The following is a 57,225-nucleotide window of genomic DNA, read 5'->3' as shown; positions in this document are numbered from 1 at the left end:
CTTGTGGATCCCTTCTCCCCACAGCGGGTCGATGCTCGGCACTGTGTCGCCGACGGCGAGGAACCGGTCGGTGTACATCTGCTCCGGGCGCTGAATGTGCGCGGAGCCGCGGTGGACCGTCTCGTCGATCTGTTCCGCCTCGGCGAACCGCGGGTCGCGGTCGATCCAGTCGTCGAGGTACCCGTCGACGGTCTTCCCCGCCTCGGCGAACTCGCGGTGGCGGTCGTTCTGGATGTAACAGATGCCGACCTTCGCGGTGTCCTCGCCGGTCGCGAAGATCCACGAGTAGCCGCCGGGCGCGATGTTGTGGTCCAAGCGGAGCATCATCGCCCGCCGGAGGTCCGCGTAGTCCGGGTGGTTCATCTCGACGCCCTCCATCTCGTACTCGATACCGATGGCTTGGTTCTCGCGTTCGAGGTCGACCACGTCGAGCGCGCTGGCGATCGGTGCGGCCGGACCGGTAGCGTCGATCACGATGTCGGCGTACACCGCTTCGTCGCCGTTGTACCGCACCCCCTCGATGACGCCGTCGTCGTCGAGGATCGGCCGCGAGACCCGCGCGTCGAAGCGGTACTCCGCGCCGTTGTCGCGACCGTCGGCGACGAGGAACTGCTTGAACTCCGCGAACTCCAACACCGCGCCCGGCTGGTAGCTCTCATAGTACTCGTTGGGCGACTCCAGCACAACGTCGTCGGTGTACGACATCACGACGTCGTCGGGGATTCCGAAAGAGGACATCATCGACGGGAACGTGCCCGCCGTCGACTTGTTGCTCTGTCGCGGGAACTCGTCTTCCGACTCCGTCTCTAAGACGACGACGTCGTAGTCGCGCGTCGCCAGGTCACGGGCGCACTGCGCGCCCGCCGGACCGGCGCCGGCGATGGCGACGTCGTAGCGGTCAACCATACACGACGGTTACGGACCCACCTAATTAGGCTTGCTGAAACCCACCGGAAAATACGCGCGAACCCCCTCGTTCGCCCGGTTTTGGCCGTCGAGAGAGGTCGGAATTACCGGGGTCTCATCCGGCGGTCGGACGCAGACCCGGCCCCCGAAACGGGCGTCGGATCGGGTCCGCCCGCCGGGACCGCGGCGCGGTTCAGTAGAACTCGCGGACGAGGTCGGTCGCGCCCTCGGGGGCGCCGTCCGGAAGCACCGACATGTCCTCGTCGACGCCGTGCTGCTCGTGGTACGGCACCGACGACTCGTCCTTGTAGATGACGCCCTGGTGTTCCTTCTCGTTGTCGAGGATCACGTCCTTCGCCGCCTCGCGGTCGGTCGGGTCGTGGTCCGCCTCCTTCAGGTCGACCAGCGAGTCGCGGAAGTAGTCGTACGTGTCGACGTCGTTGAAGGTGACGCAGGGGGAGTAGACGTTGACGAAGCCGAACCCGTCGTGCTCGATGGCCTCCTGGATGATCTCTTGGTGGCGGAGCGCGTCCGAGGAGAACGACTGCGCGATGAACGTCGCGCCGGAGGCGAGCGCCAGCGCGTGGGGGTTCACCGGCGGCTGTTTGGGCCCGTCGGGGCTCGTCGACGTCTCGAAGTCCTCGCGGGAGGTCGGCGACGCTTGGCCCTTCGTCAGCCCGTAGATGCGGTTGTCCATCACGACGTACGTCATGTCGACGTTGCGCCGGACGGCGTGGACGAAGTGGCCCGCGCCGATGGAGTAGCCGTCGCCGTCGCCGCCGGCCACCATCACCTCGATGTCGGGCCGCGCCATCTTGACGCCGGTGCCGACGGGGAGCGCGCGCCCGTGAACCCCGTGGAGCGCGTAGCTGTGCATGTACGTGCCGATCTTGCCGGAACAGCCGATGCCGGCGACGACGAAGGTGTTGTCGGGGTCGTTGCCCGTCTCCGCGAGGGCCTTCATCATCCCGTTCATCGTCCCGAAGTCGCCGCACCCCGGGCACCACGTCGGCTGCTTGTCGGACTTGAAATCGGTGAATCGAATGTCTGAGCTCATTGGTTACGCCTCCACCCCCGCTTCGAGGGTCGACTTGATCTCCGCTGCGAGTTCGTCGGCCTTGAACCGCACGCCGTTGTACTTGTTCACGCGGTCGACGCGTTCGAGCACGTCGTGTTCGACGAGGTCCGCGAACTGGCCCTGCTCGTTACACTCGACGACGACCGTCGTCTCGGCGGCCGCCACGTCTTCCGCGAGGTCCGGCCGCGGGAAGATGTACGGGACCGAGAGGACCCGCACGTCCAGTCCGTCCTCGTCGAGGAACTCCACTGCCTCGGCGAGCGCGCCCTCGTTCGACCCCCACGTGATGACGAGGGTGTCCGCGTCCTCGTCACCGAACTCGCGCGGGCTCCAGTCCTCGCGCTCACGGGCGGTCTCGACCTTGCGGTTGCGCTTGTCGACCTGCTCGACGCGCATCTCCGTGTCCTCTGTCCGGCGGCCCTGCTCGTCGTGTTCGAGGCCGGTGGACATGTGCGCGCCGTCGGCCGTACCGGGGAACGCCCGCGGCGAGACCCCGTCATCGGTGATCTCGTGGGGCTGGAAGCCGCCCGACTCGCTCATGTGGTCGTCGATCGCCGTCTCGTCGACGATCTTGCCGCGGTCGATCTCCACCTCGTCCATGTCGAACGTCTCCGGGGAGAACGTCTGCTCGGTGACCGCCATCGAGAGGTCGGCGGTGAGGTAGACAGGGAGCTGGTACTTCTCGGCGAGGTTGAAGGCCTCGACGGTCTTCCAGAAGCACTCCGAGATGGTGGTCGGCGCGAGGACGAACCGCGGCACCTCGCCGTGGCCGCCGTACAACATCTGGTTCAGGTCGCCCTGCTCCTGTTTCGTCGGCATCCCCGTCGAGGGGCCCGAGCGCATCACGTTACAGATGACGAGCGGCGTCTCCGAGGTGGCGATGAGCCCGAACGTCTCGGTCATCAGGTCGATCCCCGGCCCGGAGGTCGCGGTCATCGCGCGGGCGCCGCCGCGGGCCGCGCCCAGCGCCATGTTGATCGCGGAGAGTTCGTCTTCCGCCTGGACGACGTGGCCGCCGTACCGCTCGATGCGGCCAGTGAGGTACGTCATCACGTCGGTCGCGGGCGTAATCGGGTAGCCGGCGTAGAAGCGGCAGCCGGCCGCGATGGCGCCCATGCCGATCGCTTCGTCGCCGTTGAGGAGGACGTAGTCCTCGTCGGTGGTCTCCAGCGAGTAGTCGAACTCGTGGTCGTACTCGTCGGCGACGTACGACTGGCCCGCGCGGGCCGCCTCCTTGTTGTTGTCGACGAGCTTCTGGCCCTTGTCCTTGAACCGCTTCTCCAGCGCCGAGTCGAGGTTCTCGATGGGGAACTCGGCCACCTCGCAGGCCGCGCCGAGCGCGACGACGTTCCGCATAATCGCGCCGCCGGCCTCCTCGGCCAGGCTCTTCAGCGGCACGTCGAGGCCGATCATCCCCTCGGGGATCTCGACGTCCTGCATCGTCGTCCGTTCGCCGTCGTAGATGATCACCGACCCCTCGTGGAGCTCGTCGAGGTTCTCCTCGATCGTCCGGGGGGTCAACGCGATGAGCACGTCGAGTCGGTCAACGACGCTCTGTACCTTGTCGACGGAGGTTCGCACCTTGTAGGCGGTGTAGCCGCCTCGTATCCGAGATGCGAAGTCCTTCGACGTGAACACGTGTCGACCCGCGCGGGAAAGCGCCTGTGCGAAGATCTTCCCCGTCGAGTCGATGCCGTCGCCGGCCTCTCCGCCGACAGCCCAGTTGAAATCCGCAGCCATGTGCTATGGGCAAGGTTCCGGCGGACTCATCAAAAGGCTTCTGGAAGGAGCCACCGAGGTGTATCTGGACGTACGTCTTCGATATCGCGAATATTGTCAGCTTTGAGCCCTATATACCTTGTAATAACGCATATAATTAGACGTTCGTTCACCAAAATCATCACGATCGACCCTTCGCGTCGGACCCGTTTTCGACGTTTGACGAACTGCGTCGGCCCCGTGCGCGGCGGACTTGTTCACGACGAGGTAGGCCAAGGCGTCGGGTATCCTCGCATCTGGCGTCCATGTGTCGGGTCGTCCCCATGCCGAGGCGGTCGGCCCTGCGGGCCGGTCACCGCAGCGGGGATCTGGGCCTCCCGTCCGAACCGGTTTCGACATGGGCAGGACCGACGGCGACGGGAAGGCGTTTGTGTCTGCCCCGCCGATCCGACGTATGGACACGACAGCGACGGTCGAGTCGGTGGAGCCGGTCGGCTCCGACACGTACGCCCTCCGCTTCCGCGCCCCCGAGGGGTTCGCGGCCGAACCCGGACAGTTCGTGAAGCTCGGCACCGAGATCGACGGCGAGTCGGTCGCGCGGTTCTACACCCTCTCGTCGCCCCGCGTCGGCGAGACGTTCGAGGTCACGGTCGGTATCGACCCCGACGAGGGCGGCGAGTTCTCGGCGTTCCTCTCCGGCGCCGAGGCGGGCACCGAGATGACGCTCTCCGGCCCCTTCGGCGACCAGCACTACGACGGCGAGCCACGCGCGGTCGTGATCGCGGGCGGCCCCGGGGTCGGCCCCGCGGTCGCCATCGCTGAGCGCGCGCTCGACGAGGACGCCGAGGCCGCCGTCGTCTACCGCGACGACGACGTGGCCCACGCCGATCGGATCGACGCCCTCCGCGAGCGCGGCGCCGCGGTCAGGCTGCTCGACGGCGATGCCCCCCTGACCGACGCCGTCGCCGACGTCCTCACCGGCGCCGACGGCGGGACCGTGTTCGTCTACGGGTTCGCCGACCTCGTCGCCGACGCGGAGGCCGCCATCGAGGCGGCGGGCGGCGACGCGGACGCCGCGAAGGTCGAGAACTTCGGGTAGGCGCGGCCGCAGGCCGGGCCGTCCGCGCTCGCGTCGGCGCCTCGGCCGATCTTCGCGGCGTCGCCGGCCGGCGCCGCCACGCTTTACACACCTCCCCCGCGAGGACCGGGTATGGACTACCGACGGCTCGGGAACACCGGGCTCAGCGTCTCGGAGCTCTGCTTCGGCACGTGGCGGTTCGGGCGCGAGACGAACGGCGTCGTGGAGACGGGTCGCGAGGAGTCACACGAGCTCCTCGACGCGGCCGCGGACCGCGGGATCAACTTCATTGACACGGCCAACGTCTACGGGACGCCGAACGGGAAAAGCGAGACGTACATCGGCGAGTGGCTCGCGGAGCGGGACCGCGAGGACTACGTGATCGCCTCGAAGGTGTACTTCCCATTCGACGGGCGCGGCGAGCCCGGACCCAACGACTCCGGGCTCGGCCGGAAACACATCCGCGCGCAGATCGAGGGGACCCTCGACCGACTCGGCACGGACTACCTCGATATCTACTACATCCACCGCTGGGACGAGGACACCCCCATCGAGGAGACGATGCGCGCGCTCGACGAGCTGGTCGCCGAGGGAAAGGTCCACCACCTCGGCGCGTCGACGATGGCGGCGTGGCAACTGACGAAGGCGCAGTGGACCGCCGACGCCAACGGGTACGCGGGCTTCGACGTGGTCCAGCCACTCCACCACGCGGGCTACTACGAGGACGTGAAGGAGTACCTCGACGTCTGTATCGACCAAGACCTTGCGGTCTGCCCGTACTCCCCGCTCGCGGGCGGGTTCCTCACCGGGAAGTACGAGCGCGCCGACCCGGACGACCCCGAGCAGGTGATCGCGCCCGACGGCTCCCGGGCGAGCTTCGACGACCGGTTCGAGCGCTTCTATCTCTCCGAGCGCGGCTGGAAGGTGCTCGACGCGGTCCGCGATGTGGCCGACGAGTGCGACGCGACGCCCGCGCAGGTCGCGCTTGCGTGGCTCTCCGGCTGGGACGAGTTTACCTGCGTCCCCATCGTCGGCGCGCGGACGGTCGATCAGCTCGACGAGAACGTCGCGGCGGCCGACCTCCACCTCTCCGACGAGCAGTGGGACCGGATCATGGACGCGCGCTACGACCCGGACGGGAACCGCTGGGGCCACTGAGCAGTCGCCTCCCGTCCACAAGCGGCCGCTACTCGTCGAAGTCCGGCAGGTCGTCCGGCGCCTCGAAGTCGGCCTCCCAGTCGATGTACTCCTCCTTGAGCGTCTCGCAGACGATCTGCCCGAGCTCCGTGAGCCCCGCGTTGATCGCGGAGACGGTCCCCCACGAGTCGAGGTCCGGGTGGAGGTCGCGCTCCTTCCAGTCCTCTGGCAGCCCCGGCGCGTGGTAGCCGACCCGGTCGGCGAAGTCGTCCCAGAAGAAGTCGAACCGGGAGACTAACTCGAGGTCGAGCGCGATCTGCCAGTCCGCCGCGTCCATGTCGCTGCCCGCGGCCCACTGGTCGAACGCCTCCTCCCACGCGCCCTCGCGGAGGAGCGCTTCGAGGTCGTCGCGGCGGTACTCGCCGCCAGCCACCTCGGCGTCCTCGTACTCGTTCGGGTCGACGGCGGCGAGTTCGGGAGGCTCCGGCAGGTCGACGTCGAGTGACATGGTCCGTAGTGGGTGCCGACGGGCCAAAACGCTACGGGAACGGAGTGCGGCGAGGCGGCCGCCCCCCGCGTCCGCTCCGATCCGGTCCTTTTACCGCGGTTCCGTTCCGAGGTCGGGTATGAATCTCCGCGCCGTCTCGCGTCGGGTCGGGATCGCCGCCGCGGTCGTCACCGTCGTCGCGCTCGTCGCGCCGTACGCGATCATCACGGGGCCGGAGTACGCGTCGCAGCTCGCGTCCTACTACGCCTCCGGGGCCGTCGGCTGGAGCGGGATCGCGCTGTTCGCGCTGCTCGCCGCGGTCGTTATCGCCTCGGTCGAGCAGGGGAACGTCGACCCGGGGACGCTCGCGGGCGTGGCAATCGTCCTCGGGCTCGCGACGACCGCGAGCGCGGCGACGTGGGCGCTCGCGGTCCAACCGACCGCCGTGTTCCGCGACCACCTCTGGCTGGTGTGGCACGCGCCCGCCGTCGTCGCGCTCTCCGTCCCGCTGCCGCTCTCCGCGGCGGTGTACGCCCGAGCGGTGTTATCGTAGCCGAGACGCCGGAACGCGCGGGACGCCTCTTTTCCGACGCGCGCTCGCCGCCCGCGTCGCCGTCGGCCGGCGAACGAAAGGCCCTTATGCCGCACCCGAATATCGTCGAACGGACTAGGTCGGGCGGTTAGGCCCCGCTCGTTACCCGTGAGGCAGTCTTCAGCGGGGACCGAACAGCGGGCACGTCCGGTCAGACCGGCACGGGCCCCGAGAGCCAACGTGGAAGCCTCGTCCGCCGGGGACAGCGGTCCGTGGCGCCCGCTCGCAGGAGCGGTCCGTCGCGGTTCGTCGGCGATATTGGGTCAGGCGCGGAAGCGAGCAGCCCACCGCCGGACGCCAGTCGCTCGTCGGGTCGCGGGGTGGAGGAGGCAATCGGGATACCCCGTGACGGAACGCCGGGCTACCCCGCCTGTCCGCCATTCATACGCTGCTTCCTTCGACGAGTGGTGATGCTGTGACGCTACGGTCGCCGGTGTGAGCGTCGACGCCGCGAGCGTTTACTTATACGTAAAATCACCCTCATCCGGGCTCCAGTTATACGCAATTGACGCCGCCACGCTGAGCAACCTCGAACACCCAGCCGCTCGGCTGTCTGACGATACCATTTATGAATTATCGATCGAAACGACCACCACCGAAGCCCCAGCCGCGAGCCCCGCCCCGCACAGCGACCGCGCCTCACACCTCCCCAGCCTCGTCGGCGGTCCTCCGCTCCGCTCCGGACCACCGACTCCCTCGCGCGTGCTCCTCGCGTCCTTCGGACGCTCGGAGGCACGCGCCACAGCGGCCACAAAAAAACCAGTCCCGCGGCTCAGCGACCGGTGTCGTACTTGTACGTCGCCGAGTCGGGGTCGATCCCGAAGTCCTCCGCCGACTCCTCCGGCTCGTCGTCGCCCGTCGGCTCGGCGTCCTTGAACGCCCGCCGGAACCGGTCCGCCATCTCGAACGCGTCGACGGTCAGTTCGAGGCCGACGACCCCGCCGCCGAGGAACTCGCGCTTCTCGGTGAGGCGGTCCGAGAGGGCCGGCGGGAGGTCGTCGGTGTCGACGAGCTCGAAGCCGAACTGCGTCAGGTACTCCGGCTGGTCGGTGAGCACGTACACCGTCTCGAACCCGTCCGCGGCCGCGGTGTCGACGAGGCGCTCCACGACGTGCGCCCCGACGCCGCGGTCGCGCCACTCGGGGAGGACGCCGATGCCGGTGAGCTCGATCCGGTTTTCCTCGTTCTCGTCGCCGCGGTGGAGGCGGAGCCGACCGAACCCGGCCCGGTCGCCCGACTCCTCGTCGACCGCGATCACGTAGTCCCGCGACCGGAAGGCGACGTCGTCGAGCCCCAGCTGCTCGATCGCGTCCAACAACCACGCCTCGTCACGGTTTTTGGCGTCGCGGACGTACATAGACGGCTGTACGAGGGCGGAGGTGAAAAGCGGTTCCCCGGCCCGGTCGCCCGCCGTCATCGCGTCGCTTTTGCCCGCCGGCCGCCGACCCGACGCGTATGGAATTCGCCGCGCTGGCTGAGCGGGCGGAACGGGTGGCCGCGCACGACGGCGACATCGAGACGACCCTCGCGGTCGCCGACCTGCTCGCGGACGCCGGCGACGGCGGCGCGAACCACGGGTCGACCGACGACCTCCCGGTCGTCGTCCGGTTCCTCCTCGGTCGCGTCTTCCCCGCCCACGACACCCGTACGCTCGACGTCGGGCCCGCGCTCTGCCGCGAGGCGATCGCCCGCGCCGCGGGCCCGAACGTCGACGCCGCCGACGTCGAGGACCGCCTCGCCGAGCGGGGCGAGATCGGCGCGGTCGCGGCCGCGTACGACTTCGGCGGCCAGCGGGGCCTCGCCGCGTTCGGCTCCGGTCGCGACGCGCTCACGGTGGCCGCGCTCGACGAGGAACTCCGCAACCTCGCGGCCGCGAGCGGCGACGGCAGCGAGTCGCGCAAACGCGACGCCCTGTTCGGGCTGTTCACCCGCTGTTCGCCGAGCGAGGCGGCTTTCCTCGCCCGCCTTGTCCTCGGCGAGATGCGGCTCGGCGTCGGCGAGGGAACCGTCCGGGACGCGATCGCGGAGGCGTTCCTGACCTCCGAGACGGCCCACGACGGCGACGAGTCCGGGGACGACGACGATGACGGCCCCGCCGACGGCGACGGTCCCGAACTCGCCGCGCCCGACGACGCGGTCGCGGCCGTCGAGCGCGCGCTTCAGGTGACGAACGACTACGGGCGGGTCGCGGTCCGCGCCCGCGACGAGGGAATCGCGGGGCTCCGCGAGGAGTCGCTGCGCGTCGGCCGCCCGGTCCAGGCGATGCTCGCGCAGGCGGGCACCGCGACCGACGCGCTCGACGCGTTCGACGAGGTCGCCGTCGAGACGAAGTTCGACGGGGCTCGCGTTCAGGTTCACTACGCGCCGGACGGAGCCGAGGCGGACGACGGCGTGCCGGACGGCGACGCGCCGGGCGGCGAGGGCACCGCGCTCGGTCCACGGCTCTACTCGCGGAACATGGACGACGTGACGGACGCGCTCCCCGAGATCGTCGAGTTCGTCGCCGACCGCGTCGACGCGCCCGTCATCCTCGACGGCGAGGTCGTCGCGGTCGACGACGACGGCGACCCGCTCCCGTTTCAGGAGGTGCTGCGGCGGTTCCGGCGGAAGCACGACATCGACCGGATGCGCGAGACGGTCTCGCTGCGGCTCCACGCGTTCGACTGCCTCCACGCCGACGGCGACGACCTGCTCGACGAGCCACTCCGCGTCCGCCACGACCGGCTCCGCGAGGCCCTCCCGGACGCGGCCGCGGACCTCACCCTCGCCGGGGACGCGGACGCGATCGCGGCCGAAGAGCGGGCCGCGCTCGACGCGGGCCACGAGGGGGTCATGCTGAAGAACCCGGAGTCGGCGTACACCCCCGGCGACCGCGGGCGCGACTGGCTGAAGCGGAAGCCCGACGTGGAGACGCTCGACGCGGTCGTCGTCGGCGCCGAGTGGGGCGAGGGACGCCGCGCGGAGCTGTTCGGTACGTTCCTGCTCGCGGTCCGCGACGACGACGACGGTGCGAGCGACCCGGACGGACGCGACGCCGCCGGCCGCGATCCCGACGACCGCGACGCCGACGACCTCGCGCCACCGGGATACGCCACGGTCGGGAAGGTGGCGACCGGGATCACCGACGAGGCGCTCGCGGACCTCACGGAGCGGTTGGAGCCGCACGTCGTCGACGAGACGGGGACGACGGTCTCGTTCGACCCCGAACTCGTGGTCGAGGTCGGCTATGAGGAGATCCAGACCTCGCCGACGTACTCCGCAGGCTACGCGCTCCGGTTCCCCCGCTTCGTCGGCGTCCGCGAAGACAAGGGGGTCGACGACGCCGACTCGCTCGCCCGCGTCCGTCGGTTCGCCGGCGACGGCTGACGTTCCGACACGCGAAACTCCTTGACGGTCCGGTTCGTAGGGTAACACATGCCAGGCCCGCTCGGCGACGCGACGCGGCGAGACCTCACCGACGCGGCCGTCGAGCGGCTCGCGGCGGCGGGGTTCGAGGTCGACCGCCCGGAGACGGGCGCCGAGCCGCCGGCGGTCGCGACCCGCGGCGACGACCGGTTGGCGGTGGAGCCGCTCGCAGCGGACGACGCGACGCCGATCGTGATCGCCTCGCGGCTCGGCCACGCGCTCGACCGGGGCCGCCGCGCGCTGTTCGTCGCCCGCGACGCCGACACCGCGGCGGCCGTGCGCGACCTCCTCGCCGACCCGCCGCTGCTCGCCGAGCGGACCGACGGTCGACGAACCTTCCACCTCGGCCCGGACCGGGTCCCGGTCTCGGGCGGCGGCTACGCCTGCGTCCGCGCCGACGGCCTCGGCCATCCGACGTTCGGCTGGCGTGAGACGGACACGCCCCTCGGCCCGGTGACGGCCCGCTCGGACGTCGACGCCGCCGCGGTCGACGACGAAGGGCGACCCGTCGTCCCCCGGCTCCTCTGCGAGGTCGACGGCGAGGCGGTCGCCGTCCTCGCCGGCGTCGATAGCCTCCAGACCCCGCCGGACGAGGCGTTCCCGTTCGCGTACCGCCGCGATCCGGACGACAAGCGGTTCCGCGTCCGGCGGGGAGGCGACGGGACGGTCGTCGAGACGGTCAGCGGGTTCGCGGCGCTGCGCGAGGCCGGATACGTTCCGATTCCGATGCCGCTCGTTCCCGAGCACGCGCTGGGGCGGTCGATCGACGACGAGACGCTCACGGCGGCGTGGGACCTGCTCGTGATCGGTGAGGGCGAATCGGTCGACGACGGGGCGATCGGCGACACGGCCCTCGACGCCGACCGCGACCGATAGCCACCCTCAAGACGAGCGCGCCCACAAACGGTAACATGACGGTCCGCTACGAGGAGTTCTCGGTGGAGTGGCTCGGCTACGCGACGGCGCGGCTGGAGACGGACGGGGGGCCGGTGGCCTACACCGACCCCGGCCGGTACGGCGTCCTCGACGACTACTGGGCGCGCGACGGCGACCTCGTCGTCGTCACCCACGACCACCACTACGACAGCGACGGGATCCGGTCTGTCGCGAGCGAGGACGCGACGCTCGTGATCTACGACGGGGTCGACCCCGCCGGCATCGACCGCGACGTGGAGCCGATCGACGCGCTCGCGGAAGAGTACGAGGTCGTCCGCGTCGGCGAGGAAGACCGCGTCGACGTCGAGACGCCCGCCGGCGAGGTACGGGTCTGGCCCGTCCCGGCACACAACGATCCGGAGGGGCCGAACGCGGACGCCGACGGCTCGGTCGCGCACCCGCCCGGGTTCGGCTGCGGCTTCCTCCTGTCGCTCGGCGGGCGCACCGTCTTCTGGCCCGGCGACTCGGACGCGCTCGACGGGTTCGCCGAGCTCGACGTCTCCGTCTTCCTCGCGAACATCGGCGGGGGCGGCATCGTCTCGGACCCCCGCGAGGCGGCGGACCTGGCCGAGGCGATGGACCCCGACCTCGTCGTCCCGATCCACTACGACACGTTCGACCTGCTGGAAGCCGACGGCGAGGCGTTCGCCGGGGACGTGGCGAGCCGGTCGATACCGGTCGCGCTCGACGCGCGCTCGGCGAACCAGTAGTCGGACCGGGCGGACGGAGACCCGAATCTGACGGACTGATTGCCGAACCGGACGGCGCGAACCTCTCGGCCGGTGGCCTTTTTACTCCGCCGCGTCCTTCCCCGGTCGCATGACCACCGAGTCCGCGCTGGCCGACGGGGTCCGGGAGGCGCTTTCGGTCGACGCCGAGGCGTTCGCCGAGCGCGCGGCCGAGGAGGCCGAGATCGTCAAACAGGAGCTACGCGACGGCTCCTTCGACAACCACCAGTCGATCGTCGGCTTCGAGTACGAGTTCTACGCGGTCGGCGACGGCCGGTGGAGCGAGGAGTCCCGGGCCGGCGAGTACGCGCTGATGCGCGTGCCGCGCCGCCTCTTGGAGCTGATGGGCTTCGAGAAGGAGCTGGGGCTCCACAACGCCGAGATGTCCACGAGCCCGCAGCCCCTCTCCGACCACGGGCTCCGCGCCCAGCTCGCCGAGGTCCGCGCCCGACTGGAGGCCGCAGAGAACACCGCGGGCGTCGAGGGGATGCGCCTCGTCTCCGACGGCCTCTGGACTATCCCGCCGGCGGGCGAGACCGCGGAGGGATACCTCACCGACAGCGTCGCTGTCGACGGCGTGGTGGTCGCGGTCAACATGAGCGACGCGGTCCGGTACCACGCGATGGCGAACTCGCGCCGAGACGACCTGAACGCCACCGACGCGAACGGGGGCGCCGCGACCGACGCCGAGGAAGAGCCGGTCGTCACCCTCGACGCGCCGGGCGTGTCGCTGGCGGCGGAGACGGTGATGCCCGAGAGCCTCATCACGTCGATCCAGCCCCACTATCAGGTGGCGCACGCCGAGACGCTGCCGCGGCACTTCCGGTACGCGCTTCGGATCGCCGGCCCCCTGCTGGCGCTCGGCGTCAACTCGCCGTTCTTCCCGCCGGCGCTGTACGACGACGGCTGGGACGGCGAGCGTGTCCTCGCCGAGGGGGCGACGGAGAACCGGGTCCACGTCTTCGAGTCCGTCCTCAACGCGCGGACCGACGCCGACAAGGTCCGGTTCCCCCGGGAGTTCCGCGACGTCGAGACAGCGGTCGACCGCATCGCGGCCGACGAGACGCTCATCCCGATGCCGGACCCGGGCGGCAGCGATCGCTTCGACGACGACTTCGCGACGTTCCGGACGAAACACGGCAGCTACTGGCGTTGGGTTCGCCCCGTCTTCGAGGGGGCGAGCCGCTCGGCCGCGAACGCCCGGATCGAGTTCCGGCCGATCCCCGGCCAGCCCACGGTCCGCGACTCCATCGCGTTTCAGGCGGCCTTCGCCGGGCTGATGCAGGCGCTCGCCCAGCACGAACACCCCGTCATCGGCCTCGAGTGGGAGACCGCGCGCGACAACTTCTACGCCGCCGTCGCCGACGGGCTCGACGCCGACATGGAGTGGATCGACCGCGACGGCCACCGGACGACCGACTCGGACGCGATGTACGCGGACCTCCTCGATCACGCGGAGGCTGGGCTCCGGACCGCCGGCTGCGCGGACGACGAGGCCGCGAAATGGATCGCGCCACTGCGGTGGCGCGTCGCGAACCGCACGACTCCGGCGAGCTGGAAGCGGGACCGCGTCCGCGCCCGACTCGACGACGGCGACGACTTTGCGACCGCGGTGGTCGACACCCAGCGCGAGTACATCCGCCAGCAGGCCGACGCCCTCATCGACGGCGGCTTCTCGGCGTGGACGGACGGGGAGTGACCGCCCCCGTGGTCGTCCGGCGACGCGGGAGCCGGACGGCGCGACCGCGACACAGTACAGTTATCGGTCCGCCGCGTCACGCGGCCGTATGGACGAGCTGATCGCCGCGGCGCGCGAAGCCCTCGACGCCGCCCACGTCCCCTACTCCGAGTACCGCGTCGGCGCCGCGCTCCGGACCGCCGACGGCACCGTCTACACCGGCTGTAACATCGAGAACGCGAACTACTCCAACAGCCTCCACGCCGAGGAGGTTGCGCTCGCGGAGGCGGTGAAGAACGGGCACCGCGAGTTCGACCGGATCGCGGTCTCGTCGGGCGTCCGCGACGGGGTCACCCCCTGCGGGATGTGCCGGCAGACGCTCGCGGAGTTCGCGGCCGACGACCTCGTCGTCGCCTGCGACGAGGGCGACGACGCGGTCACGGAGTACACGCTCGGGGAACTGCTCCCGAACACGATCAACGAGGGCACGCTCGACGACGCGAGAGAGGACTGACGCGAGGGAGGACTGACGCGAGGGAGGACCGACGCGAGAGAGGACTAGATCGGCGGGAGACCCGTCCGGCCGAGACGGAACTACTTTTAAACGGCTCGCCGAAGGGCGGAGACATGACCGACGACAGCGAGGACCCCAACGACGAGGCCGGATACCACGTCGAGGCCGCGCCCGACGACGTCGCGGACGCGGTCCTCCTCCCCGGTAACCCCGAGCGCGTCGACAAGATCACCGCGCTGTGGGGCGACCACGAGGAGGTCGCGCGCCACCGCGAGTACCGCACCGCGACCGGCAGCTACGACGGCGCCCCGATCTCGGTCACCTCAACCGGGATCGGCTCCCCCTCGGCCGCCATCGCCGTCGAGGAGCTCGCGCGCGTCGGCGTCGACACGTTCATCCGCGTCGGCTCCTGCGGCGCGATCCAGCCGGAGATGGACGTCGGCGACCTCGTCATCACCACCGGCGGCGTCCGGCAGGAGGGGACGAGCGACGAGTACGTGCGCGAGGACTACCCAGCGAGCGCCGACGGCGAGGTGGTCTCCGCCCTGGTCGCGGCCGCCGAGCGGCTCGGTCACGACTACCACACGGGCGTCACGATGAGCGCCGACTCCTTCTACGCCGGACAGGGGCGACCCGGGTTCGAGGGGTTCGAGGCCGCCGGCTCCGACGAGCTCGTCGCGGAGCTTCAGGACGCGAACGTGAAGAACATCGAGATGGAGGCGTCGGCCATCCTCACGGTCGCGAACGTGTACGGGCTCCGCGCCGGCGCGGTCTGCTCGGTGTACGCCAACCGCGTGACCGGCGAGTTCCGGACCGAGGGCGAGTCGCGCGCGGCCGAGACCGCGAGCCTCGCGGTGAAGCTCCTCACGCGGATGGACGAGGTGAAACGCGAGGCGGGCGCGGACCGCTGGCACGCCGGCCTCTCGCTGTAGCGGGCGCTCCGGCCGTCACGCTGCTCGCTGCCGAGCGCGGGCGTTCCAAAGCGACTTTACCCACGGACCGCGGAGCGGCAGGCATGAGTACACAGGTCGTGGTCGTCGGCTCCGGGTACGCCGGCGCAGGGGCGGTGAAGGCGTTCGAAGACGAGGTCGGCGAGGGCGAGGCCGAGCTCACGTGGATCTCGGAACACGACTACCACCTCGTTCTCCACGAGGCCCACCGCGCGATCCGGAACCCCGCGGTCGAAGACAAGATCACGATCCCCGTCGACGAGATCAAGTCCCCCGAGTCCGACTTCGTCCAGGGCCGGGTCGTCGATGTCGACACCGACGAGCGCGCCGTCGAGATCGACGACGGCACGACCGTCGACTACGACTACCTCCTCCTCGCGGTCGGCTCCACGACCGCCTTCTTCGGCATCGAGGGGCTGAAGGAGAACGCCCACCAGCTGAAGGGGCTCGACGACGCGAAGGCGATCCACGAGGACGTCCGCGAGGCGGCCGCCGACGCGACCCGCTCGGACCCGGCGCAGGTCGTCGTCGGCGGCGCCGGCCTCTCCGGCATCCAGACGGCCGGTGAGATCGCCGAGTACCGCGATAAGCACCGCGCCCCGCTCGAGATCAAACTGGTCGAGGGGCTCGACGAGGTGTTCCCCGGCAACGACCCGCAGATCCAGGGGGCGCTCCGCCAGCGGCTGGAGGACGCCGACATCGAGATCCTCACCGGCGACTTCATCTCGGAGGCCGACGAGGGGGCTGTCTACCTCGGTGGCGGCGAGGACGAGGAGCCGGAAGAGCTCGGCTACGACGTGCTGATCTGGACCGGCGGCATCACGGGCCAGCCCGAACTGGGCAACGTCGAGGTCGAGAAGGACGACCGCTCGAACCGCGTCCACGCCGGCTCCGACTTCAGCACCAGCGACGACCGCGTGTTCGCCATCGGCGACACCGCCCTCGTCGAGCAGGGCGACGACGACGTGGCCCCGCCGACCGCGCAGGCCGCCTGGCAGGCCGCGGAGGTCGCGGGCGCGAACCTCGCCCGCGCCGCCCGCGGCGCGCCGCTCCGCTCGTGGACCCACGAGGACAAGGGGACGGTCATCTCGGTCGGTGAGGAGGCCGTCGCTCACGACGTGATGGGGATGCCGATCAAGACGTTCGGCGGCACGCCCGCGAAGCTGCTGAAGAAGGGCATCGCCACGCGCTGGATCGCCAAGGTCTCCTCCGCGAGCCGCGGCGTCAGCGCGTTCGGCGACATGTGAGATCGGCCGACGCGCGGTAGCGACGCGACTCTCGGCTTTCGATCCTCGGCTCGGGTCGGCGACGACTCAAACGCTGTTCTCCGTCGAACGACCTCCACGGCGCAACGAAACAGCGGCTCTCGCAGTCAGTGTTCGGCCGGCTCGTCGGGGGCTCGCATATCGTCGATCCGCAAGATGAGAATATTCGCGGTGTCGTCTTTCCCGTCGACCGTCCCGTCGATGACGAGCTTGGAGAGCGGCGTCGGCCCCACGGCGACGCTGTCGCCCTCGTGGAAGTCGCGGACCGAACCCTGAACGTGGATCTCGGCGCGGCACAGCTCGGGGTGGTGGACGCTGGAGAGGTCGATCCCGTCGACGTTGACCCCCTCGACCTCCTCGCTCTCGTGGTAGATCGGGACGTTCGCGGGCTCGTCCATGCGCTGGATGTCGAGCGCCTCGTACGCGTTCGAGGTGGGTTTGTAGCCGCCCTTCGGGCCGGGTACCCCCTCGACCAACTGGAGGGCCTTGAGGCTCTGCATCTGGTTCCGGATCGTCCCGGGGTTGCGGTCGACTTCCTCGGCAATCGCCTCGCCTTTCACGGCGTCCTCTCGTTCCCCGTACAGGTTGATGAGGGCCGAGAGGATGCTTTTCTGGCTCGAAGTGAGCTCGATCGATGACATGGTGCGGAATACACCGCGCCCCCGCTTAAATGCGGTGGAACCCATTTATAAACGATCGTGTGGAATCGTCTCGGCGGCCGGAGACCGTCGGTTCGGGCCGGTTCGGCTCACCCGCCGCGTAGCCGCTTCATCCGCACGTACGCGAGCGGGCTCGACAGCGCGACGACGACACCGACGCCGATCAGCGCGACGCCGAAGTCGACGGCGACGAACGAGACCGCGGCGCCGACGAGCCCGATCGCCGCGCCGGTGAACGCGACCGCGATGGTCGCGCCGATCGGCTCGATGTCGCCGGGGTCGACCGAGCGGGGATCGGGACTGCTCATGGGCGTCCGTGGCGGCCCGGGCGCAAAACGCTGTCCGATCCGGTCGGTCGGATTCGCTCGGACCGCGGTCGGGCGGCTCCCGCCCCGTCGGCTCGACCCGGCCGCCGATCCCCACCATTCAAGCGCCGCGGCGTCGCGTAGCCGGTATGACCACGGTCAGGATCATCGGCGCGCCGACAGACTACGGGGCGAACCGACGCGGAGTCGACATGGGACCGTCGGCGATCCGGTACGGCGGGCTCGCCGACCAGCTCGCCGGCGCCGGCGTCGAGACCGTCGACGCGGGCGACCTCCACGTCCCCCGGGCCGAGGAGCGCGACCCGGACGCGGACGCGCCGAGCGAGGGGGAAGCGAAGTTCATCCGCGAGACGGAAGCGGTCTGCCGGCGGCTCGGCGACGAGGTCGCCGCGACGCTCGCCGACGGCGAGGTGCCGCTGGCGCTCGGCGGCGACCACTCCATCGCCATCGGGAGCCTCTCCGGGTCCGCGCGCGACGCGGACGTCGGCGCCGTGTGGTTCGACGCGCACGCGGACCTCAACACGCCCGCGACGACGCCCTCTGGCAACGTCCACGGGATGCCCCTGGCGGCGGCCCTCGGGATCGGCGAGTTCGCGGACACCGAGTGGGCGAACGCGCCGGGGCTTTCGCCGGAGAACGTCGCCTTGGTCGGGCTCCGCTCGGTCGACGGGGCGGAGGCGGAGCTGATCCGCGACCGCGGCTTCGCGGCGTACACGATGTCGGACATCGACGAGCGGGGGATCACGGCGGTCACGGAGGAGGCGCTCGAGGTCGCGTCCGCGGGCGTCGACGGGATCCACGTCAGCCTCGATCTGGACTGGCTCGACCCCAACGCCGCGCCCGGCGTCGGGACGCCCGTCCGCGGCGGCGTCACCTACCGCGAGGCGCACAGCGCGATGGAGATCGTCGACGAGACTGACGCGCTCCGGTCGATGGAGATCGTCGAGGTGAACCCGACCTTGGACCAGCACAACGAGACGGCTGAGCTCGCGACTGAGCTGGCGGCGAGCGCGTTCGGGAAGCGCGTCTTGTACTGAGAGGCCGGGGTCAGACGCCTCGGTCGAGCTGTTCGACGACCTGCTGGAGGTCCGCCTCGGACTCGACCTCGCCTTTGATCTCCTCGCGGCGGCGCACCGCGGCCGAGTCGGCGTCGTACGCGCGGACGAACTCGGCGCGGGTGTGCTCGTCGAACGCGTGCCGGATCGCGAAGTAGCCGTCGGGGACGATCGTGCCGCACACCTTACACTCGTGGCGCTGGTGGTCGTTCGTCTGGTGGACGATCGCCGCCTCCACGTCGTCGAAGGCGGCGTCGCAGTCGCCGATGCCGCACGTCCAGCGAGGGGCCATACCCGGACTCTCGCCCGAGGGGGATTAACGGTTTCCCAACTCGGCGCGGGCGCGCCGGGGGGTCGACGGGGGTCGGCACCGCGGGTTCACCCCCGCGGTCGCGGCACCGTCGTCGTCGAACGATACCCATTTGCGCGGGCGCGACGACCGTGCGACCGTGACCCGATCGAGAACGCGCGTCGACGCCCACGTCAAGATACTCGACGACGAGGTCGTCGCCCGGGCGAAGGCGCGCGACATCGACGCGCTCGTGTACGCGCCGCACTTCACGCGCCTCCCGACGATCAGCGAGCGTGCGGCCCGGTACACCGACGACGAGCTGACCGTCGTCCCCGCCCGCGAGGTGTTCACCGGCGACTGGGGGAACCGGCGACACCTCCTCGTCCTCGGACTCTCCGATCCCGTCCCCGACTACATCACCTTCGAGGGAGCGATGGCCGAGTTCGAGCGGCAGGACGCGGCCGTCCTCGTCCCGCACCCCGGGTTCGCCACTATCTCGCTCACGCGACCCGAAGTCGACGCGCACGCCGCCCGGATCGACGCGGTCGAGACGTACAACACCAAGCTGCTCCCCCACCAGAACGCGCGCGCCCGCCGGACCGCGACGGAGACCGGCTGCGCCGGGTTCGGATCCTCGTACGCCCACCTCCCCGGCACGGTCGGCGAGGCGTGGACGGCCTTCGAGGGCGACCTCGACGACGCCGAGGCGGTCGCCGACGCCTTCCGCGAGCGACGCCCCCGAACGGTGATCCACCGCGGCGGACTGGGCCACCGGCTCCGCGGGCTCGTGGAGTTCGCGCACCTCGGCTACGAGAACACGTGGACGAAGCTCGACCGAATGTTCCTCTCCGGCAACGAGCCGACCCTCCCGTCGAACGTCGCATACGAGGGGCGATTCGACGACGTGAGCGTCTACGAATAGCGGCCGTGCGAGCGTCTCGGGGCGGCCCGGATCCCGATCGGCTTCCCGGTCAGAGCCCGAAGCCCGCCGCGGCCTCCGACGCCGCGGACAGGTCCAGGTCGAGGCTGACGACGTAGGTGTGAATCGCCCAGAACGCCGTCAGCTCGACCCCGGTGATGACCACCGTGACGAGGTCGGCGTACTTGCTGCTCGTCGTCACGCCGCTCGGCATTCCGAACTCACGGTCCGAGAACGGGTGGAACAGCGCGATGCCGCGTCGGCTGCCGACCACGTCGAGGACGTAGTGGGTCAACACGCCGATCCACACGTACTGGAGGTTGCCGAAGACGATCGGATACGCGAGGAACACCGCGAGCACGGGGAGGCTGTGGAGCGTCTTCCGGTGACGGCCGAAGGCGGTGTCCACGTCGGGGAACAGCGCCCCCAACACGACGGGGACGGTGATCTCGGCGACGGTCGTCGCGGTCGCCGCGTCGAGACCCGGTTCGACGATGAAGCCGAGCCCCAGGGCAAGCAGCAGGCCGTTGAGGACGTGGCCGCGTTTGTTCATGTCTCTGCGTGTGCGGGTCGGCAGGTCAAACCACCGGATCCGGGCGGCGTGCCCGGAGAGGATCGCACCGCCTCGCCGTCGACCGGGGTCCACTCACGAGCCGAAACGCTCCCGGGCCGAAAGAGCCACGGCGGGCGCGTCCGACCCGACCGTATGGAGTACGAGGAGCCGAAGTTCTTCCACGTGATGCAGTACGCCGCGGCCGCCGACGGCGACGTCATCGACATGGTGAGCGGCAACCCCGACTGGGAGCCGCCCGCCGCGCTCCGAGAGGCCCTCCGCGAGTACGCCGACCTCCCGCCCGCCGACTTCCAGTACCCGCCGAGCGACGGGCTCCGAGAGCTCCGCGGGGCGATCGCCGAGCGCCGGGGCGTCGACCCCGAGCGCGTGGTCGTCACCAACGGCACCGGCGAGGCGAACTACCTCGCGATGGCCCGGGCGCTGGACCGCGACGCTGGTGACGAGGCGCTCCTGATGGACCCGGTGTACCCGTACTACCCCGGGAAGACGCACCTGCTCGGCGGGGAGCCGACGCTCGTGCCCACGGCGCGCGACGGCGGGCTCGACGTCGACGCGATCCGCGAGGCGGCGAGCGAGGACACGGCACTCGTCGTCCTCAACACGCCGAACAACCCGACCGGCGCCGTCTACGACCTCGACGCGGTCCGCGAGGTCGTCGAAATCGCGGCGGCCGTCGACGCGCTCGTCGTCGTCGACGAGGTGTACGACCGGTTCGATCTCACCGGCTCGTTCGAGTCGGCGCTGACGCTGGACTCCGAGCGCGTCATCGTCACGAGCGGCTTCTCGAAGTCGATGGCCATCACGGGCTTCCGCGTCGGGTACGGGGTGTTCCCCGAGGCGCACGTCGGCGACGCGAGGACCCGACACATGCTCGTCAACGTCACCGGGGCGCGCCCCTCTCAGTACGCGGTGTACCACGCGCTCGAAGAGACGCCGTCCGACTACTACGCCGCGTCGCGCGACCTGCTCGCTGACCGCGTCGACGCGTTCGCCGCCGCCCTCGACGCGGCGGGCGCGGAGTACGGCCGCCCGGAGGGCGCCTTCTACGTCCTCGCGCGCTTCGACGGGTTCCCCGGCACGATGGCGAACGTCAAGCGCCTGATCGACGAGGCCGGCGTCGCCGGGATGCCGGGCGAGGCGTTCGGCACCGCCCGCGACGAGTGGATCCGGTTCGCGCTGGTGACGCCCCGAGCGACCGAGGCGGCCGAGCGGCTCGCGGACTACTTCGACGGCGGCCCCGCCGACGCGGGCTGAACCGTTCCCACGACTCCGCCGTATTCAAATACGCGCGCGCAGACCAACGCGTATGGAGCAGATCGACGACCAGTACGCGCCCGCGGACGTCGAGACCGCGGTCGACGAGTACTGGGACGACCACGACGCCTACGAGGCGGCGAAGGAGGCGCACGCCGACGATCCGCCGTTCTTCTTCGTGGACGGCCCGCCGTACACCTCCGGGCAGATGCACCTCGGGACCGCCTGGAACAAGACGCTGAAAGACGCCGTCATCCGGTACAAGCGGATGACCGGCCACCGCGTCACCGACCGCCCGGGATACGACATGCACGGGCTCCCGATCGAGGTGAAAGTCGAGGAGGAGCTCGGCTTCGAGAACAAGCGGGACATCGAGGAGTACGGCATGGAGCCGTTCATCGAGAAGTGTAAGGAGTTCGCCCTGGAGAACCGGGCGGCGATGGACGAGGACTTCAAATCCATCGGCGCGTGGATGGACTGGGACGACCCGTACGAGACCATCTCGCCGGAGTACATGGAGGCCGCCTGGTGGGCGTTCTCCGAGGTCGCCGACAACGGGCTCGTCGAGCAGGGGAAGCGGTCCATCTCGCAGTGCCCGCGCTGCGAGACCGGGCTCGCCAACAACGAGGTCGAGTACGAGGATGTCGAGGACCCCTCCATCTACGTGAAGTTCCCGCTCGCCGACCGCGAGGGGAGCCTCGTCATCTGGACGACGACGCCGTGGACCATCCCCGCGAACACCTTCGTCGCCGTCGACGAGGACCTCACCTACAACGCGGTCCGCGCGGAGAAGGACGGCGAGGAGGAGCTCCTCTACGTCGCCGCCGAGTGCGTCGAGGACGTGCTCGGGGAGGGCCGCTACGAGGAGTACGCGGTCGAGGCGGAGCTGACCGGCGACGAACTCGTCGGCTGGGCGTACGACCACCCGCTCGCCGACCACGTTGCCGACTACCCCGACTTCGAGGGCGCCGGACAGGTGTACGCGGCCGACTACGTGGAGGCCGACCGCACCGGCCTGGTCCACTCCGCGCCGGGCCACGGTGAAGAGGACTTCCACCGCGGCACCGAACTCGGGCTCGACATCCACTGTCCCGTCGGTCCGAACGGCGAGTTCGAGGCGGCGGCGGGCGAGTACGCCGGCCAGTTCGTGCGCGACGCGAACGACGACATCATCGAGGACCTCGTCGCCGACGGCCACATGCTCGCGCACGGCACCGTCGACCACAGCTACGGCCACTGCTGGCGCTGTGACACCGGGATCATCCAGCTGGTCACCGACCAGTGGTTCATCTCGATCACGGACGTGAAAGACGACCTCCTCGACAACATGGAGGAGTCGGAGTGGCACCCCGACTGGGCCCGGGACAACCGGTTCCGCGACTTCATCGAGGACGCGCCCGACTGGAACGTCTCGCGCCAGCGCTACTGGGGCGTCCCGATCCCGATCTGGGTCCCGGAGGACGCCGAGCCGGGGAACCTCGACGAGGACATGATCGTGGTCGGCACCCGCGAGGAGCTCGCCGACCGCGTCGAGGAGGATATCGATCCCGACTCGATCGACCTCCACCGCCCCGCCGTCGACGGCCTCACGATCGTCGAGGACGGGACGACCTACCGCCGCGTCGAAGACGTGTTCGACGTGTGGCTCGACTCCTCGGTCGCCTCGTGGGGCACGCTCGGCTACCCGAGCGACGAGACCGCCCACGAGGAGCTGTGGCCCGCCGACCTCATCATCGAGGCGCACGACCAGACCCGCGGCTGGTTCTGGTCGCAGCTCGGTATGGGGACGGCCGCGGTCGATCAGATCCCCTACGAGGAGGTGCTGATGCACGGCTTCGCCAACGACGAGGACGGCCGAAAGATGTCGAAGTCGGTCGGCAACATCGTCACGCCGGAGGAGGCCATCGAGCGCGCCGGCCGCGACCCGCTCCGCACCTACCTGCTCAGCCACGACCAGCAGGGCGTCGACCTCGCGTTCGAGTGGGACGGGCTCGGCGAGATCCAGGGCAAGCTCAACATCCTCTGGAACGTGTTCCGGTTCCCCCTCGAGTACATGGAGCTCGACGGCTACGACCCGGCCGACGCCGACCTCTCGGACGGCGACCTCGAACTCGTCGACGAGTGGGTGCTCTCCCGGCTCCAGTCCGTGGAGACGGAGGTCGCCGACGCGTGGGACGACTACCGCGTCAGCGACGCCGTCAACGCCGTCATCGAGTTCGTCACGCAGGACGTCTCGCGGTTCTACGTGAAGGCCGTCCGCGACCGCATGTGGGAGGAGACCGACTCCCCCTCGAAGCGCGGCGCGTACGCCACGCTCGCGACGGTCCTCGACGAGGTGATCCGGCTGCTCGCGCCGATCGCCCCGTACCTCACCGAGCGGATGTACCAGCGGCTCGACGGCGAGGCGACGACGGTCCACGCGCTGTCGTACCCCGAGCCGGACGCGGACCTGCGCGACGACGACCTCGAACGCGACGTTGCGGCCTTCCGCGACATCGAGGAGGCGGCCGCGAACGCGCGCCAGCAGGCTGGCCGCAAGCTCCGCTGGCCCGTGCCGCGCGTCGTCGTCGAGACCGACGACGAGACGGTTGCGGCCGCGGTCGACCGCCTCAAAGCGCTGATCGCTGACCGCGTCAACGCCCGCGACGTGGTCGTCACCGACGCCTTCGACGAACTGGTCGAGACCGCCGAGCCCCAGATGGCCGCCATCGGGCCGGCGTTCGGCGGGGACGCCCAGAAGGTGATGGAGGCGGTTCAGGGCGCGACCCGCGCCGAGGTCGAGGGCGGCGAGGTCGCGGTCGACGGCGAGCCCGTCGACCTCGACGACGAGATGGTCGAATACGTCGCGGAGCCGCCGGAGCACGTCTCCGGGGCCGACTTCGATGGCGGCACCGTCTACGTCGACACCTCGCTGACGCCCGACATCGAGTCCGAGGGGTACGCCCGCGACGTGATCCGCCGGGTCCAGGAGATGCGCAAGGAACTGGACCTCGACGTTGAGGCGCGGATTCGCGTCGGCGTCGCGGTCGACGACGACCGGGTCGCCGGCTTCGTGGACGAGCACGCCGACCTGATCGCCGGCGAGGTGCGCGCCGACGCGTGGCTCGACGACGCGAGCGACGCCGCCGACGCCGACGGCGGACTCGTCGAAGAGTGGGAGGTCGAAGGCGTCGCGGTCACGATCGGGGTCGAACCGGTCGCGTAACGACCCCGACGGGCCGCGGCTTTCGCTTAACGCGTCGCGATCCTCGCCCGACGAGTCGGCGCTTTCGTCGACCGATACTGTGGGAACAATTCGCATCCCGAAACCTATAGGTGCGTTCTTTACTCACGGTCGAACATGGATGTCCGGGCGGCTCGCCCCGACGACGCGGAGGACCTGCGAACGGCGGTCTCACGAGCCCGCGAGGAGACGGTGTTCGACGACATCGGCGCGCCACTGCTCGACGTGTCCGCCGCCGGCGTCCGCGAGGCCGCCGCCGAGGCGGAGTGGTCGTTCCTGATGGAACACGACGAGGAGGGGCCCGTCGGGCTCGCTATCGCGCACCCGGATCCCGACGGGACGGAGGCCGAGCTACTGGCGCTGTGGGTTCACCCGAACCGCGCGGGCGAGGGCGTCGCGGCCGAGCTGCTCGCCCGCGTGGGGAGCGCGCTCGCCGACCGCGGGGTGAAAACGCTCCGCGCGACCGTCCCCTCGGACCGCCCCAGCGCCGAGGAGTTCTTCAGCGCGCACGGGTTCGCGCCTCGCGGGACCCGGCGGAGCCCAGCGGGCGACGAATCGATCGTCGTTGCGGACCCCGACGCGCTCACCTGAGAGGCGTCGACAGTCAAAACGAGCCGCTTCTCGGCCGACTCACTTCAGCCGCTCTTGGAGGAACGAGGGGTGGGCCGCGGTGACGCCGTCGACGCCGAGCAGCTTTTCCGAGATGACGTCGCCGAGTTCGTCGCCGTCGCCGGCGCGGACCTCCGCCATCAGCATGTGATCGCCCGAGGAGGTGTACAGCGCCTGAACCTCGTCGAGCGACTTCAGATCCCGCGTGGCCTCCACGTACCGCCCCGAGTCGACATCCATGCCGACCATGGCGATCGACTGCGAAGAGAGCTTCTTCGGGTCGACCTCCGCGGAGTAGCCGACGATCACGCCGCGCTCCTCGAGGCGGTCGATGTACTTCCGCACCGTCGGTTTCGAGACGTCGGCTCGCTCGGCGATCTCCCCGCAGGACGCCTGTGCGTCCTCTTCTAACACGGAAAGGATCCGTTCCTCTGTCGATACAGTACTCATATGAGTACGTTTGTCACCAATGAAAAAAGACCTTGCGAATCAAAAAACGAACTCGCCGCGTCGTGAACGGCCGCCGGTCGGCTCAGGCGTGTTTGTCGAGGAACATGTCGTGGGAGCGTTCCCACTCGTAGTCGTCGTCCCAGTAGCGCTCGGCGAGCGGCTCCTCGGGCATCTCGCCGATCGAGCGCTTCTCCTCCCCGTAGGAGGGGCGGTCCTCGTCGACGTAGAAGCGGCCGGTGAGCACCTCGCCCTCGTAGAGGGCTTCCTCGGTCGTCCGCATCATCTCCTGGGCCTCGACGCGGTCCGTCATGTCGAACTCGTAGTCGTCGGAGTCGTTGACGTCGATGTACGGGACGTACTGGCGCGCGTCCTTGTTCCACGTCGGGCACTGCGTGAGGAAGTCGACGTGCGCGAACCCGTCGTGTTCGATCGCCTCGGCGATGATCTCCTTCGCCTGGTTCGGGTTCACCGCCGCCGTGCGGGCGACGTAGGAGGCGCCGGCGTTCAGCGACATCGAGAGCGGTTTGATCGGCTCCTTGGCGCTCCCGTGAGGCTGCGTTTTCGACTTGTGGCCCTTCGGGCTCGTCGGGGAGGTCTGCCCCTTCGTGAGCCCGAAGATCTCGTTGTTGAACACGATGTACGTCATGTCGTGGTTCTCCCGGGCCGTGTGGATGAAGTGGTTCCCGCCGATCCCGTAACCGTCGCCGTCGCCGCCGGCGGCGATCACTTCGAGGTCGGGGTTCGCGAGCTTCGCGGCGCGGGCCACGGGCAGCGAGCGCCCGTGGATCGTGTGGAACCCGTACGTGTCGAGGTAGCTGTTCAGCTTGCCCGAACAGCCGATCCCGGTACACAGCAGGGTCTCCTCGGGCGTGCGCCCGACCTCCGGCAGCGCCTGCTTGAGCGCCTTCAGGACGCTGAAGTCACCGCAGCCCGGACACCAGGTCGGCTGCGGCTCGACGCCGGGGGTGTACTCGTCGCGGTCGATCTCTCGCTCCTCTCCGATTGCTGAAAACGTGCTCATTGCTTAGTCACCTGCGGCTGGGACGAAGGTGGTCTGATGGCCGGGCGCGTCGCCGTCGCCCTCGACGATCGCGGTCTCGAACCCGTCGACGATCTCCGCCGGCTCGAACGGGTTCCCGTTGTACTTCAGCAGGCTCGACAGCTTCTCGCCGTACTGGCCCAGGTTCTTCTGGACGAGCCCGCGGAACTGTCCCGAGGCGGTCATCTCCACGACCAGCACCTCGTCGACGCTCTCGATGAACGCCCGGACCTGCTCGGTCGGGAACGGCAGCATGTCCGAGACGCCGTACGACTTCACCGAGACGCCGGCGTCGTTGAGGCGACCGACGGCCTCCTCGACGGTTCCCTGCTGGCTGCCGAACGTGAGGATGCCGTACTCGGCGTCCTCCGGGCCGGCGTACGACCCGGTGTCGACCGTGTCGAGGTCGTCGCGGATCGCCGCCAGCTTCTCGGCCCGCCGGTCGATCTGCGCGACCCGGTTGTCCGGGGACTCGCTGATGTGGCCGGTCGGGTCGTGCTCGTTGCCGGTCGCGAGGAAGCGACCGCCCTTCTGGCCGGGGATCGACCGCGGGGAGACGCCGTCGTCGACCTCGTGCTGGAAGCGGTGGAACTTCCCGTCGTCGCTGTGGGGCTGCTCCGACAGCGCGTCCTCCGAGAGCGTCTTCCCGAGGTCCGGGTTCGCCTCCCGGTCGAAGTGGCTCTTCGGGACGTTCGTCATCTCACCGCCGAGCTTCTGGTCGTACAGCAGGATCGTCGGGATCTGGTACCCGTAGGCGAGCCGGAAGGCGAGCCGGGACTGCTCGTACGCCTCCTCGACGGTGCCGGGCGCCAGCACGACGCGCTGGGAGTCCCCTTGCGAGGTGTAGAGGACGTGTTCGAGGTCGGACTGCTCCGGCTTCGTCGGCATCCCGGTCGAGGGACCGGCGCGCATGGCCTCGACGAGGACGACGGGTGTCTCCGTCATCTCCGCGAGCCCGAGCGGCTCGGACATCAGCGCGAACCCGCCACCGGAGGAGCCGGACATCGCCTTGACGCCGGCGTGGGACGCGCCGACCGCGAGCGCGGCCGCGGCGATCTCGTCTTCCACCTGCTCGGAGATCCCGCCGAGCTTCGGCAGGTTCTTCGTCATGATGGTGAACACCTCGGTCCACGGCGTCATCGGGTAGCCGGAGATGAACCGGCAGCCCTCGTCGATGGCGCCGTAGGAGATGGCGTCCGACCCGGACATGAGCAGTTGGGTCTCGTCGTGTTCGCCGGTCGGGACCGACACGTCCGGCGCGTCGACGTCGTACTCCTCTTGGACCTGTTCGTAGGCGGTCTCGAGGATCTCGAGGTTCGGGTCGAGGATCTTCTCCGGCATCGCGTCGCGCATCAGGTCCTCGACGTGGTCGAGTTCCATGCCGGTGATCGCGCAGGTCGCGCCGACGCCGGCGGTGTTGCGCATGACCTCGCGACCCATGTCGCGGGCGAGTCCGCGGAGGTCGAGGGGGAATACGTGCCAGTCGTTCTCCTCGGCGCGCTCCTCGAAGTTCGGGATCTCGGAGGCGTCGAGCAGCCCCTCGTCGTAGATGATGACCCCGCCTTCGCGGAGCTCATCCAGGTTCTCCGAGAGCGGCTTGATCTCCTCGTTGCCGTAGACGGCGCCCTCGGACGGGTTCCGAGCGAACGAGTCGCCGAGCGCTAAGAGGAAGTTGTAGCCGTCGCCCCGGGAGTTCACGGGGTCCGCCGACGCGCGGACCTCCGTGTAGGTGTGGCCGCCGCGGATTCGCGACGGGTAGTGCCGATGCGTGAAGACGTTGAGCCCCGATCGCATCAAGGCCTTCGCGAAGTTCTGGCTGGTGGAAGCGATCCCGTCACCGGATCCCCCCGATATCCGCCAGATGAGTTCGTCGTCAGTCATAATGGTATGTGAGCCCGAGTGGGCCTCGTGGCCTGAACTTGTGTTGGTTCCCTCTTATGGCTTGCTATGGAATCCCAAGGGACAATCATGAAGGTCTATTAGGGTGTCAAATGTTCTCGCGCTGCCGAGCCGATTTTCCGCGTTCTTTTCATTCGCCGCGCGCCGACTCCGGGTATGCTCACGTTCATCGGGCTCGGTCTCTACGACGAGCGCTCCGTCACCGTCGAGGGGCGGGAGGCGCTCCGCGCGGCCGACAGGGTCTTCGCGGAGTTCTACACCAGCCGACTGGTCGGCGCCGACGTCGCTGACCTCGAGGCGCACCACGGCGTCGACGTCGAGGTGCGCGACCGCGCCGGCGTCGAGCAGGACCCGGAGCCGATACTCGCGGCGGCCGAGTCCGGCGACGCCGCGTTCTGTACCGCCGGCGACACGATGATCTCGACCACCCACACCGACCTCCGCCTCCGCGCCGAGGAGCGCGGGATCGACACGCGCGTGATCCACGGCGTGACCGCCCAGTCCGCGGCGTCGAGTCTCACCGGGCTCCAGAACTACCGGTTCGGCAAGGCGACGACGCTCCCGTTCCCGTACGCTCACGGCGGCGACGACGTCCCCGGGAGCGTGGTCGAGACGATCGAGGCGAACCGGGAGCGCGGGCTCCACACCGTCGTCTACCTCGACATCAAGGTGGGAACGGGCCCCGCCGGTCCGGACCCCGACCACGAGGAGTACATGACCGCGGACGTCGCCGCCGGACTGCTGGCCGAGGAGTGGGCGGACGAGCTCGCGGTCGTCGTCGCCCGCGCCGGCTCGCCGGACGCGGTCGTCGCGGCCGATCGTCTGAGCGCGCTCGCCGACCGCGAGTTCGGTGACCCGCTCCACCTGCTCGTGATCCCGGGTGACCTCCATCACGTCGAGGCGGACGCCCTCGTCGGTCTCGCCGGCGCCCCCGAGTCGCTCGTCGACGAGTGAGGCGTCCGCGGTCGCGAGGCGAACGCCCCCGAACCGACCGCACGTTTGATTATTATGTGGGGCGTTGGCACGCACCATGAATGACGTGCCGGTAGATCGACTCATGTCGACCGACCTGACGACTATCGAACGCGGGGCCGCGGCGGCCGACGCGGCGGAGCAGATGCGCGAGTCCGGGGGTAGCTCTCTCCTCGTCCTCGACTCCGACGGGGCCCTCGCCGGGCTGATCACCGCGACGGACTTCGTCGCCCTCGTCCGGGACAACGACCCGAAAGACCGGACGCCGGTCGAGGCGTTCATGACGACCGACGTGGTCACGGTCGGCCGCGAAGACACCGTCGCGGAGCTGGCGGAGCCGACCGCACACGGCTACACCCACCTCCCGGTGACCGACGGCGACGACAGACCGATCGGCATGGTCTCCACGACGGACCTCACGGCGTACCTCTCGCGGCGAGGCTGATGGGTCGGGCGCCGGGACGGCCCGAGGCCGCATGACGGCGCCGCGTCCGAGTCGAGATCGCGTCGCGTTGTGCGTTCCGGAAGAGTAATGAAACATGGTAACACACAGCGCGGTATGGATCTCGACGACAGGACCCGCGTCGCGGACGTGATGTCGACGCCCTTGGAGACGATCGGGGCGGACGCGCCGCTCCGGGAGGCCGCCCGGCGGATGCGCGACGAGAACATCAGTGCGCTCGTCGTGACGACGGGCGGAGGATGTATCCTCACGCAGAGCGACGTCGTCGGAGCGGTCGCCGACGGGAGCGACCCGGAGGCGACGACGGTCCGCGACGTGATGACCGAAGACGTCGAGACGGTGACGCCGGACCTCATGCTGGAGGAGGTCGCCGCGATGATGACCATGTACGGCGTGAAACACCTCCCGGTCGTCGACGACGACTACGTCGGGATGATGTCGTCGACGGACATCGCCGCACACATCTCCTGAGGCCGGTCCGACGGGCTGCCTGACCCACTTCGCCCACCGGACTCAGCGGGCCCTCACAACAGCAACAGCGGCGCCCCCGCGACCACGCCCACGGCGATCAACAGGAGGTTCCACAGGAACACCGGCCTGACCAGCTCGCGCGCGATGCTCGCCGCGAACGCCGTCTTCACCAGGATGCTGGCGGCCGTCCCGGCGACCACGCCCGCGACCGCGGTGTCGACGCCGATCTGTCCGGTCCCGAGCAGCGAGACCGCCGTGGTCGTCGAGGTCCCCGACGACACCAGCCCCGCGAGGAAGGAGGTGGCGACGAACCCGCCAGCGCCGAACGTCCGCTCGGCGACCGCGGAGGCGAGCAGCACGAGCAGGAAGAGCGCGCCGAACGTGAGCGCGTTCCCGAGGCTGAACGGCGAGGTGAGCTCCGCCTCCATCGTCGTCCGCCAGTCGCTCCGCCACACGGCGACGCCGATCCCCGCGACCGTGATCGCGCCGAGCGGCGCGCCGACGACGAGCGCCGCCTCGGGGACGAAGACGGCCACGACCGCGGCGTTCCGGAACGCCATGGCGGCGTTGGCGAGCAGGATCGACCCCACCGCGATCTCGCCGAGGTCGGCGCGCCCCTTCGCGCGCTTCGCCATCTCGGCGACGACCGCCGTCGAGTTGACGAGCCCGCCGAAGAACCCGGTCACCGCGTAGCCGCGCCCCTGATACCGCTTCACCAGCACGTAGTTGACGAAGCCGATGGCGCTGACCGCGACCACAAGCGACCAGACGAGCCGCGGCTGGACCGCGTTCCACGGGTCGATCGTCTCGGCGGGGAGGAGGGGGAAGACGACGAACGCGAGGATGGTGAACTCCACCGCGCTGCGCACCTCCTCGCGCGAGAGCCCCCACGCGAACTGGTGGAGCTCCCGTTTCAACACCAAGAGCAGCGACGAGAGCACCGCCACCGTCACCGACTCGATGAACAACTCCTCGGCGACGAGCACCCCGACCCCGTACGTGACGAGCAGCGACGCCGACGTGGTCAGCGAGAGCCCGTCGACCTCGGCCTCAACGAAGCTCCGGACCGCCAGTAACACCGCGCTGGCGACCACCAGCACGCCGCCGACAACGAGCAGCCCGGGCTCGTCGACGAGCGAGAACACCGCCGCCGCGAGGCTGACGAGCGCGAACGTTCGGATCCCCGCCGACTTCTGCGACCACTCGCGCTCCAGCCCGAGGAACATGCCGAGCGCGGTCGCTAACGCCAGCTTCGCGACGTTCGTCTCGAGGTAGACGAACGGGTCGACCCCGCCTATCACCGCCGCCCACCTCCGCGCGACCGCGCTCTCGGACCGGCGCCCGACGGTCCGTCTCGCGCCCTCGTAGTCATGACCAACCGTTCCGGCCCGCTACGTCTATAGCTTGCTATATAGTAATCTATAGCATCTCCAAAGCGGGGCCGTCGCGGACCCGCCGCCCTATCGGTTCGTCGGTTCGCGCGGCAGGTCGAGCGCCTCGGTCAGGTCGTGCTCCTCGCCGGTGATGAGGTAGAGCACGTCCTCCAAGATGACCGCGAGCTCGGGTAGCTCGCGCACCGCGAGGAAGGTGATCGCGATGAGCGCCACGACCGCCAGCAGCTGGCTCATGATCCGGTCGGAGATGAGGAACGACACCCGGTACGGGTCGGTCGCGCCGAACATCGTCATCACCAGGTCCGGGTACCAGTGCATGTACTGGTTGCCAGACACCACCGAAATGAACGTCGTCCGGAAGATGTTCAGGACGTAAATGAGCGGGATCGACACCGCGAGCGCGCGGAGCTTCCGCGCGAGCGGCGCCTCGACGGCGGCGACGAGGCCGCCGAAGATGGCCATACTCCCCAGCCCCGTACACGCCAGTACGATGTGGATGATGACGGTGTGGCCGTCGTCCAGCGTCCACGAGTACGCCGCCTCGTACCCCTCCCTGCTCGTCACCGCCTCCGGCGCGTACCCGAGCAGGTCGATGAGCGCACCTGTCTGCGTCGCCACGACCTCGATGAGGATCCGGCGGGGCTCCGGGACCGCGACCCCGCCGACGGTGAACGCCGGGATCGTCTCGAACGGGAGGTAGATGAAGAGCATGATCGCGATGGCCCGCGTGAGCGTGAAAAGCGACGCGCGCCCGTCGTAGAGGAGATACCCCGCGTACACGCTGGCGGGGAAGCCGACGAGCGCGAGGATCGACTCGACGTAGCTCTGGTGTTCGAACGCGAAGTACGGCACCGTCGACAGCCAGAAGAGCCCGAACAGCGCCCACGTCCCGGCCGCGAGCGCGCGACCGGCGGCCAGCCCGCGCTCGTCGAGCAGCCACGCCGTCGCGAAGAGGATCGCGACGATCCACGCGAACGTGAACGTGTCGGGAATCACGCTCAACACCGCCGGCGCGCCGTGGCCGAACATATCGCTACGGTCCGTCGTCGTCGAATAAAGCCCTTGTCGTTGCGTGCGATCCCGGCGTCAGACGGTCGGGTCGGCTCGCGCTTCCTCGTCCGCCGCCGCGCCGATCGGCCGGCCGGAGGCCTTACCGTTCCTCGCTGTCGAGGACGCGGATCTGGTCGCCGCGGACCGTCACCGGAATCGGGACGGTCGCCTCGTACAGCTCGACGGTCACCTGGTCTTTCCCCTCGTCGATCCGCTGGACGCGCGCCTTCTCGCCCTTGAACGGGCCGGCGATCAGCTCGACGATGTCGCCCTCGGCGATCCCCTCCACGTCCGGGGTCGGCGAGAGGAAGTGCTCGACCTCGGAGAAGGGGCTCTCGGCCGGGCCGTCGCCGCCCTGAATGACGCCGCGGGCGTGCGGGATCTCGTCGAGAATCCGGCCGAACGCGGCCCCGTCGGTCGCCTCGACCATCACGTAGCTCGTGAGCTGGTCGGGGGCGATGACGGCCTGGATCTCGGGCGTCTCCTTCTCGGCGAGCATGTCGGCGACGGTGCGTTCCTGGCTCGCCGTCGTCTTGACCGAGTAGATCGGCATTACGCGCCGACCCCCGGGAGGAGGCTCATGATCGCGAACATCAGGAAGCCGATGAACCCGATGAGCAGGATCCCGGCGCCGGCGATCTTCGACACCTGGAGGAACTCGTCGGTGCTCGGCGTGCTCGCCAGCTTCAGCACCCGAATGTAGCTGTTGAGGTCGTACGGAACGTCCATGTTACCAGCAAATTCGAGACGAGACGGTTTTTACCTTTTGATGCGGCTCGGGACGGGGCGACTACTCCACGTAGTCGATGTCCTCGACGTCGGCGGAAGCGGCGCCGCCCTCCGGCGGTTCGCCGTTGCTCCCGTAGATCTGCGGCGACTCGACGCCGGTGACGACGATCATGGTTCGCATCTCGCCTTCGAGCTCGTCGTCGACGGAGGTCCCCCAGATGATCCGGGCGTCGGGGTCGATCCGGTCGTATATCTCCTCGACGACGCCCTCCGCCTCCTCGATGGACATGTCGGTGCCGCCGGTGACGTTCACCAGCGCGGAGTTCGCGCCCGAGATGTCGACGTCGAGCAGCGGCGAGCGCAGCGCGGACTTCACCGAGTCTTGCGCCTTCGAGTCGGAGTCCGACTCGCCGAGGCCGATCATCGCGACGCCGCCCTTCTCCATGACCGTGCGAACGTCGGCGAAGTCGAGGTTGACGAGCCCGGGCATCGTGATGAGCTCCGTGATCCCCTTCACCGAGCGCATCAGCACCTCGTCGGACACCTTGAACGCCTGCCGGACGGGGAGCTTCCCGACCGCGTCGAGCAGGCGGTCGTTGGGGACGACGATGACCGTGTCGCTCACGTCGCGGAGGCGTTCGAGGCCGGCCTCGGCGTTCGTGCGTCGGACCTCGCCCTCGGCCGTGAACGGGGTCGTGACGATGGCGATGGTGAGCGCGCCAGACTCGCGGGCCGCCTTCGCGACCACCGGCGCCGAGCCGGTCCCGGTGCCGCCGCCGAGCCCGGCGGTGACGAACACCATGTCGGAGCCGTCGATGGCGTCTTGGATCTCCTCTTGGGACTCGATGGCGGCCTCCTCGCCCACCTGCGGGAGGGAGCCCGCGCCGCGCCCCTGCGTCTTCTGTTGGCCCATGAGGATCTTCGTGTCGGCCTCGATGTTGACGAGGTGCTGGACGTCTGTGTTGGCGGCGACCAGCTTCGCGCCGTGGATCCCCTCCTCAGTCATGCGGTTGACCGTGTTGCCGCCGGCGCCCCCGCAGCCGACGACCGTGATGTTCGTCTGGAGGTCTTGGAGGACGTCCTGCAGCTCGTCGTCGGTCATCGTCCCGGTCTGTGGCGGCGCGCCGGCGCTCCCTCCGGCGGCGCTCTCGCCGGCTCCCCCGGCGTCCTCTGCGGGGGCCTCTTCGGCTTCGTCGATGGCGTCCTCAACGATGGAGTCCATTATGTGGTGTCGTTGCGACCCGGACGTATTTATTTTTGCCCGATCGTCTGACGCAGGTCGGACGCCGAAATCTCCGGCGTTCGCGGCCGACCCGAGCGAGTACGGCTGACGCGGTCGATCCGCCGGCCGCACGGGCTTTTATAAATTATTTGAGGGCGTCGCCGTCGATCGGGAACCGCTCCGTCCGCGCTCGCGACACGTCGTCTGGTTCGACGGTCGCGCCGTCGACCTCGACCGCCTCCCCGTCGGCGAGCCGGCCGAACGCCGGCCCCTCCGGTACGCCTCGTTCGGCCGCCAGCGACGGGTCGAACGCGGTCTCGCGGGCGACCACCGCGTTCCGGTCGGCCGCCACCTCGACCGCGTCGTACCCGGCCTCCAACACCGCCGCCAACCCGTCCACGAGGTCCGCGTACCCCGGCGTCTCCGGAGTCGTCGCGAACGCGACCCGCCCCGCCGCGCGGGTGCCGCCTTGTTCCGTGTCGAACGCGACGGCGACGCGCTCGACCGCCTCCCGCGTCGCGGCGGCGTCGAGCCCCTGCGCCCGCGAGCATAGGTCCGCCGGAAGGTCGCGGACCCGGACCGCTGCCCCGTCGCCGCCGGTGCCGTCCGCCCGGTCGCCACCGGCGTCTTCCGCCTCGGTCCCCGCCGTTTCGGGGACTTCGTCGGCGACCGCGCCGAACCGCAACCCCTCGTCGACCGGTCCGATCGCCGCCTCCAGCCGCTCGACGAGCGGGATCGGAGCATCGCCGACCTCGCGGACCCACGTCTCGCTCACGACCCGGTGACCGAGGTCCTCGACCACCGCGGCGAGGTCGGGGCGGTCACCGTCGATCACGGCCCGGTCGGCGCGGCTCCGCTCGAAGGCGGCCTCGATAACGTCGCAGTTCGCCTCGGGCGCGCCGAGGTCGGCGAGCGCCCAGTCGGCGCCGACGTGCCCAACCGCCCACTCGGTCTCGCGGACGATACGGGTGAACCGCGGCGCGTAGTGGCCGCCGCCGAAGCCGACGACGTGACGGGGGCGCGGCGCGGTCGCGGCGTCGGCGACGCCCTCGCCGACTACGTCCGCGCCGGTCCCGCGCAGGTCGAGGACTGCCCGCGCGACCGCCGCGGCCGCCTCGGGGTCCTCCCACTGCGGCTCGTCGGAGCCGAGTTCGACGAACAGCGACGGCACGGAGACGCCCGTCGGCCCGTGGTGGGTACACTCGATGCCGACCTCGTACCCCTCCGGGGCATGTCGCGCGAGCGCCTCGACGGCGCGCTTCTCCGCGCCCGGCGCGGCCCGCGCCAGCGACTCGGGGTCGCCCCCGTACTTCGCCTCGCCGAAGTTCCCGGTGACGTGCGCGGTCAGGAGTTCGCCCGTCTCCCCCGAGTGTCTGGAGACGAACGCGAGGAACTCGGGGTCGCAGTCGAACGCGGCGGCCGGGTCCGACAGGCGGATGTGGAGGTCGTCGAACTCGCGGAGCTCGAACCCCGCCGCCCGGTAGTACGTTGCGCCCCCGTCGGCGTCGGGGCGCGACTCGTCCTCGCGCGCCTCCCAGTCGCCGACCTCGAGCAGCCGCTCGCCGATGTGCGCCGAGGCGCTGTCGGCCCGGCTGACGACGATCGCTATCACGACGCCGACTCGGTCGCCCGCGACGGAATAGCCGTCGGTTCTGCTCCGACTCCGCGGGGGCGCGTCGACCGGGGTCCGGCCGTCCGCGCTACGGGAGCAACAGATAGACGAACGCCCCGTATCCGACGGTGAGGACCGCGCCGTCGACGCGGGTGATCCGCTCGCTGTACGCCATGATGCCGACGATGACGGCCGTGAACGCGAGCAGCGCGGGGAACTCGAAGCCGCGAACGCCCGGGGCGACGCCGATGGGCGTCACGACGGCCACGATGCCGATGACGGCGAGGATGTTGTAGATGTTCGAGCCGACGACGTTGCCGACGCTGAACTCCGCCTCGCCGCGCACCGCGGCCACGACGCTGGCCGCCAGCTCCGGCAGCGACGTGCCGAGCGCCAGCACGGTGAGTCCGATGAAGATGTCCGAGAAGCCGGCGGCCGCCAGCAGCGACTCGCTGCCGTCGATCAGCCACCGCGAGCCGAGGACGAGCGCCGCGATCCCGGCGACGACCATCGCGATGTCGCGGGCCCTCGCGTCCGGCATCTCGTCCCGCTCGCTGTCGGTGATCGCCGACTGGTTCTCCCGGACGCGTCGCAGCACCGCGGCGGTGAACGCCACGAGCGTCCCGAGCAGCACGACGCCGTCGAGGAACCCGATCCGCCCGTCCCAACCGAGGCCGACCAACAGCAGCGCGGCCAGCACCATGAACGGGACGTCACGGCGAAACACCGTGTCGGAGACGTTGAGCGGGCGGATCAGCGCCGATACTCCCAACACGAGCCCGATGTTCGCGATGTTCGAGCCCACGATCGCGCCGAGTCCGATGTCCGTCGACACCGTGACGGCGCCGAGCAGGGAGACGAAAAGCTCCGGGGCCGTCGTCGCGAACGCCACGACGGTGACGCCGACCGTCGACGCCTTCAGCCCCACGGCGAGCGCGAGGTCCCTCGCCCCCGCGACGAGCAGTTCGGCGCCGGCGTACAGGAGGGCGACGCCGACGGCGATCAACAGCAGTTCGAGGAGTGGCGACCCGGGCAGCACGGCTCCCGGTTCGCAACGGCGTTTCAAAAGGGTCGTGATCCGCGACCGCCCGAGGTGGCGGCCGTTACCGTTTCGCTATGAGGCGGGTCTCGGCCACCCCTTCGATCGGTTCAGGCGTGTCCCGCCCGGAACTCGCCGTGTTTCACGCCGATCGCGAACGCGAGCCCGCCGAAGACGAGCATCGACGGGACGACCATCATCAGGGTCGTCTGGAGGGGCATCATCTCCGCGCCGATGAGGCCGCCGGCGCCGACCGCGACGATCAGTACGAGGATCGCTGCCGCGCGTGGAAGGTCGAATTCCATGGTTTCGGTACGTCGCGAGCGATGCTAAACGTTCGGTCTCCGCGACGGGATCACGCCTCGATGATCTCGTCGTCCTCGCCGCCGGGGATCCGGATCTCACCGTCGAGCGCGACCGTCGCCCGACCGCCGACGCGGACGCCGTCCGCCTCTACTCGCACGCGCACGCGGCCCGGTCGGTCGAGGAAGTGGCCCTGCTCGAAGCGGAGCTCGTCCGGCTCGTCCCCGTCGAAGGCGTCGACGTGACGGAGGTATCCGCCGACCGCTCCGCTCGCGGTGCCCGTGACCGGGTCTTCGGAGATCCCCAGTGAGGGCACGAACGCCCGACCGTGGGCCGTCGAGTCGGCGTCGAGCGCGTCGAAGGAGAACGCGTACACGCCCGCGACGTCGAACTCCTCGGAGAGGCGCTCGACGGCCGCGTCGTCCGGGTCGGCCTCGCCGAGCCGCTCCAAGAAGTTCACTGGGACGACAAGGAACGGGAGGCCCGTGGACGCGACCGCGGCGGGGAGGTCCGCGCCGACGTCGCGGAGCGCGGCGGGGTCGACGCCGAGCGCGGCCGCGACCCGGTCGAGATCGACGTCGACGACCTCGACGCTCGGCGCCTGCTGTCGCATCCACACGGTGCCGTCGTCGTCGACCGCGACGCTGAGGTCGCCGACGTTCGTGCGGAGCGTGCGCTCGCCGCCGTCGATCGCTCCCTCGGCGAACAGGGCGCCGTAGATCGCGATCGTGGCGTGCCCGCAGAGGTCGACCTCCGTGGTCGGCGAGAAGTACCGGAGCCGGTCGTCGGCCGCGCCGTCGGCCCCGGTCAGGAAGGCCGTCTCCGAGGCGCCGAGCTCGGCGGCGACGGCGGCCAGCTGTTCGTCGCTCAGCCCCTCTGCGTCGGGGACGACGCCGGCGGCGTTCCCGGCCAGCGGCTCCGCGGCGAACGCGTCGACGAGCAGCGCGCGTCGGGTCTCCATGTCGAACCCCTCCGAGGTCGCGAACAAAAAGCCTCCCGAGGCGCTCCGAGGCGGACGGGGCCCTTCCCGAGCGGAGCGGCGACGCCAGTGCGCGGTCGTCGCGGGTCCAGGGTCGTCGCGGGTCCGGGGCCGTCGCGGACGCCCCGGTCGTTACCGACATGACGAACTCGACCCAACAAGCGCTTCGACTCCGAGGCCCGTCGGACCGCACTCCCCGGAGCGTCCGATGTCAATCCTTTTGCCCTCGACCGCAGATGAGTGTGTATGGGCCTCTTCGACCGGCTGCGAGGGAGCGACACGCCGCGCGTGGCGTTCATCGGGATCGACGGCCTCTCGTACCGGCTCGTCGCCGACAACCCGGAGACGTTCCCGACGCTGTCGGCGATCGCGGACGACGGTGAGGGGGGACAGATCGACAGCATCGTCCCGGCGGAGTCGAGCGCCTGCTGGCCGAGCCTCACGACGGGGACGAACCCCGGCGAGACCGGCGTGTACGGCTTTCAGGACCGAGAAGTCGGCTCCTACGACACGTACGTGCCGATGGGACGCGACGTGCAGCGCCCCCGGGTCTGGGACCGCGCGACCGACGCGGGACTCGACGCGACCGTCATGAACGTCCCCGTCACGTTCCCGCCGCAGCGGACCGTCCAGCGGATGGTCTCAGGCTACCTCTCCCCCGACCTCGACGCGGCCGCGCATCCCGACGAGTTCCGCGAGTACCTTGCCGACAGCGACTACCGCCTGTCCGTCAACGCGAAACTCGGACACAAGGCGGACAAGACCGCGTTCCTAGACCACGCCCGCGAGACACTCGACGCCCGCGCCGAGGCCTTCGAGCGGTACGTCGAGCGCGACGACTGGGACCTCTTCGTCGGCGTCTTCACCGCCCCCGACCGGGTCAACCACTTCCTGTGGGGCGACTACGAGGACGGCGGCCAGTACCGCGAGGACCTGCTCTCGTTCCACGCCGCCATGGACGAACACGTCGGCTCGATCCGCGAGGCGCTCCCCAGCGACGTCACGCTCGTTGTCGGCTCGACGCACGGGTTCAGGCGCCTGCGGTACGACGTGTACTGTAACGAGTGGCTCGAACGCGAGGGGTGGATCTCCTACGCGGACGACGACCCCGACTCGCTGGCCGACGTCGACGACGACGCCCGCGCGTACTCGCTCGTCCCCGGCCGCTTCTACCTCAACGTGGAGGGCCGCGAGCCGAACGGCGTCGTCCCCGAAGGCGAGTACGAGGCGACGCGCGCGGAGCTACGCGAGGCGCTGGAGTCGTGGACCGGGCCCGACGGGAATCCCGTCGCAGACCGCGTCGTCGACCGCGAGACGGTGTTCCGCGGCGACCATGCCGCCATCGCTCCCGACCTCGTCGTCCTCCCGAACGACGGGTTCGACCTCAAGTCCGGGTTCCGTCCCCACGACGGCGTCTTCGACCCCGACGGACCGCGGACGGGAATGCACGCCTTCGACGACGCCGCGCTGTTCGTCGACCACCCTGACGCGACGGTCGACGACGCTGACCTCCTCGACGTCGCCCCCACCCTCCTCCGACTGCTCGACATCGACTACGGCCGCACGGACTTCGACGGTGCCAGCCTCGTCTGAACGGCCCCGACGCCTTCCGCAGTCTCGTCTGAACGGCCCCGACGCCTTCCGCGACGGCCGCACGCCGTGGCCGACCGAATTGAAGTGACTCCACCCCCACCGACGGGTATGGAACGCACCCCCGACGGGACGCCCGTCGGCGTCGACGACCCCTACGCGGTCGCCGGCGTCTGCGACCACCTCACCGACGACGGCCGGTGCCGCTTCGCGCTGACCCGGGCGGGCGACGATCCCGAGTTCGCGGCCGCCCGACGCGCCGACAGCTACGACTGCCACGTCGGTGCCGACGGCGAGTGGCGCGCGTGCCCCCACTATCGGTCGACGACCGACGCGAAGACGTGTGTCCGGTGCGGGCTCGAAAACGTGCGCCTGGCTCACGACGACTCCCGCCCGCTCGTCGAGGAACACCACCTCTCGTACGGCGGCGACGACTCCCACGAGATCACGGTCGGCCTGTGCCGCTGGTGTCACGCGAAAGTCCACGAGTCGATCGCCCGCATCGACGACGACGCGAGCCCGGATCCAGAAGCGATCGCCGAACGCGAGCGGCGGCGAGAACGAGAGCGCTCGGCGTCGGCGTTCGAAACGGCCAGCGAGACGTACGATTTCGACGAGTGAGGAAGCCGCACGGCCGTAGAAACGGGGCTCCCACCTCGACCGCCCGTCCGAGACACCAGTCAGGCGTCTTCGGCCGGTCGGATCAGATTCGCCAGCGCGACGAGCAGTCCGAGGAACCACCCGAGCGGAACTGAGATGCCGATCCACATCAGGACGTATCCCAGTCCCGGTAGCCCCCACTGCTCGCCGAAGGTCTCCAAGTCGAACGCGCCGCGGAGCGTCTCGTTGATCCCGCCCACCGAGAGGAACGTGTCGAGGATCCACCGCGCGAGCTCGTAGCTCGGCGGGAGGATCAGCTCCTCTAACGTCGGCGTGACGAGCGCCGCGACAACCGGCGGTAAGAACAGCGCCGTCATCGCGAACGGGTACGCGAGCAACACGCTGACGAACCGCCCGCCGAGCTTCGAGAAGCCGGCGGCGAAGGCGGCCGAGACGACGGCGACCGCGCTGGCGGCACCGACCGCGATCACGGCGTCAAAGGGTAATTGAAGGTGCGTGATTACCGTGAGCGTCCCCCAGACGACGGCGGCGACGACGACCGCGCCGGCGACGCCGATCCGGGTGACCGCCGAGTCGAGCTTCGCCGCGTAGTAGCGCGTGGCGAACCCGACGAGCAGCAGTGGGTACGCGACCGCGACGAGCGGCGCACCTAGCACGGCCCAGAGGTAGTAGCCGACCGACTGCACGGCCGTCTCGGGCTTCCACTTCCCCAGGACCGCGCTCGGGTCGAGCTGTCGCGGGAAGACGACTTCCATCCACGTCTCGTGGAGGCGGACCACGTCCAAGAAGAGCGCTTCCACCAGCCCGGTTTGTCCTCGGCGTTCCATTTGCCTCACGTCGCGCGCGGCCCGACGTGAACTTTGTGCCTTCGGCTGCGGGGTTCTCGCGACCGATACCCGCGCCGATAGGCTTAAAGAACTGCGTAGACCTACCCGAACGCATGAAACGACGTGGGCTGCTCGCGGCGCTCGCAGCGTCGACTTCGGTCGCAATCGCCGGGTGCGCCGGCGAGGACGGGAGCTACGAGTTCGACGCCGAACCGGCGCGCATCCCGGAGAGCGCGTACGCCGAGGGGTTCTCCGGTGAGGATCCGGAGTCGTTCACCATCGATCAGGAGTTCAACGCCGCGGGCGTGAACGCGGACGTGTCCGCGACGACGTGGATCGCCCGCTACACCAACCAGACGGTGGGATCAGCGCTGTTCGTGGCGAGTACCCCCAACGCTTCGATCGGCGGGCAGTCGGTCAATCCGCTCGTCCGGGCCGACGACGCGGAGCTCATCCGGCGGCTCCTCAGTCAGGTCGACCAGCAAGGGATCGGCGGCAACGGCACCGACATCCAAGCCGACGACATCGAGAAGCGCGGTGAGGAGACTCGGACGATCCTCGACGAGGAAACCTCCGTCTCGATCCTCGAAACCACCGTCAGCGCGGAGGTCAGTGGCGACGGCGGTCAGAGCGGCTCTGTCGAAGACATTCCCGTCCTCGTCTACATCGGCACCGTCCAGCACGACGACGACGTGATCGCGCTGGTGGGCGTCCATCCCGTCGAGATCGACCAGTCTGACCAACTCCTCTCGATGATGGAAGCGGTCGAGCACTGACCGCTTCTAACGACCGCTTCGCCTTCCCACCCACGTTCCACCCGTTTTCGAAACTCATCTCCGCACTCGTGGCGCCGCAGTCATGCGATTATTTTCTCGAGCGGAAGCTTTCACCTCCGTAAGTCATTTATAAACGATCGGCCGGAGTGAGAGATCCCGCGGGTACAAGACGCGCCTCGCGGTCGCCGGGTCGACTGTCGACCTCGGCCGTTCCGAGAGCTATCGCTTGGCATCCGCGGCCCGTTCGCCATGATCCGAACGCGATCGCTTCGATGGGTGTCGGTCGGAATTGTTGCCTGTCTGGTAATTGTTACTGTTGCGCTACTGCTCGGCGCAAATACCGTTACAGCCCAAAATTCTGATCAGGGCGTCTATTTAAATAAATCTGGCAGTCCAGACAGTCTTCGGGTAGGCAAATCCAGTCAAAACATTAGTAATATAAGCATTATATTAAATCAAGCAGACAGTGTTCAAAGTATCAAATTGTTTGTGAACCTGACTAGCGTTAAATCAAAAGGTGTTCGCACCTCTTCTGCTTCAATATCAATTAATAGCATTCAAAATGGATCTGTAACTAACACTTCCTACCTGAATTCTGACAATAAGTCATTTTTAACAGCAACTATTCGTCCCAATAAAACGGCTCACTCAATACAAATTGACTCTGCTCAAATATCTGGAATCGTCACAAATAACGCAAGTAAATCAGAGAAGCTAACATATAGTGTCGGTTTCACTAATAGTTCTACACATTCTTCTAGAGAAATACGAAACGTGTCAAATACAAGTCCGTTCAAAATCATTGACGGTACTATTAACGTCCCAGATCAGGCGACTGGCTCACCACAGTTACATCGAAATACACCCACAACAATTGGAATAACAGTTGACAATCTTAGTGGGAATACAAATTCTACATTATTCATCACACGTGACGATGAGAATGAAGTGATTGGACAACGAGGTGTCTCTATAAATACTTTCAATCAGAAAGAATCGATTTCTGTGGATACAGCACACCCTGGAGGTGATGTCAAGGCTTTTCTTGTTGCTAACTCCACTCTTGGTGATTCTGATTATAGCACTTTAGAACAATTACCCCCCAATATGACCTCTTCGGCATTGTCCACTGATAGTGGGCGCATTGTTACCGCAGATGTATATTTCCATAATCGATCATATAGCAGTCCACAGAGAAATAAAATTGTAGTTTCTTTCGCCAGAGTTTCTGATACAATTAATGAAAAGACCCCATTCTTTGTATCACTTCATCCAGTCAATTCAACTGGATATATTCTAAAAGATAATATAATAGCTAATTCGAAAGTCCTGACAGGATGGAATGACAATGTATCTCTCTATTTCAACACTACAACTTACAAGCGTGGTATTTTCCGCAGTAATCGTTATGCTGTTGCTATTCAACTAGCACGTGACTATAGCGGTGGTGACTGGATTTCTCCGAGGGATTCCGAGCTGCTTCGTAACTCTGATCTTAATGAGCAGTTTGTTTCCGACGGTGTTGCAGATGGCGGTGTTATTTCAATAACCACTGTCAGTACAAACGTCTCCTGCTCAGAAGGTATCCACATTAAACGTAACGAGTCGCTAAATAAACCAGTATATTCTGGCCAACCCATTTGTTATAGAAGTCCTTCAGACCCAAAAAGTGTCGAATTACACAAAATTAGTAAGGACAACACAACCCGTGTCGTTTCAGTAGGCACGCGGGAGAATAATTCATCCTACATTCAGTATAACACTTCACTGCTATCTTCAGGTACATATTATATTCACACGAATACTGGAAACACAAGAAAATTTGACATCATTGGGCGAGAGAAAAAAGACATCAGTTTGAATGATTCCCCCAGCCGAGTTGCTTATGCGGACTCTATCAAGACTTCTTTGTCTCATAGTGTCCCAGATTTGGAACTTGTTCTTGCCAATACGACAGGTAACAGTACAACAGCACTCGAAATGACAACTACTGATACGGGACCCACTCCCGTATCGGTCAACACGTATGCGTCGCCGAACTCTTCAGCGTTCGTCACGACGGGGTCCGGAGTTGACATCGAGTCGGTCACGGGCCATACTGACCCGCTCTCGCCCGGAACGTATAATCTCACGCTGCGGTCGGAACACGGCACCGAGACCGCCACAGATACCGCCACGGTCACGGTCGGACCCCGCTCGACTGGCGACCTGACCGCGTACACGACGCGGGCGGCCTCGGCGGGCGACTTCGCGAACGCGACCGAGATACGCGAGGCGATCGCCGACGGAACGCTCGCACCCGCCGCGACTGCGACCGCGAACGACACGGTCGTGTACGGGGTGAATGCGTCCGGACTCACCGGCCTTCCTGCGGCCGCGAACGCGTCGCTGGAACGCGGGGAGGACCTCGCTCGTCTCGACGGCCTGTCGTTCGGAGTGGCACCGGCAGACGCGGACGACGCGAACGGTTCGACCGAGGGCGAGGCAGTGGGCCGGATGCCGAACGAATCCGCGGTCCACCTCGACCGAGACGGCCTGTTCCTCGTTGCCGACGGAGAGCACGCGTTCGGCACCGAGACACCGCCCGATCCGGGCGAGACGTTCGAGGGCACGTTCCGAGTCGACGACGATCGGTTGCGCGAGACCGCGGCGAACGACCGTCACCGCGTGACGACCAACCTGACCTACGGTGCTCTCGATCCGGCCGACTCCCTCGCGGAGAACGCGACGCCCGAGGGAACGGCCGGAACGAATCAATCGCTCAGTAGCAACGAGACGGCCAGAACGAACCAATCGATTAGTGGCAACGAAACGGCTGGAACAAACCGATCGCTCAGTGGCAACGAGACGGTCGGAACAAATCAATCGATTAGTGGCAACGAGACGGCCGGAACGAACCGATCGCCCAGTGGTAACGAAACGGTCGGAACGAACCAATCGCTCAGCGACAACGAGACCGCCGGAACAGATCAATCGCGTAGTGCCAACGCAACTGTCGAGACGGACCGAGCGTTCGGCGGCAACGGATCGACGGCCGTGAGCGCGCCGGGCGGCCCGACGGCGGCGAACCCGTCCGGGGCGACGGCGGGCACTAGCGCGTCTGGCGGCGGGCCGGCCAGCGGCGGCGGGTCGGCGGCCCCCGGTGGCGGGCCGGTCGCCGGGGGTGGTTCGACAGGTAGGGAGTCGGACGGGAGCGACGGTCCGGGTAGTGCCCCCGCTAACGCCGGAAGTGGTGCTGATCCCGCCGTTCCGTCGGACACTACTACTCCACCAGACTCCGCCGACGCCGCTGCCAGCAACCGTTCGGACCCCACGGGAGGGTCGACCGGCGTGGACGCGAATCGCTCGACGCGTCCCCCCGACGTAGGGATCTCGGTCGCTCCGGGTCGCACCGATATCCCGTCGTCTGCGGGGCCGTCCGAGGCCTTCGGTACCGGCGGCCTCACCGGTGGTGACGGACCCGGCCCTGCGGACCCCTCGGGCGGCGAGCAGTCGACCGCGAACCGCGCCGACGAGCGCGTGGACGCGCAGTCGACCGATTCGGCCGAGTCGTCGACGTCGTCCGAGGCGAGCGGTTCATCTTCCGACGCGGTCGCCCCGAGCGACCTCGGATACGACGACGCGCCGATACGCTCGACCGCGTACGACCTCCCCGGGTTCGGTGCCGTCGCGTCGGCCGCGGCGATCGCGGGCGCGTCGCTGCTCGCTCGGCGCCGCGGCCGCAACTCGTGAACTGCGACGGGGCGGTCGCCACCTCGGAGTGGCCTCTTCACTCGCGCGGTTCACCGCTGGTCCTCGGCCGCCACCCATCGTCGATATGCTTTTGCTCGGCGGTGCCGTTCTCTCGCGCATGAGCGTGACCATCACACCGCCGGAGGAGCGCACCTGCGAACTGTGCGGGCGCGAAGAGCGGTGGGACGATGAGGCCGACGGGTGGCGGATCGCGGCGGAGCCCGGAAACGTCTACTGTATCCACGAGTGGGACATCAACGGCTCGTTCGTTCCCCTCGAAGAGTAGCTTCCGACTGGACGATCTGCCACTTCTGTCGCCCTAGCAAAGTCGCACGTATCATATAAGTAGATATAATATTATTCCGGGAGCTAGCAACCGAGATACTTGATCGATTCTGGTCCGTGTTAATTGTTCACCACCCGTGATGAATAATTACCTTATATTCCCTAATGTGTGTACGATGGATCCTACCCCTATCAGGGTCATGCCTTTACCTGTTCATTCGAAGCGAGACGTATGACCAAGTCACGTAGTACCACCCGGGGCGTACGCGACTCGGAGCCCTCGGGTCAGGAGGGGGGACTCGCGGATCCGACGGACGACCGGTCGAACTGCGGGATCGGCGGCGTCGTCGACCTTGACGGCGCGCCCACGCACGAGACCGTCACGGACGCGGTCTCTCTGCTCGAAAACCTCGAACACCGCGGGACGACGGGTGCCGAGGAAAACACCGGCGACGGCGCGGGGATCATGGTCGCACGGCCGGACGCGTTATTCCGCGACGTCGTCGAGGCGGACCTCCCCGAAGAGTACGCGGTCGGCTCCGTGTTCATGCCCCCGGAGCCGAGCGTTCAGGCGGAGATCCACGACGTCATCGCCGAGGTGTGCGCCGTCTACGGGCTGGAGGTGCTCGCGTGGCGGTCGGTTCCGACTGACAACTCCGACCTCGGCGCGACGGCCCTCGACTCGGAGCCCGAGGTGTCGCAGGTGTTCGTCGCCCCCGTCGAGGGCGCGGGGCTCGCCCAGCGGTTCACCAGCGAGGAGGACCGGGCCGACGACGCCGATCCCGACCTGCTCGGCTTCGACCGCGCGCTGTACGCCGCCCGGCGCGAGATCGAGAACGCGGTGTCCGAGGTCGACGGCGCCGGCCGCTTCTACGTCTGCTCGCTCGACCGGCAACGCGTCGTCTACAAGGGGCTGTTGAAGGGGTCGCAGCTCGCCGACTACTACCCGGACCTGACCGACGAGCGGTTCGCGAGCCACGTCGCATTAGTCCACGCGCGGTTCTCGACGAACACGCTGGGCGCGTGGCACCTCGCGCACCCGTACCGCAACATCGTCCACAACGGCGAGTTCAACACGATCCGCGGGAACGTCAACTGGATGCGGGCCCGCGAGACCGACCTCGACCACCCGGCGTTCGGGGCCGAGCTAGACACGATCAAGCCGGTGATCGACGACCCGAACCAGTCCGACACTGCGAGCGTCGACAACGCGCTCGAACTCCTCCTCCAGACCGACCGCGACCTCCCGCACGCGCTGCGGATGCTGATCCCCGAGGCGTTCCGCGACGACGACCTGATGAACGACGACCGCGCCGACTTTTACGACTACCACGCGTCGCTCGTCGAGCCGTGGGACGGGCCGGCTCTCGTCATCGGCTTCGACGGCGAGCAGGTCGCCGGCGTCCTAGACCGCAACGGTCTCCGCCCGTGCCGCTACGAGGTGACGACTGACGACCGCCTCGTCGTCGGCAGCGAGGTGGGCGCGCTCCCGACCGAGCCCGCCGACGTGCGCCGCCGCGGGCGGCTCCGGCCGGGTGAGATCTTCGTCGCCGACCCCGAGGCGGGCCGGATCGTCCCCGACGACGAGGTGTTCGAAGAGCTCACCGACGAGAAGTACGGCGAGTGGGTCGCGGACGGGCAGGTCGACCTCGACGCGCTTACCGACGAGGACGGCGCCGCGGCGGGGATCGACGCCGACTCCACCACCGAGGGCGACGGGGAAGAGTCGAGGCCGACCGTCCGCGCCCACCAGGCCGCGTTCGGCTACACGACCGACTCGCTGAACCACCTCGTCGAACCGATGGCGACCGAGGGGAAGGACCCGGTCGGCTCGATGGGCGACGACACGCCGCTGTCCGTGCTGGCAGACGTCGACCGCCCCCTGTTCACCTACTTCAAGCAGCTGTTTGCGCAGGTGTCGAACCCCCCGATCGACTACATCCGCGAGGAGCTCGTCACCTCGCTGGAGACCCGGATCGGGAACCAGCGCAACCTCCTCGCCGAGACGCCGGCCCACGCCGAGCAGATCGTCGCCGACACGCCGGTTCTGACGGACGCCGAGACCGGAGCGCTTCGCGACCTGCCCGGACCGGGCGAACGGACCCCCGGGGACGAGGGCGCGTCCGACGGCCCCGCGTTCGCCTCCGTCACCGTCGACGTCACCTACGACCGCGACGGCTCGCTGGTCGACGCCGTGAGCCGCGTCCGCGAGGACGCCGCGGCCGCCATCGAGGACGGGGCCGACGTGGTCGTCCTCTCCGACCGCGCCGTCGGGCCGGACCGGCTCGCGGTGCCGAGCCTGCTCGCGACCGGCGCGGTCCACCACCACCTCGTGCGCAAGGGGCTTCGCAACCGCGCGGGCGTCGTCGTCGAGTCCGGCGAGCCGCACGAGGTCCACCACCTCGCGACGCTCGTCGGCTACGGCGCCGACGCGGTCGACCCGTACCTCGCGTACGCCTCGATCGCCGACGTGGTCGCCGGCCCAGACGGCGCGGACGAGGACGAGGCGCTCGGGGCGTACCGGCACGCGCTGGAGGACGGGCTCCTCAAGACGATGGCGAAGATGGGCATCTCGACGATGGAGTCGTACCAGGGGGCCCAGATCTTCGAGGCGGTCGGGCTCGACTCCGACTTCGTCGCCGAGTACTTCGAGGGGACCGAGATCCGCACCGAGGGGATCGGGATCGAGCAGATCGAAGACGACCTCCGCACGCGCCACGCGATGGCTTTCGGCGCTGACCCCGAGCTGGAGACCGTCGGCGAGTACGAACACCGCTCCTCGGGCGTGAAACACGGCTGGAACCCCCAGACGGTCGGCACGCTCCAGCAGGCGGTCCGCGGGGGCGACTACGAGCAGTATCAGGAGTTCGCCGAACTGGTGAACGACCAGACTGAGGAGCTCCAGTCGCTGCGCGGCCTCCTTGAGTTCGACTCCGACCGCGACCCCGTGCCGGTCGAGCAGGTCGAGCCGGTCGAGTCGATCGTCGAGCGCTTCTCGACGGCCGCGATGAGCCTCGGGAGCCTCTCGCCGGAGGCCCACGAGAACAACGCCATCGCGATGAACCGCCTGGGCGCGAAATCAAACACGGGCGAGGGCGGCGAACCGCCGGAGCGGTTCGACACCGAGAAGGAGTGTACGGTCAAGCAGGTCGCCTCCGGTCGGTTCGGCGTCACCTCGGAGTACCTCGCGAACGCCGAGGAGCTCCAGATCAAGATGGCGCAGGGGTCGAAGCCGGGCGAGGGCGGCCACCTCCCCGGCGAGAAGGTGAACGAGATGATCGCGCACGTCCGGTGTTCCACCCCCGGCGTCGGGCTCATCTCGCCGCCGCCCCAACACGACATCTACTCGATCGAGGACCTCAAGCAGCTCATCTTCGACCTGAAGGCCGCCAGTCCCGAGGCCGACGTCAACGTCAAGCTGGTCTCGGAGGCCGGCATCGGCACCATCGCGGCCGGCGTCGCGAAGGCGAACGCGGACGTCGTCCACGTCTCCGGCCACGACGGCGGGACGGGGGCGTCGCCGAAGACCTCGATCAAGAACGCCGGGCTCCCGTGGGAGCTCGGGCTCGCGGAGGCGAACCAGATGCTGCGCGCCACCGGCCTGCGCGACCGCATTCGCGTCTCGGCCGACGGCGGACTGCGGACCGGCCGCGACGTGGCGGTCGCGGCCGCCCTCGGCGCGGAGGAGTACATCTTCGGCACCGCCTCGCTCGTCACGTCGGGCTGCGTGATGGCCCGGCAGTGCCACGAGAACACCTGTCCGGTCGGCGTCGCGACCCAGCGCGAGGACCTCCGCCAGCGGTTCCCCGGCCAGCCGGATCACGTCATCAACTACATGACGTTCATCGCGCAGGAGCTGCGCGAGATCATGGCCGAGCAGGGGTACACCGAGCTGGCGGAGTTCATCGGTCGGCCCGGGCTGCTCGCCCAACGCGACACCGACCACGAGAAGGCGAAGCACCTCGACCTGTCGGCGGTCATCGCCGAGCCCGCCGGCGAGTCCCGCACGAAGGTCCGAGAGCAGGCGCACGGCGGCATCGACGACCTGCTCGACTGGGACCTCATCGACGAGGCCGCGCCCGCCATCGATGACGGTGCGCCGGTCGCGCTCACCCGCGACATCCGCAACGTCGACCGCGCGGTCGGCGCGACGCTCTCGAACCGCATCGTCTCCGAACACGGCGGCGAGGGGCTCCCGGACGACACGGTCTCGTGCCGCTTCGACGGCGAGGCGGGCCAGAGCTTCGGCGCGTTCCTCGCGCCGGGGATCACGCTGGAGCTGTCCGGCGCCGCCAACGACTACGTCGGCAAGGGGCTCTCCGGCGGCCGGATCGTGATCGACACGCCCGCGGAGGCGTCGTACGATCCGACCGAGAACGTCGTCGCGGGGAACGTCTGTCTGTACGGCGCCACGTCGGGCGAGATGTACGTCAACGGCGTCGCCGGCGAGCGGTTCGGAGTCCGCAACTCCGGCGTCAGAGCCGTCGTCGAGGGCGTCGGCGACCACGGCTGCGAGTACATGACCGGCGGCGTCGTCGCCGTCCTCGGCGACACCGGCCGCAACTTCGCGGCCGGGATGTCCGGCGGCATCGCGTACGTGTACGACCCCGACGACCGGTTCGCCGACCGGGTGAACCGCGGGATGGTGTCGGTCTCCGAGACGCTGGAGGGGTCCGACGAGCGGATGCTCCGCCGCCTCGTCGAGAACCACCGCGAGTACACCGACAGCGAGCGCGCGGCCGAACTGCTCGACGACTGGGAGGCCGCGCTCGACGACTTCGTCCGCGTCTTCCCCGACGCGTACGCCGAGGTCATCGCGGAGGGCAAGGGCGCCGACGTGCGCGAGGAGCCGCCCGCGCCCGCCGCCGCGGTGCCGGACGCCGACGCCGACGCGGCCGGGCAAATCTCCGGCGACGACTGATTCGCACCGCCTCTCACGGCACCGTCGAAGCCCGGGGTCGGCGATGGATTTCGACAGCTTGGAGGCGTACGGAACGCGTCTCTCGCACCGAGCGATTCCCAGGTCAGTCGCCACAGGATTATTATCGCCTTCGTTACTGGTCGGACCTGTGTCCGTGGGCGAACACGGTCGCGACAGCACCGAGCCCTCACCGTCTCTCGATCCCGTCTCCCACCGGTTCAGCGTATGACCTCAAAATCGCGGGACCGGCCGGCCGGACTCGTACCGGTGGCCCTTCTCATCGCGCTCGCAGGTGAACTCCTCGGCGTGCTCCTCCTCGTCAAGACCGCCGTACCTACTCTCTTCCTCGCTGCGGCGAGTCTGCTCGCGCTCATAGCCGTTAATACGATCCGATCATCCGAACCGGACACGCACGAGCCGATCCGAAGCGACGAGACGAAGTGATCGACGGCGCCGGTTCAGGCCACTCGCCCGTCTCGACGGGACGCCGGTGAATATTTCACCGGCCACCGAGGCCGACCGGTCTCCCGATCAGTCGTCGAGCGACTCCGCGTCGACCTCGCTCTCCGTCGCCCGCTCGACCGCGCGGTCGACGTGGCGCTCGCGGGCGCGCTCGACGAACTCCTCCGGAAGCTCGTCTATCTCGCCGGCCTGAACGCCCCAGAGCTTCGCGTAGAGGCCGTCCGCGGCGAGCAGTTCGTCGTGGCTCCCCCGCTCGACGACCTCGCCGTCCTCCAACACCAGGGCGGTGTCGGCGTCGGTCACCGTCGAGAGCCGGTGCGCGATGACGAACGTGGTGCGGTCGGCCGCGAGGCGGTCGAGCGAGCGCTGGATCAGCATCTCCGTCTCGGTGTCGACCGCCGAGGTCGCCTCGTCGAGAATCAAGATCGCGGGGTCCTGAAGCACGACTCGGGCGATCGCGAGTCGCTGGCGCTGGCCGCCCGAGAGCTTCACGCCGCGCTCGCCGATCCGCGTCTCGTAGCCGTTCGGGAGTGAGGCGATGAACTCGTGGGCCTCCGCGGCCTTCGCGGCCTCGACGACCCGCTCGCGCACCTCGCTCTCCTCGGCGTCCGCTTCATCGATCCGCGTGAACCGCCCGTAGCGGATGTTCTCGGCGATGGTGCCGTCGAACAGCGTGGTGTCCTGCGCGACGTAGCCGACCGACGAGCGGAGGCTCTCGACGGTCACGTCGCGGACGTCGTGACCGTCGACGCGGATCGCGCCGTCGGTCACGTCGTACAGCCGGAGGAGGAGCTTGAGCAGCGTCGACTTCCCCGCGCCGGTCGGTCCGACCAGCGCGACGGTGTCGCCCGGATCGGCCGAGAAGGAGACGCCGCTGAGAACCTCCTCGTCGGCGTCCTCGGGGTCGACGAGGGCGTTCCCGGGGTACGCGAAGGAGACCTCGTCGTACTCGACGGCGCCCGCCACGCCGCCGTGGTCGGCCGCGTCGCCGGTCGCGTCGTCAACTGCGTCCTCCGTCGCGTCGTCGACCGTGCCGTCGACGCTGCGGCCGCGCTTACTTCCGCCGTCGCTCCGGGTCTGGCCGCCGAGTTCGATCGCGTCGTCGTCGTCCTCGATGCGGACCGGGATGTCGCGCAGGCCGAACACGCGCTCGCAGGAGGCCTTCGCGTTCTCGTACTGGTCGATGATGTTCGACACCTCCGCGAGCGGGGCGACGAACTGCTGGGTGAGGAGGACGAACGTGACGAACGTCCCGACGGTCAGCTTCGTCGAGAAGGGGCCCGGCGGGCCGTTCGCGAGCCAGAAGCCGCCGACCGCGAAGGTGGCGGCGAACGCCAGCCCGGCGAGCAGCTCCATCCCGGGGCGGTAGACGTAGTTGAGCCGGAGGATCGACATCGTGCGCCGGAAGTACGAGAAGGAGGCGTCCTCGACGCGCTCGCTCTCGTGGGCCTCCGTGTTGGAGGTCTTCACCAGCTCGACGCCCGAGAGCGCGTTCTCGAGGGCGGTGTTGAGGTCGCCGACGACCGAGCGCTGCGCGACGTACCGGGGTTCGACGGCGCGCATGAACCACAGCGTGAAGAGGAACATCAGCGGGATGGCGGCGAGGGTGATCACGGCCAGCTCGTAGTTGTAGTAGACGAGGACGGTCGCGATCCCGACCACCATCACGCCGAGGCGCGCGGAGTTCTGGAGGGCGTTGTCTAAGAACACCTCCAGGTTCGAGGCGTCGTTGTTGAGGACGGACATGACCTCGCCGGTCTGCTTGTCGTCGAAGAAGGTCATGTCGAGCCGCTGCATCTGGTCGAAGGAGTCGGTGCGGACCGCGTGCATCACGCGGTGCGCGAAGTTGTTCGCCGCGATGCCGTAGACGTACGTGAACACGCCCGTCACGATGAACGACCCGAAGATGAGGATCACTGAGAGGCGGAACTGGGCGGCCTCCGCGGTCGGCAGCCACGCGTCGGGAACGATCGGGAGCGTGTAGGGGCCGGAGCCGGTGAAGACGGCGTCGATGGCGACGCCCAGCACCACCGGCGGGATCAGCCCCGCGACCCGGGCGACGACGTTGGCGACCATCCCGATCACGAGCCAGTGCGCCTCGGACGCCCCGTACTCGCGGAACAACCGCCCGAGCGGTCGGTCCACCCGGTCGCGGTACACTTCGAAGGCGTTGCGCTCGTCGGCAGCCATAGCCGTATGAGCGCCGGAAGCCCCATGTATCCGGCGGCTTCGGCGGCCCGTTCCGGGTTCCGACGACGCGAATCCTGGCCCCCGAGGAGGCGAACAAACCCGCCTGAATACAGCGGCGCGCGCCTCCGAGCGCCCGAGGGGGGCGCGAGGAGCGCGACGAGGCCGGGGAGGTGTGTGGAGCGGTGCCGTGCGGGGCGGGGCTTCGACGGTGTTCGCCGTCACTCCGCAATCGGCCGCGACTGTGACGGGAATCACCCCAGAGCCGTCGGTCGGGTTCGGTCGCCGGACCGTTTAATAAGCGTCACGCGAACCCACGTACGTGGACGAACTCGTCGTGAGCACGGAGGTGTACGCCGACCCCGAAGACGTGTACGCGTTCCTGCTCGACTTCCCGCAGTACGCGAACTACTCCGAGTACCTCCGAGAGGTCGAAACGGTCACCGGCGACGGCGGCCCCGGCACCAGGTACGCGCTCACGTTCGCGTGGTGGAAGATCTCCTACACCGCCCGCTCCGAGGTGACCGGCGTCGAGCCGCCCGAGCGGATCGACTGGGAGATAACGAAGGATATCGACGCCGGTGGCTGCTGGCGGGTGACGCCGACGTCGACCGACGGGGGCGGAGCGGTCGCCGAGGAGACTGACGACGCGCCCTGCGAGGTCGCGCTCGAAGTCGAGTTCGACCCCGGCTCCGCCAGTCCGGACGCACTCGACCTGCCGCGGCTCGTCTCGTTCGACTGGGTGTTGAAGAAGGCGATCCCGCTGATCCGAAGCGAGGCCGAGCGCGTCGTCGAGCGCGCCGTCCGCGACTTGGAGGGATCGCGACGCGACGTGGACCTCGACGTGTACGTCGACTCCGACCGGATCTGAGCGTGGGCGGCGCGCGGTCCAGTCGGTCCACGATTCGAAGCCCTTAAGATATTCACCGCGGAACGAACGAATGCGTTCGAGGGCTCGTAGATCAGTGGTAGATCATCCCCCTGGCACGGGGAAGGCCCGGGGTTCAAATCCCCGCGAGTCCATCCTTTTCCTCACTTCGTTCGCTTAGTCATTCCCTCGTGTGGTCCCACTCGCTCGCTGTGCTCGCTCGCGGGACCCCCGCGAGTCCGTATTTTTGCCCCGCGAGAAACGCTGCGAGCGACGTAGACCTGTAACGAACGGTGACTTCTCCTGATTTGCCATTCTAAATATCAGCAAGTTTGAATAATATTCATACGGCGGATCAGAAAGATAAAACCGCTATATGGCGGCTTCGAGCTACCCTGATGATTGGGACGAGAGGCGCAGAAAAGTTTATTCACGTGACAATTATACCTGCCAACAATGTGGTGCCCGGGGTGGGTCCTCCGGAGATACTGAACTCCACGCGCATCATCTTACGCCACGATCTGAGGGTGGTTCTGATTCGTTAGATAATCTTCAGACGCTCTGCGTTAACTGTCATAATAGTCAACACAAGCACGACATCACACGGGATACAACTCAGAACGACCAACAGGATACAGTGAATAACTACTTGTCTCGTGTATACACAATTTTACCGTTTTTCTTCTTCGTTGTAATTAAGCACCTGATAGCTCCGCTCGCTGCTGGCTATGGTTATTTCTACATTTTGAGTGAAGCATCATCCACTGCGGGAAGTATACACTGGCTTCTCACACCTATTGTGCTGCTCGTACTCGGAACTACTGGTGGGATCCTCGGCCTTCGTTTCCAATCTATTGTCTTCAAGTCGTATCTCCTTGTGTTCGGGATCCTCGCTTGGTACGTTTCCGGCCAAGATCCGACATTCATTGAGAGATTAGGTAGGATTATGACAGACGCTCACTGGCTTGAAGCTCTTATCGCAATTCCCACGGTTCTGTTCGGTCTGTTCGGACCTTTGCTAATTACTCTCGGCACACGGATAACGGGGACTACAGAAAGCAATCGGATTAATTGAAAGCCGTGAGGACGGCGACGGTCTCCCGGACGGAGAAGTTTCGCGGCAGGTCGCTCATCGCTTGAACCACGAGGCGTCCGGTTCGGGCGCGTCGATGTCCGGCTCTCGGGCCTCTTCGACCCGCCGCCAGCGAGCAGGCTTCAGCAGTTGGCCGCGGGCGACGACCCCGCGGCAGCACGCGCCGATTCGGTCGGGCCGCCGCACCGCGCTCGGCGGCCGGACGTGGAGACACACCGCCATCGCGACCGGGAGCCAGAGGAGCGCCGCGACCGCCGCGCCGAGCGCGACGCCGACGACGCCGAGCGCCGCCAACGCCGCCGTCCCCGTCACGAGTTCGGTGACCGCGTCGACGCCCTCCCCGTACCCTTTCCGACCGCCCTCGGGCGGAACGTCGACGGCGAAGGCGGGCACGCGGTCGCCGTCGAGGTTCGCGTCCAAGAGCGCGCCGTACTGCGCCTGCCGCCGGCGGTCGTCGAGCAGCAGGCTCTCGTAGCGCGTTCCCGCCTCCTCGACGACCACGCCGTTGACGGGGCCGAGCGCGCGGTCCGGCAGCGTCGTCGCCTCACCGTGGTACCCCGGCGCGAGGTGGCAGGTGCCGCCCGCGGTCCGCGCGGTCAGGAGCCCGGGATAGGTCGCGGACTCGGACCGCTGGCCGTCGGGATCGGCGGCCGCGTCGGTCGCGTTCGAGGATCGCTCCGCCCCGATGTATCTCGTCGTGAGCCGTGCTGCGCGCTCCGGTACGGAAACGGGTCGCGTTAAGTTTGGCGTGAATTGTGGTAGACAGCAACGGCTTCGAGCCAATTTTGAGCTGTCTCGAGTGCGACATTGCTAAAACTATTCGCAAACGAGGATGTTCGTCGTTCTATTTCCCAAAA

The 57,225-nt window shown here is 68.4% G+C and carries 51 protein-coding genes, 1 tRNA gene, 1 other RNA gene and 2 pseudogenes (1 of these 55 only partly in view); 30 read left to right on the top strand and 25 right to left on the bottom strand.

The genetic code is table 11. From position 1 onward, the window contains the following. The 3 genes from EXE51_RS13740 to EXE51_RS13730 form a co-directional block, all read right to left on the bottom strand. Positions 1-906, bottom strand: the 5' portion of a protein-coding gene (locus tag EXE51_RS13740) for a digeranylgeranylglycerophospholipid reductase (protein ID WP_049931194.1). 330 nt of this gene lie to the left of the window's left edge; 906 of the gene's 1,236 nt are visible here — the first part of the coding sequence; its start codon is at positions 904-906; its stop codon lies off the left edge, out of view. Positions 907-1,099: 193 nt separating this feature from the next. After that, positions 1,100-1,963 carry a 2-oxoacid:ferredoxin oxidoreductase subunit beta gene (locus tag EXE51_RS13735; protein ID WP_049931193.1) on the bottom strand — a complete coding sequence of 288 codons (864 nt, stop codon included), beginning with the start codon at positions 1,961-1,963 and terminating at the stop codon, positions 1,100-1,102. A gap of 3 nt (positions 1,964-1,966) precedes the next feature. Further along, a complete protein-coding gene (locus tag EXE51_RS13730; protein ID WP_086216261.1) occupies positions 1,967-3,724 on the bottom strand; it encodes a 2-oxoacid:acceptor oxidoreductase subunit alpha in 1,758 nt (585 codons plus the stop codon). A gap of 433 nt (positions 3,725-4,157) precedes the next feature. Between EXE51_RS13730 and EXE51_RS13725 the strand changes: the two genes are divergently transcribed. Together EXE51_RS13725 and EXE51_RS13720 are read left to right on the top strand one after the other, a co-directional pair. Continuing rightward, positions 4,158-4,802: an FAD-dependent oxidoreductase gene (locus EXE51_RS13725; protein WP_086216260.1), complete on the top strand. Its 645-nt coding sequence runs from the start codon at positions 4,158-4,160 to the stop codon at positions 4,800-4,802. Between the two features lie 111 nt (positions 4,803-4,913). Next, positions 4,914-5,939, top strand: coding sequence for an aldo/keto reductase (locus EXE51_RS13720; protein WP_089307892.1), 1,026 nt, complete (start codon positions 4,914-4,916; stop codon positions 5,937-5,939). 28 nt (positions 5,940-5,967) lie between these two features. On the opposite strand, the gene EXE51_RS13715 is transcribed toward EXE51_RS13720, so the two are convergent. Beyond that, complete coding sequence (locus tag EXE51_RS13715) at positions 5,968-6,426, bottom strand: hypothetical protein (RefSeq protein WP_049931186.1); 459 nt, start codon at positions 6,424-6,426, stop codon at positions 5,968-5,970. A 118-nt stretch (positions 6,427-6,544) separates the two neighbouring features. Between EXE51_RS13715 and EXE51_RS13710 the strand changes: the two genes are divergently transcribed. Together EXE51_RS13710 and ffs are read left to right on the top strand one after the other, a co-directional pair. After that, positions 6,545-6,958: a hypothetical protein gene (locus EXE51_RS13710; RefSeq protein WP_086219636.1), complete on the top strand. Its 414-nt coding sequence runs from the start codon at positions 6,545-6,547 to the stop codon at positions 6,956-6,958. Between the two features lie 107 nt (positions 6,959-7,065). Beyond that, positions 7,066-7,377, top strand: an RNA gene (gene ffs / locus EXE51_RS13705) — signal recognition particle sRNA. A gap of 392 nt (positions 7,378-7,769) precedes the next feature. On the opposite strand, the gene EXE51_RS13700 is transcribed toward ffs, so the two are convergent. Next, positions 7,770-8,354, bottom strand: coding sequence for a GNAT family N-acetyltransferase (locus tag EXE51_RS13700; RefSeq protein WP_137692852.1), 585 nt, complete (start codon positions 8,352-8,354; stop codon positions 7,770-7,772). Between the two features lie 98 nt (positions 8,355-8,452). Between EXE51_RS13700 and ligA the strand changes: the two genes are divergently transcribed. From ligA to EXE51_RS13665, 7 genes are all read left to right on the top strand, one after another. Beyond that, positions 8,453-10,363: an ATP-dependent DNA ligase LigA gene (gene ligA, locus EXE51_RS13695; RefSeq protein WP_137692851.1), complete on the top strand. Its 1,911-nt coding sequence runs from the start codon at positions 8,453-8,455 to the stop codon at positions 10,361-10,363. 48 nt (positions 10,364-10,411) lie between these two features. Then, entirely contained in the window at positions 10,412-11,278 is an 867-nt protein-coding gene (locus tag EXE51_RS13690; RefSeq protein ID WP_089307890.1) for a hypothetical protein, read from the top strand. A 35-nt stretch (positions 11,279-11,313) separates the two neighbouring features. Next, positions 11,314-12,048, top strand: coding sequence for an MBL fold metallo-hydrolase (locus EXE51_RS13685; RefSeq protein WP_089307889.1), 735 nt, complete (start codon positions 11,314-11,316; stop codon positions 12,046-12,048). Positions 12,049-12,157: 109 nt separating this feature from the next. Further along, positions 12,158-13,765 carry a hypothetical protein gene (locus EXE51_RS13680; protein WP_049931175.1) on the top strand — a complete coding sequence of 536 codons (1,608 nt, stop codon included), beginning with the start codon at positions 12,158-12,160 and terminating at the stop codon, positions 13,763-13,765. 88 nt (positions 13,766-13,853) lie between these two features. Next, complete coding sequence (gene cdd / locus EXE51_RS13675) at positions 13,854-14,258, top strand: cytidine deaminase (RefSeq protein ID WP_049931171.1); 405 nt, start codon at positions 13,854-13,856, stop codon at positions 14,256-14,258. 113 nt (positions 14,259-14,371) lie between these two features. Continuing rightward, the gene (locus tag EXE51_RS13670; RefSeq protein ID WP_049931170.1) at positions 14,372-15,190 is read left to right on the top strand and encodes a nucleoside phosphorylase; all 819 of its coding nucleotides are present in this window, start codon (positions 14,372-14,374) and stop codon (positions 15,188-15,190) included. An 83-nt stretch (positions 15,191-15,273) separates the two neighbouring features. Next, on the top strand, positions 15,274-16,455 hold the full coding sequence (locus EXE51_RS13665; RefSeq protein ID WP_137692850.1) for an NAD(P)/FAD-dependent oxidoreductase: 1,182 nt from the start codon (positions 15,274-15,276) through the stop codon (positions 16,453-16,455). Positions 16,456-16,580: 125 nt separating this feature from the next. Here the strand turns inward: EXE51_RS13665 and EXE51_RS13660 are convergent, their stop codons facing one another. Both EXE51_RS13660 and EXE51_RS13655 read right to left on the bottom strand, forming a co-directional pair. Beyond that, complete coding sequence (locus tag EXE51_RS13660) at positions 16,581-17,114, bottom strand: Rrf2 family transcriptional regulator (RefSeq protein ID WP_049931162.1); 534 nt, start codon at positions 17,112-17,114, stop codon at positions 16,581-16,583. 107 nt (positions 17,115-17,221) lie between these two features. Continuing rightward, on the bottom strand, positions 17,222-17,440 hold the full coding sequence (locus EXE51_RS13655) for a hypothetical protein (RefSeq protein WP_086220413.1): 219 nt from the start codon (positions 17,438-17,440) through the stop codon (positions 17,222-17,224). Between the two features lie 146 nt (positions 17,441-17,586). On the opposite strand from EXE51_RS13655, the gene rocF reads away from it, so the two are divergent. Further along, complete coding sequence (rocF, locus tag EXE51_RS13650) at positions 17,587-18,495, top strand: arginase (RefSeq protein ID WP_049931159.1); 909 nt, start codon at positions 17,587-17,589, stop codon at positions 18,493-18,495. A 10-nt stretch (positions 18,496-18,505) separates the two neighbouring features. Here rocF and EXE51_RS13645 read toward each other — a convergent pair whose 3' ends face one another. Next, the gene (locus EXE51_RS13645) at positions 18,506-18,805 is read right to left on the bottom strand and encodes a hypothetical protein (RefSeq protein ID WP_049931157.1); all 300 of its coding nucleotides are present in this window, start codon (positions 18,803-18,805) and stop codon (positions 18,506-18,508) included. Positions 18,806-18,935: 130 nt separating this feature from the next. Between EXE51_RS13645 and EXE51_RS13640 the strand changes: the two genes are divergently transcribed. Continuing rightward, a complete protein-coding gene (locus EXE51_RS13640) occupies positions 18,936-19,727 on the top strand; it encodes a PHP-associated domain-containing protein (protein ID WP_086216110.1) in 792 nt (263 codons plus the stop codon). A 49-nt stretch (positions 19,728-19,776) separates the two neighbouring features. Here EXE51_RS13640 and EXE51_RS13635 read toward each other — a convergent pair whose 3' ends face one another. Beyond that, positions 19,777-20,277: a metal-dependent hydrolase gene (locus EXE51_RS13635; protein ID WP_049931154.1), complete on the bottom strand. Its 501-nt coding sequence runs from the start codon at positions 20,275-20,277 to the stop codon at positions 19,777-19,779. 153 nt (positions 20,278-20,430) lie between these two features. Here EXE51_RS13635 and EXE51_RS13630 point away from each other — a divergent pair, with 153 nt between their 5' ends. The 3 genes from EXE51_RS13630 to EXE51_RS13620 all read left to right on the top strand — a co-directional run bounded on the left by EXE51_RS13630 (position 20,431) and on the right by EXE51_RS13620 (position 25,366). Then, positions 20,431-21,552: a pyridoxal phosphate-dependent aminotransferase gene (locus tag EXE51_RS13630; RefSeq protein WP_137692849.1), complete on the top strand. Its 1,122-nt coding sequence runs from the start codon at positions 20,431-20,433 to the stop codon at positions 21,550-21,552. Positions 21,553-21,604: 52 nt separating this feature from the next. Next, positions 21,605-24,757, top strand: coding sequence for an isoleucine--tRNA ligase (gene ileS / locus EXE51_RS13625; RefSeq protein WP_089307887.1), 3,153 nt, complete (start codon positions 21,605-21,607; stop codon positions 24,755-24,757). 135 nt (positions 24,758-24,892) lie between these two features. Continuing rightward, positions 24,893-25,366, top strand: coding sequence for an N-acetyltransferase (locus tag EXE51_RS13620; protein ID WP_049931147.1), 474 nt, complete (start codon positions 24,893-24,895; stop codon positions 25,364-25,366). A 39-nt stretch (positions 25,367-25,405) separates the two neighbouring features. Here EXE51_RS13620 and lrpA1 read toward each other — a convergent pair whose 3' ends face one another. The 3 genes from lrpA1 to EXE51_RS13605 all read right to left on the bottom strand — a co-directional run bounded on the left by lrpA1 (position 25,406) and on the right by EXE51_RS13605 (position 28,754). Further along, positions 25,406-25,834 carry an HTH-type transcriptional regulator LrpA1 gene (gene lrpA1 / locus EXE51_RS13615; RefSeq protein WP_049931146.1) on the bottom strand — a complete coding sequence of 143 codons (429 nt, stop codon included), beginning with the start codon at positions 25,832-25,834 and terminating at the stop codon, positions 25,406-25,408. Positions 25,835-25,916: 82 nt separating this feature from the next. After that, on the bottom strand, positions 25,917-26,855 hold the full coding sequence (locus EXE51_RS13610) for a thiamine pyrophosphate-dependent enzyme (protein ID WP_049931144.1): 939 nt from the start codon (positions 26,853-26,855) through the stop codon (positions 25,917-25,919). Between the two features lie 3 nt (positions 26,856-26,858). Next, a complete protein-coding gene (locus tag EXE51_RS13605) occupies positions 26,859-28,754 on the bottom strand; it encodes a 2-oxoacid:acceptor oxidoreductase subunit alpha (RefSeq protein ID WP_049931142.1) in 1,896 nt (631 codons plus the stop codon). Positions 28,755-28,928: 174 nt separating this feature from the next. On the opposite strand from EXE51_RS13605, the gene dph5 reads away from it, so the two are divergent. The 3 genes from dph5 to EXE51_RS13590 all read left to right on the top strand — a co-directional run bounded on the left by dph5 (position 28,929) and on the right by EXE51_RS13590 (position 30,678). Then, positions 28,929-29,726 carry a diphthine synthase gene (dph5, locus tag EXE51_RS13600; RefSeq protein ID WP_089307885.1) on the top strand — a complete coding sequence of 266 codons (798 nt, stop codon included), beginning with the start codon at positions 28,929-28,931 and terminating at the stop codon, positions 29,724-29,726. A 76-nt stretch (positions 29,727-29,802) separates the two neighbouring features. Next, positions 29,803-30,189 (top strand): CBS domain-containing protein, encoded by a 387-nt coding sequence (locus EXE51_RS13595; RefSeq protein ID WP_049931137.1) that lies wholly within the window; start codon positions 29,803-29,805, stop codon positions 30,187-30,189. Between the two features lie 114 nt (positions 30,190-30,303). Next, positions 30,304-30,678, top strand: coding sequence for a CBS domain-containing protein (locus tag EXE51_RS13590; protein ID WP_086220484.1), 375 nt, complete (start codon positions 30,304-30,306; stop codon positions 30,676-30,678). Positions 30,679-30,731: 53 nt separating this feature from the next. Here EXE51_RS13590 and EXE51_RS13585 read toward each other — a convergent pair whose 3' ends face one another. The 9 genes from EXE51_RS13585 to EXE51_RS13545 form a co-directional block, all read right to left on the bottom strand. Continuing rightward, positions 30,732-31,979 (bottom strand): MgtC/SapB family protein, encoded by a 1,248-nt coding sequence (locus tag EXE51_RS13585; RefSeq protein ID WP_049931132.1) that lies wholly within the window; start codon positions 31,977-31,979, stop codon positions 30,732-30,734. A gap of 159 nt (positions 31,980-32,138) precedes the next feature. Further along, entirely contained in the window at positions 32,139-33,101 is a 963-nt protein-coding gene (gene artA / locus EXE51_RS13580; protein WP_049931130.1) for an archaeosortase A, read from the bottom strand. 121 nt (positions 33,102-33,222) lie between these two features. Next, positions 33,223-33,675: a transcription elongation factor Spt5 gene (locus EXE51_RS13575; RefSeq protein ID WP_049931127.1), complete on the bottom strand. Its 453-nt coding sequence runs from the start codon at positions 33,673-33,675 to the stop codon at positions 33,223-33,225. After that, positions 33,675-33,851, bottom strand: a complete 177-nt coding sequence (locus EXE51_RS13570) for a protein translocase SEC61 complex subunit gamma (protein ID WP_006628863.1) — start codon at positions 33,849-33,851, stop codon at positions 33,675-33,677. Before EXE51_RS13570 ends, EXE51_RS13575 begins: the two co-directional genes overlap by 1 nt. Before the next feature lie 61 nt (positions 33,852-33,912). Further along, positions 33,913-35,073, bottom strand: coding sequence for a cell division protein FtsZ (ftsZ, locus tag EXE51_RS13565; protein ID WP_004598343.1), 1,161 nt, complete (start codon positions 35,071-35,073; stop codon positions 33,913-33,915). A gap of 145 nt (positions 35,074-35,218) precedes the next feature. Beyond that, entirely contained in the window at positions 35,219-36,685 is a 1,467-nt protein-coding gene (locus EXE51_RS13560; protein ID WP_137692848.1) for a D-aminoacyl-tRNA deacylase, read from the bottom strand. Positions 36,686-36,773: 88 nt separating this feature from the next. Then, positions 36,774-37,724 (bottom strand): calcium/sodium antiporter, encoded by a 951-nt coding sequence (locus EXE51_RS13555; RefSeq protein WP_086216104.1) that lies wholly within the window; start codon positions 37,722-37,724, stop codon positions 36,774-36,776. 110 nt (positions 37,725-37,834) lie between these two features. Then, positions 37,835-38,029, bottom strand: a complete 195-nt coding sequence (locus EXE51_RS13550) for a hypothetical protein (protein ID WP_049931121.1) — start codon at positions 38,027-38,029, stop codon at positions 37,835-37,837. Between the two features lie 50 nt (positions 38,030-38,079). After that, positions 38,080-38,988, bottom strand: a complete 909-nt coding sequence (locus EXE51_RS13545) for a PhzF family phenazine biosynthesis protein (RefSeq protein ID WP_086220495.1) — start codon at positions 38,986-38,988, stop codon at positions 38,080-38,082. Positions 38,989-39,252: 264 nt separating this feature from the next. On the opposite strand from EXE51_RS13545, the gene EXE51_RS13540 reads away from it, so the two are divergent. Together EXE51_RS13540 and EXE51_RS13535 are read left to right on the top strand one after the other, a co-directional pair. Next, entirely contained in the window at positions 39,253-40,599 is a 1,347-nt protein-coding gene (locus EXE51_RS13540; protein WP_086216102.1) for an alkaline phosphatase family protein, read from the top strand. A 108-nt stretch (positions 40,600-40,707) separates the two neighbouring features. Further along, entirely contained in the window at positions 40,708-41,217 is a 510-nt protein-coding gene (locus EXE51_RS13535) for a hypothetical protein (RefSeq protein ID WP_094495085.1), read from the top strand. A 59-nt stretch (positions 41,218-41,276) separates the two neighbouring features. Here EXE51_RS13535 and EXE51_RS13530 read toward each other — a convergent pair whose 3' ends face one another. Continuing rightward, positions 41,277-42,017 carry a hypothetical protein gene (locus EXE51_RS13530; RefSeq protein WP_049931344.1) on the bottom strand — a complete coding sequence of 247 codons (741 nt, stop codon included), beginning with the start codon at positions 42,015-42,017 and terminating at the stop codon, positions 41,277-41,279. Between the two features lie 140 nt (positions 42,018-42,157). Between EXE51_RS13530 and EXE51_RS13525 the strand changes: the two genes are divergently transcribed. The 5 genes from EXE51_RS13525 to EXE51_RS17555 all read left to right on the top strand — a co-directional run bounded on the left by EXE51_RS13525 (position 42,158) and on the right by EXE51_RS17555 (position 52,202). Next, positions 42,158-42,820 (top strand): DUF6517 family protein, encoded by a 663-nt coding sequence (locus EXE51_RS13525; protein ID WP_049931114.1) that lies wholly within the window; start codon positions 42,158-42,160, stop codon positions 42,818-42,820. 1,980 nt (positions 42,821-44,800) lie between these two features. Further along, on the top strand, positions 44,801-46,552 hold the full coding sequence (locus tag EXE51_RS13520) for a hypothetical protein (protein ID WP_137692847.1): 1,752 nt from the start codon (positions 44,801-44,803) through the stop codon (positions 46,550-46,552). 118 nt (positions 46,553-46,670) lie between these two features. Continuing rightward, complete coding sequence (locus EXE51_RS17795; RefSeq protein WP_167373064.1) at positions 46,671-46,838, top strand: HEWD family protein; 168 nt, start codon at positions 46,671-46,673, stop codon at positions 46,836-46,838. A gap of 231 nt (positions 46,839-47,069) precedes the next feature. Then, positions 47,070-51,758: a glutamate synthase large subunit gene (gltB, locus tag EXE51_RS13515; protein ID WP_094520399.1), complete on the top strand. Its 4,689-nt coding sequence runs from the start codon at positions 47,070-47,072 to the stop codon at positions 51,756-51,758. 267 nt (positions 51,759-52,025) lie between these two features. Next, positions 52,026-52,202: a hypothetical protein gene (locus EXE51_RS17555; RefSeq protein WP_158093618.1), complete on the top strand. Its 177-nt coding sequence runs from the start codon at positions 52,026-52,028 to the stop codon at positions 52,200-52,202. Between the two features lie 87 nt (positions 52,203-52,289). Here the strand turns inward: EXE51_RS17555 and EXE51_RS13510 are convergent, their stop codons facing one another. Next, complete coding sequence (locus tag EXE51_RS13510; RefSeq protein WP_137692846.1) at positions 52,290-54,410, bottom strand: ABC transporter ATP-binding protein; 2,121 nt, start codon at positions 54,408-54,410, stop codon at positions 52,290-52,292. Between the two features lie 319 nt (positions 54,411-54,729). Here EXE51_RS13510 and EXE51_RS13505 point away from each other — a divergent pair, with 319 nt between their 5' ends. The 4 genes and pseudogenes from EXE51_RS13505 to EXE51_RS17995 all read left to right on the top strand — a co-directional run bounded on the left by EXE51_RS13505 (position 54,730) and on the right by EXE51_RS17995 (position 56,350). Then, complete coding sequence (locus tag EXE51_RS13505; RefSeq protein WP_137692845.1) at positions 54,730-55,278, top strand: SRPBCC family protein; 549 nt, start codon at positions 54,730-54,732, stop codon at positions 55,276-55,278. An 80-nt stretch (positions 55,279-55,358) separates the two neighbouring features. Then, positions 55,359-55,430, top strand: a tRNA-Ala gene (locus EXE51_RS13500). Positions 55,431-55,651: 221 nt separating this feature from the next. Continuing rightward, a pseudogene (locus EXE51_RS18000) lies at positions 55,652-55,879 on the top strand (HNH endonuclease); the annotation flags it as partial. 33 nt (positions 55,880-55,912) lie between these two features. Next, on the top strand, positions 55,913-56,350 hold the full coding sequence (locus EXE51_RS17995; RefSeq protein WP_241990636.1) for a hypothetical protein: 438 nt from the start codon (positions 55,913-55,915) through the stop codon (positions 56,348-56,350). A gap of 54 nt (positions 56,351-56,404) precedes the next feature. Here the strand turns inward: EXE51_RS17995 and EXE51_RS13490 are convergent, their stop codons facing one another. Then, positions 56,405-57,151, bottom strand: coding sequence for a hypothetical protein (locus EXE51_RS13490; RefSeq protein WP_137692843.1), 747 nt, complete (start codon positions 57,149-57,151; stop codon positions 56,405-56,407). Beyond that, a pseudogene (locus EXE51_RS17990) lies at positions 57,106-57,225 on the bottom strand (IS6 family transposase); the annotation flags it as partial. The gene EXE51_RS13490 and the pseudogene EXE51_RS17990, both read right to left, overlap by 46 nt.

Source organism: Halorubrum sp. CGM5_25_10-8B (genome assembly GCF_005435095.1).
Taxonomy (GTDB): Archaea; Halobacteriota; Halobacteria; order Halobacteriales; family Haloferacaceae; genus Halorubrum; species Halorubrum ezzemoulense.
This window is presented reverse-complemented; position numbering and strand designations above follow the sequence as displayed.

Excerpts from the sequence above, each read along its gene's own strand:
- EXE51_RS13520 (WP_137692847.1), top strand. The coding sequence starts at position 44,801 with ATGACAACTACTGATACGGGACCCACTCCCGTATCGGTCAACACGTAT.
- gltB (WP_094520399.1), top strand. The coding sequence starts at position 47,070 with ATGACCAAGTCACGTAGTACCACCCGGGGCGTACGCGACTCGGAGCCC.
- EXE51_RS13730 (WP_086216261.1), bottom strand. The coding sequence starts at position 3,724 with ATGGCTGCGGATTTCAACTGGGCTGTCGGCGGAGAGGCCGGCGACGGC.
- ftsZ (WP_004598343.1), bottom strand. The coding sequence starts at position 35,073 with ATGGACTCCATCGTTGAGGACGCCATCGACGAAGCCGAAGAGGCCCCC.
- EXE51_RS13595 (WP_049931137.1), top strand. The coding sequence starts at position 29,803 with ATGAATGACGTGCCGGTAGATCGACTCATGTCGACCGACCTGACGACT.
- ileS (WP_089307887.1), top strand. The coding sequence starts at position 21,605 with ATGGAGCAGATCGACGACCAGTACGCGCCCGCGGACGTCGAGACCGCG.
- ligA (WP_137692851.1), top strand. The coding sequence starts at position 8,453 with ATGGAATTCGCCGCGCTGGCTGAGCGGGCGGAACGGGTGGCCGCGCAC.
- EXE51_RS13670 (WP_049931170.1), top strand. The coding sequence starts at position 14,372 with ATGACCGACGACAGCGAGGACCCCAACGACGAGGCCGGATACCACGTC.
- EXE51_RS13525 (WP_049931114.1), top strand. The coding sequence starts at position 42,158 with ATGAAACGACGTGGGCTGCTCGCGGCGCTCGCAGCGTCGACTTCGGTC.
- EXE51_RS13685 (WP_089307889.1), top strand. The coding sequence starts at position 11,314 with ATGACGGTCCGCTACGAGGAGTTCTCGGTGGAGTGGCTCGGCTACGCG.
- EXE51_RS13665 (WP_137692850.1), top strand. The coding sequence starts at position 15,274 with ATGAGTACACAGGTCGTGGTCGTCGGCTCCGGGTACGCCGGCGCAGGG.
- EXE51_RS13635 (WP_049931154.1), bottom strand. The coding sequence starts at position 20,277 with ATGAACAAACGCGGCCACGTCCTCAACGGCCTGCTGCTTGCCCTGGGG.
- EXE51_RS13590 (WP_086220484.1), top strand. The coding sequence starts at position 30,304 with ATGGATCTCGACGACAGGACCCGCGTCGCGGACGTGATGTCGACGCCC.
- EXE51_RS13550 (WP_049931121.1), bottom strand. The coding sequence starts at position 38,029 with ATGGAATTCGACCTTCCACGCGCGGCAGCGATCCTCGTACTGATCGTC.
- artA (WP_049931130.1), bottom strand. The coding sequence starts at position 33,101 with ATGTTCGGCCACGGCGCGCCGGCGGTGTTGAGCGTGATTCCCGACACG.
- EXE51_RS13725 (WP_086216260.1), top strand. The coding sequence starts at position 4,158 with ATGGACACGACAGCGACGGTCGAGTCGGTGGAGCCGGTCGGCTCCGAC.
- EXE51_RS13510 (WP_137692846.1), bottom strand. The coding sequence starts at position 54,410 with ATGGCTGCCGACGAGCGCAACGCCTTCGAAGTGTACCGCGACCGGGTG.
- EXE51_RS13710 (WP_086219636.1), top strand. The coding sequence starts at position 6,545 with ATGAATCTCCGCGCCGTCTCGCGTCGGGTCGGGATCGCCGCCGCGGTC.
- EXE51_RS13540 (WP_086216102.1), top strand. The coding sequence starts at position 39,253 with ATGGGCCTCTTCGACCGGCTGCGAGGGAGCGACACGCCGCGCGTGGCG.
- EXE51_RS13735 (WP_049931193.1), bottom strand. The coding sequence starts at position 1,963 with ATGAGCTCAGACATTCGATTCACCGATTTCAAGTCCGACAAGCAGCCG.
- EXE51_RS17795 (WP_167373064.1), top strand. The coding sequence starts at position 46,671 with ATGAGCGTGACCATCACACCGCCGGAGGAGCGCACCTGCGAACTGTGC.
- dph5 (WP_089307885.1), top strand. The coding sequence starts at position 28,929 with ATGCTCACGTTCATCGGGCTCGGTCTCTACGACGAGCGCTCCGTCACC.
- EXE51_RS13570 (WP_006628863.1), bottom strand. The coding sequence starts at position 33,851 with ATGGACGTTCCGTACGACCTCAACAGCTACATTCGGGTGCTGAAGCTG.
- EXE51_RS13715 (WP_049931186.1), bottom strand. The coding sequence starts at position 6,426 with ATGTCACTCGACGTCGACCTGCCGGAGCCTCCCGAACTCGCCGCCGTC.
- EXE51_RS13630 (WP_137692849.1), top strand. The coding sequence starts at position 20,431 with ATGGAGTACGAGGAGCCGAAGTTCTTCCACGTGATGCAGTACGCCGCG.
- EXE51_RS13680 (WP_049931175.1), top strand. The coding sequence starts at position 12,158 with ATGACCACCGAGTCCGCGCTGGCCGACGGGGTCCGGGAGGCGCTTTCG.
- EXE51_RS13700 (WP_137692852.1), bottom strand. The coding sequence starts at position 8,354 with ATGTACGTCCGCGACGCCAAAAACCGTGACGAGGCGTGGTTGTTGGAC.
- EXE51_RS13605 (WP_049931142.1), bottom strand. The coding sequence starts at position 28,754 with ATGACTGACGACGAACTCATCTGGCGGATATCGGGGGGATCCGGTGAC.
- EXE51_RS13655 (WP_086220413.1), bottom strand. The coding sequence starts at position 17,440 with ATGAGCAGTCCCGATCCCCGCTCGGTCGACCCCGGCGACATCGAGCCG.
- EXE51_RS13535 (WP_094495085.1), top strand. The coding sequence starts at position 40,708 with ATGGAACGCACCCCCGACGGGACGCCCGTCGGCGTCGACGACCCCTAC.
- EXE51_RS13610 (WP_049931144.1), bottom strand. The coding sequence starts at position 26,855 with ATGAGCACGTTTTCAGCAATCGGAGAGGAGCGAGAGATCGACCGCGAC.
- cdd (WP_049931171.1), top strand. The coding sequence starts at position 13,854 with ATGGACGAGCTGATCGCCGCGGCGCGCGAAGCCCTCGACGCCGCCCAC.
- EXE51_RS13660 (WP_049931162.1), bottom strand. The coding sequence starts at position 17,114 with ATGTCATCGATCGAGCTCACTTCGAGCCAGAAAAGCATCCTCTCGGCC.
- rocF (WP_049931159.1), top strand. The coding sequence starts at position 17,587 with ATGACCACGGTCAGGATCATCGGCGCGCCGACAGACTACGGGGCGAAC.
- lrpA1 (WP_049931146.1), bottom strand. The coding sequence starts at position 25,834 with ATGAGTACTGTATCGACAGAGGAACGGATCCTTTCCGTGTTAGAAGAG.
- EXE51_RS13575 (WP_049931127.1), bottom strand. The coding sequence starts at position 33,675 with ATGCCGATCTACTCGGTCAAGACGACGGCGAGCCAGGAACGCACCGTC.
- EXE51_RS13645 (WP_049931157.1), bottom strand. The coding sequence starts at position 18,805 with ATGGCCCCTCGCTGGACGTGCGGCATCGGCGACTGCGACGCCGCCTTC.
- EXE51_RS13720 (WP_089307892.1), top strand. The coding sequence starts at position 4,914 with ATGGACTACCGACGGCTCGGGAACACCGGGCTCAGCGTCTCGGAGCTC.
- EXE51_RS13620 (WP_049931147.1), top strand. The coding sequence starts at position 24,893 with ATGGATGTCCGGGCGGCTCGCCCCGACGACGCGGAGGACCTGCGAACG.
- EXE51_RS13545 (WP_086220495.1), bottom strand. The coding sequence starts at position 38,988 with ATGGAGACCCGACGCGCGCTGCTCGTCGACGCGTTCGCCGCGGAGCCG.
- EXE51_RS13690 (WP_089307890.1), top strand. The coding sequence starts at position 10,412 with ATGCCAGGCCCGCTCGGCGACGCGACGCGGCGAGACCTCACCGACGCG.